Annotated in this window: 51 protein-coding genes, 1 tRNA gene and 1 riboswitch (1 of these 53 only partly in view); of the genes, 23 read left to right on the top strand and 29 right to left on the bottom strand. The window is 70.7% G+C overall.

Features of this window, described 5'->3' with window-relative positions; genetic code table 11:
• Together ACY34J_RS04275 and ACY34J_RS04270 are read left to right on the top strand one after the other, a co-directional pair.
• A protein-coding gene (locus ACY34J_RS04275) for a hypothetical protein (RefSeq protein ID WP_462725120.1) crosses the window boundary here: on the top strand, window positions 1–276 show its end. The gene continues 561 nt to the left of window position 1, outside the view; 276 of the gene's 837 nt are visible here — the last part of the coding sequence; its start codon lies beyond the left edge, outside the window; the stop codon is at window positions 274–276.
• A complete protein-coding gene (locus ACY34J_RS04270; RefSeq protein WP_462725119.1) occupies window positions 273–1,637 on the top strand; it encodes a hypothetical protein in 1,365 nt (454 codons plus the stop codon). The genes ACY34J_RS04275 and ACY34J_RS04270 overlap by 4 nt, the downstream gene beginning before the upstream one ends.
• An 88-nt stretch (window positions 1,638–1,725) precedes the next feature.
• Here ACY34J_RS04270 and groL read toward each other — a convergent pair whose 3' ends face one another.
• The 4 genes from groL to thrC form a co-directional block, all read right to left on the bottom strand.
• A complete protein-coding gene (groL, locus tag ACY34J_RS04265) occupies window positions 1,726–3,348 on the bottom strand; it encodes a chaperonin GroEL (protein ID WP_462725118.1) in 1,623 nt (540 codons plus the stop codon).
• A 383-nt stretch (window positions 3,349–3,731) separates the two neighbouring features.
• Window positions 3,732–3,935, bottom strand: a complete 204-nt coding sequence (locus ACY34J_RS04260) for a cold-shock protein (protein WP_462725117.1) — start codon at window positions 3,933–3,935, stop codon at window positions 3,732–3,734.
• A 443-nt stretch (window positions 3,936–4,378) separates the two neighbouring features.
• Window positions 4,379–4,657, bottom strand: coding sequence for a MoaD/ThiS family protein (locus ACY34J_RS04255; RefSeq protein ID WP_462725116.1), 279 nt, complete (start codon window positions 4,655–4,657; stop codon window positions 4,379–4,381).
• Window positions 4,654–5,940 (bottom strand): threonine synthase, encoded by a 1,287-nt coding sequence (gene thrC, locus ACY34J_RS04250; RefSeq protein WP_462725115.1) that lies wholly within the window; start codon window positions 5,938–5,940, stop codon window positions 4,654–4,656. Before thrC ends, ACY34J_RS04255 begins: the two co-directional genes overlap by 4 nt.
• Window positions 5,941–5,957: 17 nt before the next feature.
• A riboswitch (SAM riboswitch) is annotated at window positions 5,958–6,094 on the bottom strand.
• 178 nt (window positions 6,095–6,272) lie between these two features.
• Here thrC and ACY34J_RS04245 point away from each other — a divergent pair.
• Both ACY34J_RS04245 and ACY34J_RS04240 read left to right on the top strand, forming a co-directional pair.
• Entirely contained in the window at window positions 6,273–7,226 is a 954-nt protein-coding gene (locus ACY34J_RS04245) for a glucosyl-3-phosphoglycerate synthase (protein WP_462725114.1), read from the top strand.
• Between the two features lie 52 nt (window positions 7,227–7,278).
• Entirely contained in the window at window positions 7,279–8,781 is a 1,503-nt protein-coding gene (locus ACY34J_RS04240; protein WP_462725113.1) for an alpha,alpha-trehalose-phosphate synthase (UDP-forming), read from the top strand.
• A 587-nt stretch (window positions 8,782–9,368) separates the two neighbouring features.
• Here the strand turns inward: ACY34J_RS04240 and otsB are convergent.
• The 3 genes from otsB to ACY34J_RS04225 all read right to left on the bottom strand — a co-directional run bounded on the left by otsB (window position 9,369) and on the right by ACY34J_RS04225 (window position 12,662).
• Window positions 9,369–10,241: a trehalose-phosphatase gene (gene otsB, locus ACY34J_RS04235; protein WP_462725112.1), complete on the bottom strand. Its 873-nt coding sequence runs from the start codon at window positions 10,239–10,241 to the stop codon at window positions 9,369–9,371.
• A gap of 896 nt (window positions 10,242–11,137) precedes the next feature.
• On the bottom strand, window positions 11,138–11,422 hold the full coding sequence (locus ACY34J_RS04230; protein WP_462725111.1) for a DUF3263 domain-containing protein: 285 nt from the start codon (window positions 11,420–11,422) through the stop codon (window positions 11,138–11,140).
• A 10-nt stretch (window positions 11,423–11,432) separates the two neighbouring features.
• Entirely contained in the window at window positions 11,433–12,662 is a 1,230-nt protein-coding gene (locus ACY34J_RS04225) for an ABC transporter substrate-binding protein (protein ID WP_462725110.1), read from the bottom strand.
• 240 nt (window positions 12,663–12,902) lie between these two features.
• Between ACY34J_RS04225 and ACY34J_RS04220 the strand changes: the two genes are divergently transcribed.
• The 3 genes from ACY34J_RS04220 (at window position 12,903) to ACY34J_RS04210 (ending at window position 16,232) form a co-directional block, all read left to right on the top strand.
• On the top strand, window positions 12,903–13,835 hold the full coding sequence (locus tag ACY34J_RS04220) for an ROK family protein (RefSeq protein WP_462725109.1): 933 nt from the start codon (window positions 12,903–12,905) through the stop codon (window positions 13,833–13,835).
• Window positions 13,835–15,001: an N-acetylglucosamine-6-phosphate deacetylase gene (nagA, locus tag ACY34J_RS04215; protein WP_462725108.1), complete on the top strand. Its 1,167-nt coding sequence runs from the start codon at window positions 13,835–13,837 to the stop codon at window positions 14,999–15,001. The genes ACY34J_RS04220 and nagA overlap by 1 nt, the downstream gene beginning before the upstream one ends.
• 301 nt (window positions 15,002–15,302) lie before the next feature.
• Complete coding sequence (locus ACY34J_RS04210; RefSeq protein ID WP_462725107.1) at window positions 15,303–16,232, top strand: 1-phosphofructokinase family hexose kinase; 930 nt, start codon at window positions 15,303–15,305, stop codon at window positions 16,230–16,232.
• Window positions 16,233–16,250: 18 nt separating this feature from the next.
• Here ACY34J_RS04210 and ACY34J_RS04205 read toward each other — a convergent pair whose 3' ends face one another.
• Entirely contained in the window at window positions 16,251–17,168 is a 918-nt protein-coding gene (locus tag ACY34J_RS04205; RefSeq protein ID WP_462725106.1) for a CBM35 domain-containing protein, read from the bottom strand.
• Window positions 17,169–17,477: 309 nt separating this feature from the next.
• On the bottom strand, window positions 17,478–19,136 hold the full coding sequence (gene cdgB, locus ACY34J_RS04200; protein WP_462725105.1) for a diguanylate cyclase CdgB: 1,659 nt from the start codon (window positions 19,134–19,136) through the stop codon (window positions 17,478–17,480).
• Between the two features lie 313 nt (window positions 19,137–19,449).
• Here cdgB and ACY34J_RS04195 point away from each other — a divergent pair, with 313 nt between their 5' ends.
• Window positions 19,450–20,001: a flavin reductase family protein gene (locus ACY34J_RS04195; RefSeq protein ID WP_462725194.1), complete on the top strand. Its 552-nt coding sequence runs from the start codon at window positions 19,450–19,452 to the stop codon at window positions 19,999–20,001.
• 437 nt (window positions 20,002–20,438) lie between these two features.
• On the opposite strand, the gene arfB is transcribed toward ACY34J_RS04195, so the two are convergent.
• Window positions 20,439–20,864 (bottom strand): alternative ribosome rescue aminoacyl-tRNA hydrolase ArfB, encoded by a 426-nt coding sequence (arfB, locus tag ACY34J_RS04190; RefSeq protein WP_462725104.1) that lies wholly within the window; start codon window positions 20,862–20,864, stop codon window positions 20,439–20,441.
• Between the two features lie 183 nt (window positions 20,865–21,047).
• Between arfB and ACY34J_RS04185 the strand changes: the two genes are divergently transcribed.
• The 5 genes from ACY34J_RS04185 (at window position 21,048) to ACY34J_RS04165 (ending at window position 24,635) form a co-directional block, all read left to right on the top strand.
• Entirely contained in the window at window positions 21,048–21,623 is a 576-nt protein-coding gene (locus ACY34J_RS04185) for a TerD family protein (RefSeq protein WP_462725103.1), read from the top strand.
• A gap of 169 nt (window positions 21,624–21,792) precedes the next feature.
• On the top strand, window positions 21,793–22,089 hold the full coding sequence (locus ACY34J_RS04180; protein ID WP_462725102.1) for a hypothetical protein: 297 nt from the start codon (window positions 21,793–21,795) through the stop codon (window positions 22,087–22,089).
• Window positions 22,090–22,287: 198 nt separating this feature from the next.
• Window positions 22,288–23,373 (top strand): S-(hydroxymethyl)mycothiol dehydrogenase, encoded by a 1,086-nt coding sequence (locus ACY34J_RS04175; protein WP_462725101.1) that lies wholly within the window; start codon window positions 22,288–22,290, stop codon window positions 23,371–23,373.
• Entirely contained in the window at window positions 23,373–24,038 is a 666-nt protein-coding gene (locus ACY34J_RS04170; RefSeq protein WP_462725100.1) for an MBL fold metallo-hydrolase, read from the top strand. The genes ACY34J_RS04175 and ACY34J_RS04170 overlap by 1 nt, the downstream gene beginning before the upstream one ends.
• Before the next feature lie 99 nt (window positions 24,039–24,137).
• Window positions 24,138–24,635 (top strand): hypothetical protein, encoded by a 498-nt coding sequence (locus ACY34J_RS04165; RefSeq protein ID WP_462725099.1) that lies wholly within the window; start codon window positions 24,138–24,140, stop codon window positions 24,633–24,635.
• A 33-nt stretch (window positions 24,636–24,668) separates the two neighbouring features.
• Here ACY34J_RS04165 and ACY34J_RS04160 read toward each other — a convergent pair whose 3' ends face one another.
• From ACY34J_RS04160 to ACY34J_RS04150, 3 genes are all read right to left on the bottom strand, one after another.
• Window positions 24,669–25,004, bottom strand: a complete 336-nt coding sequence (locus tag ACY34J_RS04160; protein ID WP_462725098.1) for a hypothetical protein — start codon at window positions 25,002–25,004, stop codon at window positions 24,669–24,671.
• A 724-nt stretch (window positions 25,005–25,728) separates the two neighbouring features.
• Window positions 25,729–26,208 (bottom strand): N-acetyltransferase family protein, encoded by a 480-nt coding sequence (locus ACY34J_RS04155; protein ID WP_462725097.1) that lies wholly within the window; start codon window positions 26,206–26,208, stop codon window positions 25,729–25,731.
• A 103-nt stretch (window positions 26,209–26,311) separates the two neighbouring features.
• A tRNA-Thr gene (locus tag ACY34J_RS04150) sits at window positions 26,312–26,385 on the bottom strand.
• Window positions 26,386–26,612: 227 nt separating this feature from the next.
• Here ACY34J_RS04150 and ACY34J_RS04145 point away from each other — a divergent pair.
• The 3 genes from ACY34J_RS04145 to ACY34J_RS04135 all read left to right on the top strand — a co-directional run bounded on the left by ACY34J_RS04145 (window position 26,613) and on the right by ACY34J_RS04135 (window position 29,224).
• Window positions 26,613–27,749, top strand: coding sequence for an ABC transporter ATP-binding protein (locus ACY34J_RS04145; RefSeq protein ID WP_462725096.1), 1,137 nt, complete (start codon window positions 26,613–26,615; stop codon window positions 27,747–27,749).
• A 219-nt stretch (window positions 27,750–27,968) separates the two neighbouring features.
• Entirely contained in the window at window positions 27,969–28,388 is a 420-nt protein-coding gene (locus ACY34J_RS04140; protein WP_462725095.1) for a hypothetical protein, read from the top strand.
• 83 nt (window positions 28,389–28,471) lie between these two features.
• Window positions 28,472–29,224, top strand: coding sequence for a nucleotidyltransferase family protein (locus ACY34J_RS04135; RefSeq protein WP_462725094.1), 753 nt, complete (start codon window positions 28,472–28,474; stop codon window positions 29,222–29,224).
• Between the two features lie 84 nt (window positions 29,225–29,308).
• Here the strand turns inward: ACY34J_RS04135 and ACY34J_RS04130 are convergent, their stop codons facing one another.
• The 7 genes from ACY34J_RS04130 to ACY34J_RS04100 form a co-directional block, all read right to left on the bottom strand.
• Entirely contained in the window at window positions 29,309–31,027 is a 1,719-nt protein-coding gene (locus ACY34J_RS04130) for a DoxX family protein (protein WP_462725093.1), read from the bottom strand.
• 138 nt (window positions 31,028–31,165) lie between these two features.
• Window positions 31,166–32,155 (bottom strand): 23S rRNA (guanosine(2251)-2'-O)-methyltransferase RlmB, encoded by a 990-nt coding sequence (rlmB, locus tag ACY34J_RS04125; RefSeq protein ID WP_462725092.1) that lies wholly within the window; start codon window positions 32,153–32,155, stop codon window positions 31,166–31,168.
• 158 nt (window positions 32,156–32,313) lie between these two features.
• Window positions 32,314–33,714, bottom strand: a complete 1,401-nt coding sequence (gene cysS, locus ACY34J_RS04120; protein WP_462725091.1) for a cysteine--tRNA ligase — start codon at window positions 33,712–33,714, stop codon at window positions 32,314–32,316.
• 129 nt (window positions 33,715–33,843) lie between these two features.
• On the bottom strand, window positions 33,844–34,254 hold the full coding sequence (locus tag ACY34J_RS04115) for a PPOX class F420-dependent oxidoreductase (RefSeq protein ID WP_462725090.1): 411 nt from the start codon (window positions 34,252–34,254) through the stop codon (window positions 33,844–33,846).
• A 222-nt stretch (window positions 34,255–34,476) separates the two neighbouring features.
• The gene (gene ispF, locus ACY34J_RS04110) at window positions 34,477–35,004 is read right to left on the bottom strand and encodes a 2-C-methyl-D-erythritol 2,4-cyclodiphosphate synthase (RefSeq protein ID WP_462725089.1); all 528 of its coding nucleotides are present in this window, start codon (window positions 35,002–35,004) and stop codon (window positions 34,477–34,479) included.
• Complete coding sequence (gene ispD, locus ACY34J_RS04105) at window positions 34,994–35,764, bottom strand: 2-C-methyl-D-erythritol 4-phosphate cytidylyltransferase (protein ID WP_462725088.1); 771 nt, start codon at window positions 35,762–35,764, stop codon at window positions 34,994–34,996. The genes ispF and ispD overlap by 11 nt, the downstream gene beginning before the upstream one ends.
• Window positions 35,765–36,060: 296 nt before the next feature.
• Window positions 36,061–36,543: a CarD family transcriptional regulator gene (locus tag ACY34J_RS04100; protein WP_003953493.1), complete on the bottom strand. Its 483-nt coding sequence runs from the start codon at window positions 36,541–36,543 to the stop codon at window positions 36,061–36,063.
• Between the two features lie 604 nt (window positions 36,544–37,147).
• Here ACY34J_RS04100 and ACY34J_RS04095 point away from each other — a divergent pair.
• Window positions 37,148–37,792, top strand: a complete 645-nt coding sequence (locus tag ACY34J_RS04095) for a DUF461 domain-containing protein (protein WP_462725087.1) — start codon at window positions 37,148–37,150, stop codon at window positions 37,790–37,792.
• A gap of 178 nt (window positions 37,793–37,970) precedes the next feature.
• On the opposite strand, the gene ACY34J_RS04090 is transcribed toward ACY34J_RS04095, so the two are convergent.
• Complete coding sequence (locus tag ACY34J_RS04090) at window positions 37,971–38,651, bottom strand: response regulator (protein ID WP_462725086.1); 681 nt, start codon at window positions 38,649–38,651, stop codon at window positions 37,971–37,973.
• Complete coding sequence (locus ACY34J_RS04085; RefSeq protein ID WP_462725085.1) at window positions 38,648–39,931, bottom strand: sensor histidine kinase; 1,284 nt, start codon at window positions 39,929–39,931, stop codon at window positions 38,648–38,650. The genes ACY34J_RS04090 and ACY34J_RS04085 overlap by 4 nt, the downstream gene beginning before the upstream one ends.
• A 278-nt stretch (window positions 39,932–40,209) precedes the next feature.
• Between ACY34J_RS04085 and phoU the strand changes: the two genes are divergently transcribed.
• Window positions 40,210–40,887, top strand: a complete 678-nt coding sequence (gene phoU / locus ACY34J_RS04080) for a phosphate signaling complex protein PhoU (RefSeq protein WP_462725084.1) — start codon at window positions 40,210–40,212, stop codon at window positions 40,885–40,887.
• A gap of 195 nt (window positions 40,888–41,082) precedes the next feature.
• Here phoU and ACY34J_RS04075 read toward each other — a convergent pair whose 3' ends face one another.
• Window positions 41,083–41,844, bottom strand: a complete 762-nt coding sequence (locus tag ACY34J_RS04075; RefSeq protein WP_462725083.1) for a phosphoglyceromutase — start codon at window positions 41,842–41,844, stop codon at window positions 41,083–41,085.
• A gap of 439 nt (window positions 41,845–42,283) precedes the next feature.
• On the opposite strand from ACY34J_RS04075, the gene ACY34J_RS04070 reads away from it, so the two are divergent.
• Window positions 42,284–43,099 carry a DUF899 domain-containing protein gene (locus ACY34J_RS04070; protein ID WP_462725082.1) on the top strand — a complete coding sequence of 272 codons (816 nt, stop codon included), beginning with the start codon at window positions 42,284–42,286 and terminating at the stop codon, window positions 43,097–43,099.
• Between the two features lie 555 nt (window positions 43,100–43,654).
• Here the strand turns inward: ACY34J_RS04070 and ACY34J_RS04065 are convergent.
• Both ACY34J_RS04065 and mshA read right to left on the bottom strand, forming a co-directional pair.
• Window positions 43,655–44,161, bottom strand: a complete 507-nt coding sequence (locus ACY34J_RS04065) for a type III secretion system chaperone family protein (RefSeq protein WP_462725081.1) — start codon at window positions 44,159–44,161, stop codon at window positions 43,655–43,657.
• A gap of 147 nt (window positions 44,162–44,308) precedes the next feature.
• Window positions 44,309–45,682, bottom strand: a complete 1,374-nt coding sequence (gene mshA / locus ACY34J_RS04060; protein ID WP_462725080.1) for a D-inositol-3-phosphate glycosyltransferase — start codon at window positions 45,680–45,682, stop codon at window positions 44,309–44,311.
• A gap of 640 nt (window positions 45,683–46,322) precedes the next feature.
• On the opposite strand from mshA, the gene ACY34J_RS04055 reads away from it, so the two are divergent.
• Complete coding sequence (locus tag ACY34J_RS04055; RefSeq protein WP_462725079.1) at window positions 46,323–47,126, top strand: class I SAM-dependent methyltransferase; 804 nt, start codon at window positions 46,323–46,325, stop codon at window positions 47,124–47,126.
• Between the two features lie 277 nt (window positions 47,127–47,403).
• On the opposite strand, the gene ACY34J_RS04050 is transcribed toward ACY34J_RS04055, so the two are convergent.
• The 4 genes from ACY34J_RS04050 to mshD all read right to left on the bottom strand — a co-directional run bounded on the left by ACY34J_RS04050 (window position 47,404) and on the right by mshD (window position 53,154).
• Entirely contained in the window at window positions 47,404–47,850 is a 447-nt protein-coding gene (locus ACY34J_RS04050) for an NUDIX hydrolase (protein WP_462725078.1), read from the bottom strand.
• On the bottom strand, window positions 47,847–48,950 hold the full coding sequence (locus ACY34J_RS04045; RefSeq protein WP_462725193.1) for a CHAD domain-containing protein: 1,104 nt from the start codon (window positions 48,948–48,950) through the stop codon (window positions 47,847–47,849). Before ACY34J_RS04045 ends, ACY34J_RS04050 begins: the two co-directional genes overlap by 4 nt.
• Window positions 48,951–49,173: 223 nt before the next feature.
• Window positions 49,174–51,408 (bottom strand): RNA degradosome polyphosphate kinase, encoded by a 2,235-nt coding sequence (locus ACY34J_RS04040; RefSeq protein ID WP_462725077.1) that lies wholly within the window; start codon window positions 51,406–51,408, stop codon window positions 49,174–49,176.
• Window positions 51,409–52,215: 807 nt separating this feature from the next.
• Window positions 52,216–53,154: a mycothiol synthase gene (mshD, locus tag ACY34J_RS04035; RefSeq protein WP_462725076.1), complete on the bottom strand. Its 939-nt coding sequence runs from the start codon at window positions 53,152–53,154 to the stop codon at window positions 52,216–52,218.
• 171 nt (window positions 53,155–53,325) lie between these two features.
• On the opposite strand from mshD, the gene ACY34J_RS04030 reads away from it, so the two are divergent.
• The 3 genes from ACY34J_RS04030 to ACY34J_RS04020 form a co-directional block, all read left to right on the top strand.
• Complete coding sequence (locus tag ACY34J_RS04030) at window positions 53,326–55,134, top strand: bifunctional metallophosphatase/5'-nucleotidase (protein WP_462725075.1); 1,809 nt, start codon at window positions 53,326–53,328, stop codon at window positions 55,132–55,134.
• Window positions 55,135–55,498: 364 nt separating this feature from the next.
• Entirely contained in the window at window positions 55,499–55,690 is a 192-nt protein-coding gene (gene tgmA, locus ACY34J_RS04025; protein WP_462725074.1) for a putative ATP-grasp-modified RiPP, read from the top strand.
• Between the two features lie 11 nt (window positions 55,691–55,701).
• Window positions 55,702–56,199, top strand: a 498-nt coding sequence (locus tag ACY34J_RS04020) for an MvdC/MvdD family ATP grasp protein (protein WP_462725073.1), incomplete at its 3' end; no start/stop codon positions are given.

Here is a 56,199-nt window from a genome sequence, read left to right as displayed (position 1 = left end):
GCCATTGCCGTGGGCCGCGAGGTGTCCGTACTCCACCTGCAGACCAGTCCCCGGCAGAAGGATGCCGCCAGGACGGCCCGCTTGTACGGGCAGCCCATCCGGCTGCCCCGCACCGTCACCGCCGAAGACTTCTACTCCTTCTTGATCATCGGCCTCACCTCCACAGCGGACTGTTCCTGGAAGGCCAAGGTGACCTGGTGGGACGGCGAGGAGACTCGGACAACAACCGTTGACAACCACGGTGTTCCGTTCCGGGTGTCTGCGGGCCCCAGATGAGCGGCGGTTCCTCACCGCAGGCGCCCGTAACGCCTCAGACCTCCAAGGCCCCTGGCGCACCAGCCTCGTCCACCTCACCCCTGATCGTCTGCGTCGCTGTCACTCTGGTGCACTGCTGCGGAATCCTGCCCGCGCAGATCCACTGGGCCGACACCCTCGCTCTTCCGCAGAACACTCCTGGCAGCGGTCCGCCCGGGGCGGTGCTCGGCCCGCTCGACGCGCTGCGGCTGCTGACCGTCTCCACGACATGGCTGTACGGGGAGTACGCCGGAACCTCGGCAGTACTGCACGAGGCGCTGTGGCTCACGGCGTTCCTCATCGTGCTGTGCACCGCGGCCTGGGCAGCGGGCCGGCGTATGGGGAGCGGCGGAATGGCGTTTCTGCACCGCGCGTTGGCGCTGTTGGTCCTCGCCCCGTTCGCGCATCTCGCCGCCCTGTTGATCACGCGAGCCCCGCAGCTGGTGCGCTCCTCCCCCAGCGGCTACGGCGAACTGCTCGCCCAAACTCTCCAAGACGCCCGCGTGGGAGCCCCGCACGCCCTCTTGCTCGGTGCCGTCGCCGCGTTCGCCGCTTGTCTGCGGCAGCCGGCCAGACCGCGCTCGTCGGCCGTCACGCTGTCGGCGCGCCGTGTCCGGTTGCTGATGCTGGCACAGCTGCGCGGGCCGAAGGGCTCACTCTGGCGGCGCATCGGCGTATCTCTCCTGACGGGCCTCGCCTGTAGCGCCCTGCTCATGCTGTTCGACTCGAAGACGGCTTCCAGCGTCCTGCGCAGCGCTGCCGGACTGTGGTGCTCCGGCTCGCCCGACCCCTCGTACTGTGCCCAACTGCTCAGCAGCGCCGCGCTGGAGTCACTGCCGCACCGGGAGAACCAGACCACCGTCGGTGCCGTGGTCTTTCCCTTCGCCCGGCTCTACGCCCTTCAGGCGTGCTTCATCTGCTCCGCCGGCGTGTGCTTCGGGCTGCGCACCCTGCGCGGTCTGCGCGGCAGAACCTCCTCGCCCGCGGCGCTGCTCATCCGCCACATCAGCTGCTACACGGCGGGCGCGACCGCCTATGGCGCCGTGCTCACCTACGCTCTGTGGCTGCCGGACCACTTCACGAGCGGCCTTGCGCAGCGAGTGGCGGGTACGTGGCCGCTGCTCCTGCATCCGGTCGGTCTCTACCACGCTCTGCTCACCGCCCCGGCCGCGGCCGCCCTGCTCGCCGGTCCCGTCCTGTTGCGCCGCCGCCTGCGCACCCCCCACCGCCCGGCTCCCGAGCCCGTACCACGGCCCCGTACCGGGGAATCGTCACCTGAGGCGCAGAGGCAGGACCCCCACTCCTCCGGAACGGGACCGCGGGCCAACGACCGCTCCTCCTGACGCCGGCCCCTCCGGAAACGCCGCTGGGGCGGCACCCTCCGTGGAGGGTGCCGCCCCAGGGCTCAGGACGGTTGACCGACAGCGTCGATCAGAAGTCCATCTCACCGCCCGGCATACCCGCACCGGCGCCGGCCTTCTCCTTCTCCGGCTTGTCGGCGACGACGGCCTCGGTGGTGAGGAACAGACCCGCGATGGACGCGGCGTTCTGCAGCGCGGAGCGCGTCACCTTGGCCGGGTCGATGATGCCCTCGGCGATCAGGTCGACGTACTCGCCGGTCGCGGCGTTCAGGCCGTGGCCCGGGGTCAGGTTGCGCACCTTCTCCACCACAACGCCGCCCTCGAGGCCGGCGTTCACCGCGATCTGCTTCAGCGGGGCCTCCAGCGCGGCCTTCACCGCGGCGGCACCGGTGGCCTCGTCGCCGTCGAGCTCGAGCTTCTCGAAGACGGTGGAAGCCTGGATCAGGGCCACGCCACCACCGGCGACGATGCCCTCCTCAACGGCGGCCTTGGCGTTGCGCACCGCGTCCTCGATGCGGTGCTTGCGCTCCTTGAGCTCCACCTCGGTCGCGGCGCCGGCCTTGATGACGGCCACGCCGCCGGCCAGCTTCGCGAGGCGCTCCTGGAGCTTCTCGCGGTCGTAGTCCGAGTCCGACTGCTCGATCTCGACGCGGATCTGGTTCACGCGGCCCTGGACCGCCTCGCTGTCACCGGCGCCGTCGACGATGGTCGTCTCGTCCTTGGTGACGACGACCTTGCGCGCGCGGCCGAGCAGGTCGAGACCGGCGTTCTCCAGCTTGAGGCCGACCTCCTCGGAGATGACGGTGCCACCGGTGAGGATGGCGATGTCGCCGAGCATGGCCTTGCGGCGGTCACCGAAGCCCGGGGCCTTGACGGCGACGGACTTGAAGGTGCCACGGATCTTGTTGACGACCAGGGTCGACAGGGCCTCGCCCTCGACGTCCTCAGCGATGATCAGCAGCGGCTTGCCGGACTGCATGACCTTCTCCAGCAGCGGGAGCAGGTCCTTCACCGCGGAGATCTTGCCGTTGTAGATCAGGATGTAGGGGTCGTCGAGAACGGCCTCCATGCGCTCCATGTCGGTCGCGAAGTACGCCGAGATGTAGCCCTTGTCGAAGCGCATACCCTCGGTGAGCTCGAGCTCGAGGCCGAAGGTCTGCGACTCCTCGACGGTGATGACGCCTTCCTTGCCGACCTTGTCCATGGCCTCGGCGATCAGCTCACCGATCTGGGTGTCAGCGGCGGAGATGGAGGCGGTGGAGGCGATCTGCTCCTTGGTCTCCACGTCCTTGGCCTGCTCAAGGAGCTGGGCGGAGACGGCCTCGACGGCCTTCTCGATACCGCGCTTCAGCGCCATCGGGTTGGCACCGGCGGCGACGTTGCGGAGGCCCTCCTTGACGAGCGCCTGGGCGAGGACGGTCGCGGTCGTCGTACCGTCACCGGCGACGTCGTCCGTCTTCTTGGCGACCTCCTTGACCAGCTCGGCGCCGATCTTCTCGTACGGGTCCTCGAGCTCGATCTCCTTGGCGATGGACACACCATCGTTGGTGATCGTGGGGGCGCCCCACTTCTTCTCGAGGACGACGTTGCGGCCCTTCGGGCCGAGGGTCACCTTGACGGCGTCGGCGAGCTGGTTCATCCCGCGCTCGAGGCCGCGCCGCGCCTCCTCGTCGAACGCGATGATCTTGGCCATGTGAAGTGGTCCTCCCAGGACTGGGGGTGGATTGCTCCGGACCGCGCTGGCGCCCGCGACGGACGGCCTGCACGCCGCACGGTTCCTTGCCCCGCCCGGCCTGCGGGCCTCACCGACCCGGTCCTTCTGTCACTCTCAACGTCAGAGTGCTAACGCCAATGATTAGCACTCGACCCATGCGAGTGCAAGCCGCCCGGAGGCGTCGTTGAGGGGTGGTGGCCGGTGGGGGCACCTCCCAGCCGTAGCTGGGGGAGGGCGGGCGCAAGCCGCCCGGAGGGCTTTGCTGGAGGTTACGGGCGGGCGGCCCCGTACCCCTCCCCCACGACGACATCGGGCCCGCCCCCGTAGGGGCGGGCCCGATGTCGTCGTGAGTCGGCGCGCGTTCAGCCCTGTACGCGAACCAAGTCCGCCTGAGGCCCCTTCTGGCCCTGCGAAATCTCGAACTCGACCCGCTGACCTTCCTCCAGGGTGCGGTAGCCATCCATCTGGATCGCGCTGTAGTGCACGAAGACATCCGCACCACCGTCGACCGCGATGAAGCCGTACCCCTTCTCCGCGTTGAACCACTTGACGGTGCCCTGAGCCATCCCTAACTCCCCTATTACTGGCCCTTGCACAGGACCGCACTCCGCGGACCCGGGTCAGACCTCACCCTTGACATTCCCCCGACCTTCGGCATGGGGAACCCAGGGGTGTGCGCCGGAACGCGTCGACCGCGGCTGAATGTATCTGCCCAGATGCCGTCTGCAACAGGTCAATTGGACGAGAATTCTGGGCATGGCTCATCGGTATTTTCCTGCATTTTCCCAAGAATTCAGGGCAACTCGGGCCGGGCATAGCGGACCAACGCGACAATTTTCCATGCCAGTTCTGGCAGATGTTGTCGCGTTCTCATATGCGTTCGGCATACGGCCCAAGCGGAAACGCCACAACTGTACCGCGCTCAACCACACGGAATGACCCCCTCCGCTTCTCTCACGGAGGGGGTCATTCCAATAACGCAAGGTTGCTGCGGAAACAGCGCTGTCACTCAGCAGCCACCGGCCACCGCAGGGATGATCGAGACACCCGCACCGTCCGGCGTCGGCGTCTGGAGCCCATCGGCGAAGCGCACATCGTCGTCGTTCACGTAGACGTTCACGAAGCGGCGCAGCTTGCCGGCGTCGTCCAGGACGCGGGCCGCGATCCCAGCGTGGTTCTTCTCCAGGTCCGCGATGACCTCGGCGAGGGTCGCGCCCTCGGCGGTCACCTCGGCCTGGCCGCCGGTGTAGGTGCGCAGGATGGTCGGGATACGGACGTTGACGCTCATGCGAGGCCAGCCTCTCGGAACGAGTCAAGGTTGGGGCGGATGATCGCGGACGGGCCCGTGGTGGGAGCCACCGCGTCCAGGGTCTTCAGGCCGTCACCGGTGTTGATGACGACGGTCTCTTCGGCCGGGTCGAGCTGACCCGTCTCGATCAACTTGCGCAGCACGCCCACCGTCACACCGCCCGCGGTCTCCGCGAAGATGCCCTCGGTGCGGGCCAGCAGCTTGATGCCGTCGACGACCTGCTCGTCGGTGACGTCCTCGACCGCGCCACCGCTCCGGCGGCAGATGTCCAGGACGTACGGACCGTCGGCCGGGTTGCCGATGGCCAGCGACTTGGCGATCGTGTCCGGCTTCACAGGCCGTACGACGTCGTGGCCGTCCTTGAAGGCGCGGGAGACCGGCGAGCAGCCCTCGGCCTGAGCGCCGTAGACCTTGTACGGCTTGTCCTCGACCAGGCCCAGCTTGATCAGCTCCTGCAGACCCTTGTCGATCTTCGTGAGCTGGGAGCCGGAGGCGATCGGTATGAGGATGTTGTCCGGCAGCCGCCAGCCGAGCTGCTCACCGATCTCGTACGCCAGGGTCTTGGAGCCCTCGGCGTAGTACGGGCGCAGGTTGACGTTGGTGAAGCCCCAGCCCTCGCCGATCGGGTCGCCGATCAGCTCGGAGCAGAACCGGTTCACATCGTCGTACGTGCCCTCGATGCCGACCAGGTCGCCGCCGTACACCGCGGCCATGACGACCTTGCCCGCCTCCAGGTCGTGCGGGATGAACACACAGGAGCGGAATCCGGCGCGGCGGGCGGCTGCCCCCACCGCGCCGGCCAGGTTGCCCGTGGAGGAGCAGGACAGGGTGGTGAAGCCGAAGGCGCGGGCCGCCTCGACGGCGATCGCGACAACGCGGTCCTTGAAGGAGTGCGTCGGGTTGCCGGAGTCGTCCTTGACGTGCAGGCCGCCGGTGACGCCGAGCTCACGCGCGAGGTTGTCGGCCTTGACCAGCTTGGTGAAGCCCGGGTTCAGGTTCGGCTTCCCGGCGACATCCGCGGGGACCGGCAGCAGGGGCGCATAGCGCCAGATGTTGTTCGGGCCGGCCGCGATCCGCTGTTTCAGACCCTCTGGATCGCTGCTCGGCAGCTCGTACGCCACTTCGAGCGGCCCGAAACATGCCGCGCAGGCGAAGATCGGGCCGAGAGGAAAGCGCTCGCCGCACTCGCGACAGGACAACGCCACCGCGGGCCCGAGGTCTACGGTGGTGTCGGTGGTGCTTGCAACGGTCTGCACAGCCATGGAGGCGAGGCCCTTTCTCCTCATCTTCCCCGTGACGTACTTCGCCACGAGCCGGAATTGGCACCTTCCCTAGCCGGGAGCCTCGCTGCGCGAGACCGACTGGAGGGTTGCCGGGGCTTCAACGGGCCGTTCCCTCTGCCCCTCTGGATGAGCGGTATGGCTCCGAGTGGGTACTCGGGCATTTGTCCTTGTCACGACCTCCGACATGCGAAGGTCATGTGCGTTGTTCAAGACTGTAACCGAAGGCCCCGACAGTTGAGATAGTCGTCCGAACCTCGAGATGGATCATACCTGGCTGGCACAGTCACCAGGGAACCCAGGGAGACAAGCACGTGCTGGAAGAGGTCGAGCACTGGCTGAGCCGCCGGTCCTGGTCGGCTGACGACCGGCCGTTGGACCGGCTCCTCGCCGCCAAGCGCGCCACGGTCAGCGTCGTGCTGCCCGCGCTCAACGAGGAGGCCACGGTCGGCGAGATCGTCGCCGCGATACGCCGTGACCTGATGGAGGCCGTGCCGCTCATCGACGAGCTGGTCGTCATGGACTCCGGCTCCACCGACCGCACCGCCGCGGTGGCCGCCGAGGCGGGCGCGCGCGTCGTGCACCGGGACGACGTCCTGCCCCGGGTTCCCGCGCTGCCCGGCAAGGGCGAGGTGCTGTGGCGGTCCCTGCTGGTCACCAGCGGCGACATCGTCGCCTTCGTTGACGCAGACCTTCAGGACTTCTCCTCCCGCTTCGTCTCGGGGATTGTCGGGCCGCTGCTGACCGATACGGACATCCAGCTGGTCAAGGCGATGTACGACCGGCCGATCGGCACCAGCTCCGAGCAGGGCGGCCGCGTCACCGAACTGGTCGCACGGCCCCTGCTGAATCTGCACTGGCCTCAGCTGGCCGGTTTCGTCCAGCCATTGGGCGGCGAGTACGCGGCCCGCCGCTCGCTGCTGGAGCGGTTGCCCTTCCCCATCGGCTACGGCGTGGAGCTGGGCACGCTCGTCGACGCGCTCGAGCTGGCCGGGCTCGACGCACTCGCACAGGTCGACGTGGGGGTCAGGCGCCACCGCAACCAGGACGGGCAGGCACTGGGCCGAATGGCCGCGACGATCTACCGCACGGCGCAGGCGCGGCTGGCCCGCGGGCATCTCGTACGGCCCGTGCTCACCCAGTTCGACCGGGTCAACGGCGTCTTCGCCCCGCGCGTGCACATGGTGACCTCGGAGGAGCGGCCGCCGATGGTCACGGTTCCCGAGTACCGCTCCCGCGGGCAAGCCGACCAGGGACAGGTGGCCTGATATGCGCGCTGCCGTACGTTTGAGCGGTTCTACGGCGGGCTAAGCTCGCGGCATGGCCGCTGCTGCGAACGCCGTCCAGGAAGCCGGGGAAGCCCAGATCCTCGTCGCGTCGAACCGCGGGCCGGTCTCGTACACCCTGCACCCGGACAGCACGCTCACCGCCCGGCGCGGTGGCGGTGGGCTGGTCTCCGGTCTGAGCGCCATCGGCCCGGATAGCGGCTCGGTGTGGGTGTGCGCGGCGCTGGGCGAGGGCGACCAGGAGGCCGTACGGCGTACGGGCGGGGTACTCGATCCGGCCGACACGGGCGGGCGCCGGGTACGCATGCTCGGCATCGAGCCGGAGGTCTTCGGCGCCGCCTACAACGGCATCGCGAACTCCGTGCTGTGGTTCGTCCACCACCTGCTCTACCAGACCCCGCTGGAGCCGGTCTTCGACGCGGACTTCCGCCGCCAGTGGGCCGCCTACGAGGCGTACAACGCGGCGTTCGCCGATGCGCTCGCGGAAGAGGCCGCGCCGGGCGCCGCCGTCCTGGTGCAGGACTACCACCTGTGTCTGGTGCCCGGGATGCTGCGCGAGCGCCGGCCGGACCTGCGCATCGGACACTTCTCGCACACGCCGTGGGCACCCGCCGACTACTTCCGGCTGCTGCCCGACGACATCGCCGCGCAGCTGATCCGGGGCATGCTGGGCGCGGACCGGGCGGGCTTCCTCACTCACCGCTGGGCCCGGGCGTTCATGAGCTGCTGCCAGGAGGTACTCCCCGACCACTGCTTCCCCGACTGGACCAAGGAGCCCTCGCCGGCCGTCGAGCACAGCCTCAACGGCGAGGCGCCCCGGCGCACCACCGAGATCGGGGTGCACGGGCTCGGCGCCGACGCGGACTTCCTGCGGGAGCGTGGGCACCGGCCGGATGTGGACGAGCGGCTGGCGGCGCTGCGGGAGCAGGTCGGCGGGGCCGACCGCAAGGTGATCGTTCGAGTGGACCGCACGGAGCTGTCGAAGAACATCGTCCGCGGTCTTCTCGCCTACCGGCAGCTGCTCACCGACCGCCCCGAGTGGCGCGGCCGCGTGGTACACATCGCCTTCGCCTACCCCTCGCGGCAGGACCTCGCGGTCTACCGCGAGTACACGGCGCGGGTGCGGCAGGTCGCCGAGCAGATCAACGCGGACTTCGGCAGGGAGGGCTGGCAGCCGGTCGTCCTGCACGTCAAGGACGACTTCGCCCGCTCCCTCGCCGCCTACCGACTGGCGGACGTGGCCCTGGTCAACCCCATCCGCGACGGCATGAACCTGGTCGCCAAGGAGGTCCCGGTGGTCTCCGAGCGCGGCTGCGCGCTGGTGCTGTCGCGGGAGGCGGGGGCGTATGAGGACCTGGGCGAGGACGCGATCGTGGTGAATCCGTACGACGTGACGGCGACGGCGCAGGCGCTGCACGAGGCGCTGTCGATGCCGGACAGCGTGCGCGCGGAGCGCAGCAAACGGCTGGCCGCGGCGGCGACGGCGCTCCCACCGCAACAGTGGTTCCTGGACCAACTACGGGCCCTTACGGGCTGACCGTCGCCCCTCCGGGGGGTCCCGGGTGACTGGCGCCGGCCCCCAAACGACCACCGGCCACGCCCCCGAAACGAACCCCGACTGACCAGCACCGGCCCCCAAACGACCACCGGCCACGCCCCCGAAACGAACCCCGACTGACCAGCACCGGCCCCCAAACGACCACCGGCCACGTCCCCGAAACGAACCCCGGGTGACTGGCGCCGGCCCCCAAACGACCACCGGCCACGTCCCCGAAACGGACCCCGGGTGACTGGCGCCGGTGCCGGGGCCTCCGGGGTGGGGGTCCTGGACTGCGCGCCCTCGGGCCTGGCGGCCCTGGACACGCTTTTACGTCCAGGACCCCCACCCCTACGACCCCGCCACCTCCCGTCCATACCCGGCCGCCGCCCCACGTCCGAGAACCCCAGAGGCGTGCCTTCACGTCCAGGGCCGTCGCTTCCCGTGGTGCGTCAGCGGACTGCCGCCCTGCCCTACACCCTCGCCGCAGGCATGCTTCGCGCCCAAGGCCCCATCCCCACGGCTACATCCCGGCCCCTGTCCCCACGGCTCCGCCTACCTAATGGGCGCTGGGCGCCCCGCCTGCCCTAGTGGGACTCCGAGGGAGGCGGAAGCGCATCGGCGAGGGCGTTGAGCAAGGCCACCACACCAGATGGGCCGTCGACCACGAGGTCGGCGCGTTGGGCCAGTTCGTCGGCTCCCTCTCCGGAGGCGGCCGCGCTGCACACCAGCACCGAAGGCAGACCGTTCGACCGGAGCTTCTCCAGCACGCTGAAAGCCGCCAGGTCACCGAGGTCGTCGCCGGCGTAAAGCACGGCCGATGCGCCGCCCGTCTCCTCCAGGTACCTCTCCAGCGCGACGCCCTTGTCCACACCTGGCGGGCGCAGCTCGAGGACGAGACGGCCGGGCTCGACGATCAACCCATGACGGTCGGCCAGCTCCTGCAGTGGCCCACGCAGCTGCTCGAACGCGGCCTGCGGCTCCTCGGCACGGCGGGTGTGGACGGCGACCGAGCGGCCCTTGTCCTCGAGGTATGTACCGCGCCAGGCGCCGTTCCGTTCGAGCACCCCGGGCAGCTCGGCGCGCACGGCAGCCACGCCCGGGTGTGGCTCGGGGGCCCGTACGGTGCCGGTGGCCGCGTCCCAGCGCTCGGCGCCGTAGTGGCCCAGCACGACCAGGTGTTCCAGGCCGGGTACACCAGCGAAGCCGCCGATCCGGACGGCTACCCCGGCGGGGCGGCCCGTGACCACCACGACCGAGCCGACCCGCGGCGCCAGACGGGTCAGTGCCGGCAGGACGCCGGGGTGGGGGCGGGCCTGGTCCGGATCGGGAACGATCGGGGCGAGGGTGCCGTCGAAATCGAGCGCCACCACGGCTCGCTCGGGCCGTTGCAGCATCGCGGCCAGGCCCTCGCGTCCGGCAGGGGTCACGGGTGTCGGCAGGGAGTCCTGGGAGCCCATGCGCCGAACCCTACCGGCCCCCGCCCACCCACGGGAGCAGACGTCATCGGATGCTCAAAAGGCGGTCAGGCCGCCCGGAACCCCGGTAACCGCTGGTTTGAGGGACGCACGGCGGGTTTCGGACTACGCCGGGGAAACGGGGGGCGCTGGGCCGCACGGGATACACCGAAGTCGTAGAGACAGGGCCAGGACTCGAGGGCATGCCTCCGGCGGAGTCGTGGCGGGGGCGATAGCCCGACACGGACGCGAGGCGACGGGGCCACGGGCACGCGACCCTGGCCGTAAAGGCATACCTCCGGCGGAGTCGTGCGGCGGGGGGCGATAGCCGGGCACGGACGGGGAGGTGACGGGGTCGTAGGGGTGGGGGTCCTGGACGTAAAAGTGTGTCCAGGGCCGCCAGGCCCGAGGGCGCGCAGTCCAGGACCCCCACCCCGGAGGCCCCGGCACCGGCACCAGCCACCCAGCAACCGCTCCCGGGAAACCGAGGCGGCAGCCGGGCACACGCTGGCACCGCCCACCGGCGACCGCTCCCGGGAAACCGAGGCGGCAGCCGGGCACACACCCGCACCACCCACCCGAGGAGCCCGCCCCCGGCAAAACCGAGACGGCAGCCGGACACACACCCGCACCACCCACCCGAGGAGCCCGCCCCCGGCAAAACCGAGACGGCAGCCGGACACGCACCCGCACCACCCACCCGAGGAGCCCGCCCCCGGCAAAACCGAGGCGGCAGCCGGACACGCTCCCGCACCACCCACCCGAGGAGCCCGCCCCCGGCAAAACCGAGACGGCAGCCGGACACGCACCAGCGACCACCACGCGCCCACGGCGCGCGGCCAACGCGCGGCCAACGCGCGCCCAGCCGCGTGGAACGGCCTCGCCGGCGAGGCGACCGGCTACCGGCGGGAGCGCCGCGCGTCCCGGATGCGGCGCAGCCGGTTGATGGTCACCGGGTCGTGGGCCAGGGCGCGTGGGTCGTCGAGCAGGGCGTTGAGGAGCTGGTAGTAGCGGGTCGGGGAGATGCCCAGCTGCTCCCGTATGGCCCGCTCCTTGGCTCCCGGCCCGCTCCACCCGCGGCGCTCCACGGCGAGTACGGCCATGTCCCGTTCGGACAGTTCCGTAGTCGGCCGTTCCTCCTCGGGCGAGTCGCCACGCGCGTCGCCGTGCTGCCCTTCCGCCATGCCGCCCAACCTACTGGGACGCACTTTCGGTGGCCTCTGCTTCGCGCTGCAGCTGCCCCAGCACGCTCGCCGGGTCGCCGCCGCGCTCCACGGCCGAGCCGATCGAGTCCTTCAGGTGCACCACAAGCGAGCCCCAGGAGCGCTTGTTCACCGGATAGAACTCGGCGGTCGGCTGCCGGTCGAGGAACGCCCAGAGCTTCTTGTGCCGCTTGTCGGCGCGCATCGCCTCGGCCGCGGAGGTCGTGACGGGCAGCAGGTCGTACTGGTCGGCGAACCGCAGAACGTTCTTCTTTCGGTAGGCGAAGTCGAGGAACTTGCCGACCGCCGTCCGGTGGCCGCGCCGCTTGAAGGCCATCATCCAGTCGGCGACGCCGGTGGTCGCGTTGGCCTGGCCGTCCCTGCCGGGCAGCGGCGCCATGCCGTACTTCACACCTTGGGCATCGGCGTCCTTCATGAGCGTCGAGTGGCCGTTGAGCATGCCGACCTCGCCACGGGTGAAGGCGTTGAAGACGTCCTGACGGTCGGTCTTCGACGGCTGCGGATTGGTGAGCCCCTTGCCCACCAGTTCGTCGCGCAGCCAGGTGAACGTGCGGACGTTCTGCGGCGAGTCGACGGTGTAGCTGCCGACCTTGTCCGTGTAGCCGCCTCCTCCGCTGAGCATCCAGTTCAGGGTCTCGGCCTGCGGCTCTTCCGGGCCGAGCGGCAGCCCGTACGGGATCTTCACGCCTACCCGCTTCAGGGCCTCGGCGTCCTGCCGCAGTTCGGCCCAGGTCCGCGGCGGCGCGGTGATGCCGGCCCGGGCGAACAGGGTCTTGTTGTAGAAGAGCACGCGGGTGCTGGAGACGAACGGCAGGCCGTACTGCACGCGGTGCACTTCGCCCGCCTTGAAGAGGGCGGGGAGGAAGTCGGCCTGGGTGGGTATGGAGAGGACCTGGTCGGCGCTGTAGAGCAGGCCCTGGTCGGCGTAGTCGGCGTACGAGCCGATCTGGGCGATGTCGGGGGCGTCGCCGCGCTCGACCATAGCGGCGACCTCCTTGTCGACGACGTTCCAGTTGTAGACGTTGACGTCGACGGTGACGCCGGGGTTCTGGTCTTCGAACTCCCTGGCCAGTTTCTCCCAGTAGGCCCGGGAGCTGTTGCCGGGTCCGTCGCCGTAGTCGGCCGCGACGAGCTTGAGCGTCACGTCGCCTCCGCCGTCGATGGGGCCGGTGCTCCCGCAGGCGGAGAGAGTCAGTGCCATGGTCGCCGCGACGCCTGTTGCCAGGGCCCCCAAATACCGCCGCTGCAATGCCATTGCCCACCCTTTGCGTGTCGCTCGTAGACGCCGAACGCACTTGGCCCGGCGGGGGCGCGCGAGTCTCATCGCGCGCCCCCCAAGGTCTACACCACGCTGCGTCTCACTTCCGCATCGTCCCCCCATCACCATGATCACGAACGAATGGACTAGACCTCTCATGGTGTATCGCGCGAGACTGTGACCGTGAGACACGTCATCGCCCTCGATGTGGGCGGCACCGGGATGAAAGCCGCCCTGGTAGGGGCGGACGGCGTACTGCTGCATGAAGCGCGGCGGCCGACCGGGCGGGGGCGGGGACCCGACGCCGTCGTGGCGTCGATACTCGCGTTCGCCGCCGAGTTGCGTGACCTCGGCGCACGGCGGTTCGGGGAGCCCGCCTGCGCGGCCGGCGTCGCCGTGCCCGGCATCGTCGACGAATCCACCGGCACCGCCGTCTACGCCGCCAATCTCGGCTGGCGCGACGTGCCGTTGCGTGCTCAGCTGTCCGAGCGGCTCGCCGGCGTCCCGGTCGCGCTCGGCCATGACGTACGCACCGGCGGCCTCGCCGAGGGCCGGATCGGCGCGGGGAGGGGCAGCGACCGGTTCCTGTTCCTGCCGCTCGGCACCGGCATTGCCGGGGCCATCGGCATCGACGGCCGCATCGAGGCGGGGGCCCACGGCTGCGCCGGCGAGATCGGCCACATCGTCGTACGGCCCGGCGGCCCGGCCTGCGGCTGCGGCCAGTCGGGCTGCCTGGAGACGCTCGCCTCCGCCTCCGCCGTCTCCCGTGCCTGGGCGGCGGCCAGCGGCGCCCCGGAAGCCGGCGCCGCCGACTGCGCCAAGGCCGTCGAGTCCGGGGATCCGCGGGCGCAAGCCGTGTGGCAGCAGGCGATCGAGGCCCTCGCCGACGGACTGATCACCGGCCTCACTCTGCTGGACCCGCGCACGGTGATCATCGGTGGCGGGCTGGCGGAAGCCGGGGAAACGTTGTTCTCGCCGCTGCGCACCGCAGTTGAGGACCGGATCACCTTCCAGCAAGCCCCCCACATCGTCCCGGCGGCCCTCGGGGACACCGCCGGCTGCCTGGGCGCCGGTCTGCTCGCCTGGGATCTTCTCTCCGCGGAGGTAACCGCCTGATGGTGGCAGTCAAGGTTCTCACCGGCGCCCGCGTGGTGCTGCCGACCGGCGTCGTCGAGGACGGCCGCCTGGCCGTCGCCGGCAGGGTGATCGCGCGGTGGCGGGAGACGTGGACCGGCATCGAAGTGCCAGGCGCCCAGGTTCTCGACCTGTCCGGCCACTGGGTCGTCCCCGGCTTCGTCGACATGCACGTCCACGGCGGCGGTGGGGCGTCGTTCTCCGCCGGAACGGCCGAGCAGGCCCTCCAGGTCGCCGGGACCCACCGGCTCCACGGCACCACCACCATGGTCGCCTCCACCGTCACCGGAGACCTGCGCCATCTGGCCCACCAGGCCTCCGCCCTCTCCGAGCTGGTCGAACAGGGCGATCTCGCGGGCATCCACTTCGAGGGCCCGTTCATCGCGCCGAGCCGCTGCGGCGCGCACGAGCCGTCGCTGCTGCGCGACCCCGACCCCGCGGACGTACGGAAGCTGATCGACGCGGCGCGCGGCACGGCGAAGATGATGACGCTCGCGCCGGAGCTGCCCGGCGGGCTGGACTCGGTACGGCTGCTCGCCGACCACGGTGTGATCGCGGCCATCGGCCACACCGACTCGACATACGACGCGACGCAGGAGGCGATCGAGGCGGGCGCGACCGTGGCCACCCATCTGTTCAACGCCATGCCCGGGTTGCAGCACCGGGCTCCTGGGCCGGTCGCGGCTCTGCTGGAGGACGAGCGGGTGACCGTCGAGCTGATCAACGACGGTGCGCATCTGCATCCGGCCGTCCTGGAGCTGGCCTTCCACCGGGCGGGCGCGGACCGCGTGGCCCTCATCACGGACGCGATGGGGGCGGCTGGGATGGGCGACGGGCAGTACCCGCTCGGTCCGATGGAGGTCGAGGTCAAGGACGGCGTCGCCCGCCTGGCCGAGAACGGCAGCCTCGCGGGCTCCACGCTCACCCTCGACACGGCCTTCCGACGCGCCGTGACGGTCGACAGGCTGCCGGTCGAGCAGGTGGTCCAGGCGCTCTCGGCGAACCCGGCCCGGCTGCTGGGCGTGGCCGACCGGGTCGGCTCGCTGGAGCCGGGCAAGGACGCGGATCTGGTCGTACTCGACGGGGAGTTCCGCGTGACGGGTGTCATGCGGAAGGGAGAATGGGTGGTTTCCCCCCAACTCAGCTAAGAATCGGGGGAGTTCTCCGCCCACCCGCCCTCAAACAGGGCGGGTGGGCGGGAATCGCGCGCCGTAGGCACACAAGGGCCGCGCCCCGCGTGGCAGGGGCGTCGGCGGGGAAGTGCGGGTATCCCCCGGGAGAGGCCGCAGGGGTGCGGGGAGGCATCGCGGGAGATAACAGTGGGGGTACGGGGGGTCGCCACCCGGGAGCCAGCAATGGCATGATCGCTCGCGCGCTCGGACGCCGAACACGCGCATCCACTCACCACCGCAGACCGACCAGCGCCGCATGCCCGGAGGAGGGGGAACCGTGATCCTCACGGTCACGCTCAACACCGCCCTCGACATCACCTACCGCGTGCCGAAACTCGGCGTCCACGCCACCAACCGCGTCTCCGAGGTCGTCCAACGCCCCGGCGGCAAAGGCCTCAACGTCGCCCGCGTCCTGGCGGCCCTCGGCCACCGCACCGTCGTCACCGGCTTCGCGGGCGGCGCGACGGGCGCGGTCCTGCGCGAGCAGCTCACGGCGTACGACGGTGTCGTCGACGCGCTCACGCCGATCGCCCGCGCAACCCGCCGCACGATTGGTGTCGTCGACGACGCGTCAGGCGACACCACCCAGTTCAACGAGCCCGGCCCGGAGATCGGCCCGGCCGAGTGGTCGGCCTTCTTCACCACCTACGCCGAGCAGCTCCGCAGCGCCGAGGCCGTGGCGCTGTGCGGCAGCCTCGCACCGGGGCTGCCCGTCGGCACCTACGCCCGGCTCATCCGCGAAGCGCACGCCGCGGGCGTTCCCACGCTGCTGGACACCAGCGGCGAACCGCTGCGCCGCGGCATCGCCGCCCGCCCCGACCTGGTGAAGCCGAACGCCCACGAGCTTGCGGGCCTCACCGGCTCCACCGAGCCGCTGCGTGCCGCGCGCGACGCCCGCCGCCGCGGCGCCCGCGCGGTCGCGGCCTCGCTCGGCCCGGCCGGGATACTCGTGGTGACGGCGGACGGCAGCTGGCAGGCCGGGCCGCCGCGCCGTCTGACGGGCAATCCGACCGGGGCCGGCGACTCGGCGGTGGCGGGCCTGCTCTCCGGCCTCGCCGAGGGCCTGCCCTGGCCGGACCGCCTGGCCCGCGCCGTGGCCCTGTCGGCGGCGACCGTACTGGCCCCGGTCGCGGGCGAGTTCGACCGGGCGGCGTACGAGGAGCTGCTGCCGCGGATAGAGGTTACCGACGGCCCTGTCGCGGCCTGACCGCTTCCTGGCCCGCTGTCAGCCCTTCGTGAGCCAGACCTGGTCGAGGTTGACGTCGCACTGGTTGCCTGCCTCGCAGGACAGCTTGATCGTGTTGGTGGCCTTGGTGAGGGTCACGTACTGCCAGGTCTTCGTCCAGCCCTTCGCCCAGTCACCCTGCGGGGCGCCGGCGAAGTTCTTCATGTTCAGCGGCCGGTTGTCCGCCTTGCCGTTGACGGTCAGGGTGAGGTTGGCGTCCGTACCGGGAACGCCGTAGCCCACGTACAGCTTGTACTGACCGGGCTCGTCCACGTCCACACTCCAGGTCGCGGCCGCGCCAGGGGTGTTCATCCCGCCGACGTACACGCCGTTGCCACTGCGCGCGCCCTGGATGTCCTTGGCCGTGACGGCGCCGCCGTCCAGGCGCAGGCTCGCCGCGTCCTCCTTGGGCAGCTCGGCGTTCGCCTTCTGGGTGGGCTCCTGGGTGGGTTCGTCGTTCCCGCCGGCGGTGGCCGCCGCGGACTTCCCGGCCTGGCTCGGCTGACCGCCGCCCTGGTCACCGCCGTTGGTCAGCATCGCCGCGGTGATGCCTATGATCACCACCGCGACGACCGAGATCGCGCCGATGAGCAGGCCCTTGTTGTTGGGGCCGCGCCCCCCGCCGTGTGCACTACGGCCGTGGCCGACCGGGGCGGGGCGGGTCGGGGGGCCGCCGGGGAGGGTCTCGGGAGCGGCGTAGTGCGCGTTGGCCTGTGCCGTCGGCTGCTGCGGGGCGCCCTGGCCGTAGCGGCGCTCTCCGACCCGTGTGACCTGGTTGTAGGAGGTACGGGGGACGCCACGCCGCTGCACTGGCGCGCCACCGTTCGCCGCGCCACCGTCGCCGCCCTCCGAGCGGTAGAGGTAGGCGAACGGGTCCTCGTTCTCAGGCGTGCCCGCGCCGTTGTTGCCGGCCGTCATCCCGTGTCACTCCCCAACTCGTCTCAGACCACGGCGCTCGATGATCCAGCGCCTGGACAGCTCCTACCAGGGCCGGGGCGGCCTTAACAGTGCCTGCGCTGTCCAGATGGCCAATGTTCATGATCGATTCACTCTCGGCGGCTCCCCTGGCTGCCTCTCAGCCAACGCTGAGGATCCCCCAGGAGTGCCCCCTACCGATCGACCGAGCGTACCCGCTCGCCCCATGAGCCGGTCCATGCCTGCCGACATATGGCGCTCCGCCTTGGCTCCCGCCGGGCCGCCAGGGCCTGCCCCGCGGACCCACCGCGGTCAGCCCACGCGACGGGCGGCCTTGGCGCGGGAGCGCTTCTCGACGTACATCCGCTGGTCCGCCGACTGCAGGACTTCCTCCGCCGACATGCCGCAGCTGGCCCAGCCGATGCCGAAGCTGGCACCCACGCGTACCACCCGGCCGTCCACCCTGATCGGGGGGATGATCGCGTTCCGCAGCCGCACCGCCAGGTCCTGCGCGTCCGCGCGGGTGAGGCCGTCGGCCAGGACGACGAACTCGTCGCCGCCGAGCCGGGCGACCGTGTCCCCGTCCCGGACGCCGCTGGTGAGGCGGCGGGCCACCTCGATCAGGACGGCGTCCCCGGTGTGGTGGCCGAACCGGTCGTTGATCGACTTGAAGCCGTCGAGGTCGCAGAAGAGCACGGCCACGCCCTTGGTGCCGTCCTCGGCGTCGCCCTCCGGCATGAACGTGTGCACATGTGATTCGTACGCGCCCCCCGTCGGACCACCGAAGGGTCCGTCGAAGCCGTCGGTGCCGAAGCCGTTCTCGTCGGCCTCCGTGACCCCGAGGACCCGGCTGCCCACGGTGTCCAGCGTGGCGCTGCTCGGCCCGTTCACCGGCGGGCGGCTGCACAGGCGGCTGCTGAGCCGGGCGCGCAGCTCCGCGCTGTTCGGCAGGCCGGTGAGGGAGTCGTGGCTGGCGCGGTGCGCCAGCTGCAGCTCGTGGCGCTTGCGCTCCTCGATGTCCTCGACGTGCGTGAGCAGGAAGCGTGGGCCGTCTGCGGCGTCGGCGACGACGCTGTTGCGCAGCGACACCCAGACGTACGTACCGTCCCGGCGGGCGAACCGCAGCTCGGCCCGGCCGCCCTCGGAGGAGGTGCGCAGCAGGGTGCCGATGTCCTCGGGGTGCACCAGGTCGGAGAAGGAGTAGCGGCGCAGCACGGAGGCGGGGCGGTCCAGCAGCCGGCACAGGGCGTCGTTCGTACGCACCAGCCGGCCGTGCTGCTCGCCGCCGAGCTCGGCGATGGCCATCCCGCTGGGCGCGTACTCGAACGCCTGCCGGAAGCTTTCCTCGCTGGCCCGCAGGGCCTGCTGCTCACGTTCCAGGCGGACCAGGGCGCGCTGCATGTTGGCCCGCAGCCGGGCGTTGCTGATCGCGATGGCGGCCTGGAAGGCGTACATCTGCAGGGCCTCCCGGCCCCAGGGGCCGGGCCTGCGGCCGTTGCGCGGCTTGTCGACGGTGAGGACGCCGAGGAGTTCATCGCCGGCCGAGTACATCGGCGCGAGCAGCCGGTCCATGGGGTGCCACTCGTCGGCGAACCGGGGCTCGGGGCCGTCGCAGTGCCACTGCGGGATGTCGTCGTTGTCGAGCATCCAGCCCTCGGTGTGCGGGATGAACCGCAGCTCGCCCCAGCGCTCGCCCATGCTCAGCCAGCGCTCCCATGCCTCGCGGGAGCCGACCCGGCCGGCCAAGAGGGCTTCGGCGCCCGCGCTGCCCGCGACGGCAGCCACGACGAGGTCACCGTCGGGCCGGACGAGGTTGACCGCCGCCAGCTCGTAGCCCAGACCTGTGATCACTCCGTCGGCGACGGTCTGCAGGGTGTCCGCGAGACTGCGGGCGGTGTTGAGGCCCGCGACGACATGGTGCAACTGCCGCAGGGTCGCCAACCGCACATACGGTTCCGACTCGGTCTCCATCGCTCGCTCTCCCCGAGACCTCGACAGCAACTCCAAGGGTGTTGTCGTCCGACTGCCACGGCCACTGAATCACAGCGAGCTGCCCAGCCGGTACACAGGGTCAACAATTACTGCTTGCTGTGACTCATGTCACAGCAGGTGATAATGGCATGTGAGGCGCCGCCACAGGGGCTGTAACTATTTCTGAAAGCAAATTCGGCTGGGACATTCGCAGGGGAAGCGGAGCGGTTGCCTCCGGCGGGAGTCCTAGGTCCTGGCTGGGTCCAGGGTCCGATGCGGCCACGAACGCCGGCTCGATAGCGTTCTTCGCGTGTTGCCCAAGACCCCTGCCCCGCGCGCCGAGCCCATCCCCCATGCTGATGGGGTGAGCGACGACGAGTTCCGTGCCGCAATGTCCCGACTTGCCGCCGGCGTGGTGCTGCTGACGGCATTCGACCCGGAGGACGGGCCGAACGGCGAGGACGTCGGCATGACCGCCACCGCGTTCATGTCAGTGTCACTTGACCCGCCGCTGGCGATGGTGAGCGTTCGCAACGAATCCCGGATGGACGACCTTCTGACCCGCCAACCGCTGTGGGGGGTGTCCGTACTCGCCGAGAGCCAGCGGCACATCGCCGGGCGGTTCGCGATGAAGGGGCGCATCAGCGACCGGCTGCTGTTCGAGGACATCCCGTATGTGCGCGGCGAGGTGTCGGGGGCGCCGCTGGTCGGGGGCGCGCTGGCGGTGCTGGAGTGCCGTACGGAGCAGCGGGTGCAGGCGGGGGATCACACACTGGTGATCGGGCGGGTGCTGACGGCGCGGACGCCGAGTTCGGAGGGCGGGCCGCTGCTGTACTTCAGGGGGCGGTACCACCGGCTGGCTTGAGGGTCGCCTCGCCGGCGTGGCCGGTCGCCTCGCCGGCGTGGCCGCTCCGCGCCGTTGGCGCGCCGCAGGCGCGTGCTGGTTCCGGGGGCCGGGGCCTCCGGGGTGGGGGTCCTGGACTGCGCATCCTCGGGCCTGGCGGCCCTGGGTGGGGGCAGCTCCCAGCGGTAGCCGGGGGAGCTTTTACGTCCAGGGCCCCCACCCGCCCCTGGCCTTCGGCATGGGGAACCCCAACGGCACCCGACCCCCTCCCCGCCGCGACCAGCCCACGGCCGTCGAAGAAGCCGCCGGCCGCTCCAGCGCACGCGCCTTCCACACCGGCGGCAGCGACTCGGTCGGTGCGAGGTCGAAGCGCAGCTCGACCTGGGTGTCGCTGGTGTTGACGTGCTGGCCGCCGGGTCCCGAGGAGCGGGAGCCGGCGGTGATTACGCGCGGCGTTGCTACCAGTCGCGGCCCGAGCGGCCGCGTTTGGTTTGGGCGCGCTTCTTCTTCTCGCGCAGGCGGCGCTCGTTGATGCCACGCGGCACCTTCGTGGGGCGGCGTGGCTTCGGCGGTGGCGCGGTCGCCTCGGCGAGCAGAGCGGCCAGTCGGACGGCCGCCGCCTCACGGTTGCGCCACTGCGAGCGGTGCTCCGATGCCCGTACGGACACGACCCCGTCGACAAGACGGTCCGCCAGCCGCTCCAGCGCACGCGCCTTCCACACCGGCGGCAGCGACTCGGTCCGTGCGAGGTCGAAGCGCAGCTCGACCTGGGTGTCGCTGGTGTTGACGTGCTGGCCGCCGGGTCCCGAGGAGCGGGAGAAACGCCACATGAGCTCGGCCTCCGGGAGGGAGACCGAGCCGCGGATCACGTAGGGCCCGGACATATGTCCCATGATCCAGGCGCCGGCCCGTGGAGTCATCCGGGTTTTCGACTGTCGCCTCGGAAGAACCGTAAAGAAAGCAAAGCGAGCCGGAACCCGGCGCTGGTCCGGTTGCGTTGGTGAGTGTGACGGTAGCTTCGTCACCTGTACGGAGCACCCGACACATTGACGATGAAAGGGACCCCCATGGCTGTAAGCCTGTCCAAGGGCGGCAACGTCTCGCTCACCAAGGAGGCACCGGGCCTGACCGCCGTCACGGTCGGCCTCGGCTGGGACGTCCGCACCACCACCGGCACGGACTTCGACCTCGACGCGAGCGCGATCGCCGTCAATGGCGCCGGCAAGGTGATCTCCGACGCCCATTTCATCTTCTTCAACAACAAGTCCACGCCCGACCAGACAATCGTGCACACCGGCGACAACCGCACCGGTGAGGGCGCGGGCGACGACGAAGCGATCAACGTCAACCTCGCCGGCCTTCCGGCCGAGGTCGAGCGGGTCGTCTTCCCGGTCTCCATCTACGACGCCGAGACCCGCAGCCAGAACTTCGGCCAGGTGCGCAACGCCTACATCCGCATCATCAACCAGGCCGGCGGCTCCGAGATCGCCCGCTACGACCTGAGCGAGGACGCCGCGACCGAGACCGCCATGGTCTTCGGCGAGCTGTACCGCAACGGCTCCGACTGGAAGTTCCGCGCGGTGGGCCAGGGTTACGCCTCCGGCCTCGCCGGCATCGCCCAGGACTTCGGCGTCAACGTCTGACGCTCTTCCGCGGAAAGCCCCCGGCAGCCGCCGGGGGCTCACGCATGTCCGGCCGACGGCCGCCCACCTGCCGGCCTTGGCTCAGTGTTTTCTCCGGAGCCTGAACGTATGGGGCCGTGCCGGCGTACGAGAACCCGAGAGACCGGCGGCGCCCGTTACTGGGGGGCGGGTGCCGCCGGACCCGCGGGCCCGCCGCTGCGGCGCCACAAACACCGTCCCGTCGTCACCGGCCTCCAGCACGACTGGCACCCCGAGCGACCTGCACGTCGTCACCGACGCCGCCACCGGCAAGCAGCTGTTCACCTACGAGGCCATCGAGACCGTTACCGGCACCGGCGACTACAACGGCATGGTCGGCCTCGGCACCACGCCGAACGGCGGCACCGTCGATCTGAAAGGCGACCAGCCCCGAGTACCAGGCGGTGAACGCCGCCTGGGCGGTCAACGTCAAGTGACCCCTGCCTGACCACAGCGGCGCGGGCCGCACCGGCTCCTTACGGTGCGGCCCGCGCCGTTTCGTCCGCCCCCAGCGTGGCAGTAGGTGAGTGAATTGGATCGGTCCGGGTGTTGGCGTACACGCCGCCTCGTACCACACTCGTTGATGCGGTGCGCGAAACGGATCGCGAATAGCGAAACAATACGTACGAAGAGAGGGTGGCACTCCATGGCACAACAGGTGCGCGGCGTTGTGGCTCCCGGCAAGGGCGAGCCGGTGCGGGTGGAGACGATCGTGGTCCCCGACCCCGGCCCGGGCGAGGCGGTGGTGAGGATCCAGGCGTGCGGCGTGTGCCACACCGATCTGCACTACCGGGAGGGCGGGATCAACGACGAGTTCCCCTTCCTGCTCGGTCATGAGGCGGCGGGCATCGTCGAGTCCGTCGGGTCCGGTGTCACCGAGGTCAAGTCCGGCGACTTCGTCATCCTCAACTGGCGCGCGGTATGTGGCCAGTGCCGGGCGTGCAGCAGGGGCGAGCCGTGGTACTGCTTCGCCACCCACAACGCGTCCCAGCCGATGACGCTCACCGATGGGACCCCGCTCGCCCCGGCCCTGGGCATCGGCGCGTTCGCGGAGAAGACGCTGGTCGCGGCCGGGCAGTGCACGAAGGTCGACCCCGCGGCATCGCCGGCCGCGGCCGGGCTGCTGGGCTGCGGGGTGATGGCCGGACTGGGCGCGGCACTCAACACCGGAAACGTCCGGCGCGGCGACTCGGTCGCTGTCATCGGCTGCGGCGGCGTGGGCTGTGCGGCCGTCGCAGGGGCGCAGCTCGCCGGCGCCACGAAGATCATCGCGGTGGACCTGGACGACCGGAAGCTGGAATGGGCGCGCGGCCTCGGTGCCACCCACACGGTCAACGGGCGCACCGCGGATGTCGTCGAGAGCGTCCAGCAACTGACCGGCGGGTTCGGCGCGAACGTCGTCATCGACGCGGTCGGCCGGCCGGAGACGTACAAGCAGGCCTTCTACGCCCGGGACCTGGCCGGCACCGTCGTCCTCGTCGGCGTACCCACGCCCGAGATGACGCTGGAGCTGCCGCTGCTGGACGTCTTCGGGCGCGGCGGTGCGCTCAAGTCCTCCTGGTACGGAGACTGCCTGCCCTCGCGCGACTTCCCGACGCTCATCGACCTCTATCTGCAGGGGCGGCTCGACCTGGACGCCTTTGTCAGCGAGACGATCGGGCTGGACGACATCGAGGACGCGTTCACGAAGATGCAGCGCGGTGATGTGCTGCGCTCGGTGGTGATCTTCTGATGGCGGCGAAGCGCGGAGCGTGCGGCCCGGGCACCTCGCAGGTGCGCATCGACCACCTCGTCACCTCCGGCACGTTCTCCCTCGACGGCGGCACCTGGGAGGTCGACAACAACGTCTGGCTCGTCGGCGACGACAGGGAGGTCTACGTCATCGACGCCGCGCATGACGCGGACGCGATCCTCGCGGCCATCGGCGACCGGCAGCTGCTCGGCGTCCTCTGCACACACGGGCACGACGACCACATCGACGCCGCTCCGGAGGTGGCGGAGCGGGCGGGCGCTCCGATCCTGCTGCACCCGAAGGACGAGGTGTTGTGGCGGATGCGCCACCCGGATCTGCGACCGGACGCCGGGCTCGCCGATGGCGAGGTACTGTTCGTCGGCGCCGCGCAGCTGCGAGTGCTGCACACGCCCGGTCACAGCCCGGGCTCGGTCTGCTTCTACGCACCGGACCTGGGCACGGTCTTCTCTGGCGACACCCTTTTCAAGGGGGGTCCGGGAGCGACTGGCCGCTCGTACTCCTCGTTCCCGACGATCATCGAATCGATCCGGGAGCGGCTGCTGACGCTCCCGCCGGAGACCGTCGTCCGCACCGGGCACGGGGATTCGACGACGATCGGCGAGGAAGCCCCGCATCTGGAGGAATGGATCGCGCGCGGCCACTGAGGCGAGGTTCCCCCCACCCGTCCTTCAGGGCGGGTGGGGGGAACCCGGGCGCCCCTGATGCCGCGACGGGCCCGGCCAGGGCCGTGACACCATCGACAGGTGATCGACCTCGGCTACTCGCTCTCCCGCCGCTTCCCGGACCCACCGCAGACCGACTACCGCACCGCGGACGTCCGGGCACTGCGCCACGATCTGTTCTGCGGCGATGTCCACCTCGCGGACACCGAGGCCGACCGCGAGTTGTCCACAGCCTGGGGATGGGTGCCGGTGCTGGATTTCGCCTGGGCGCTGTGCGACATCGTCGAGCAGCTCGACCGAGATCCACGCGGCAGCCGCTCGCACCGCCCGCAGTACGCCGAGCTGGACTTCACCGAGTCCACCGACCGGATGCTCTTCGAGCGGCGCTTCGGCTGGGTGGACATCACCGCCGACTGGCAGCCGGCCGAGGAGCCGCCGCTGACCTTCAACCACGCGGCGCTGCGCCGCGAGGCCCGCGACTTTCTGCACGATCTGATCGCGGACCTCACCGACATGCATGACGCGCTCGCGAACAATCCCGTCATCTGGGATCTGCAAGCGCGTTTTCCTCGGGTCTGAACCTTTCCGGAAACCGACCGAAACCGAAATCGGTCAGAGGCGGCGCAAGCGCATGGCCAGCCCATGTCCGACCAGAAGGTAAATCACGGCGGGCAGACCGTAATTGAGCAGAACCCGCAGACCTTCGGTCTCCATGGTGAAGATGTCCTGGGACCACCAGGCGAGGAAGTCCGCCATACCGTGCACAAAATCGACAAAGACATTGCCCTGGTTGGCTTCGAGCAGGTAGAGCAGGATCCACAGCCCCAGGAAGCCGGCGGCGATGTCCGCGATCGTGTGGATGACCAGGGCTGCCCGGTTTGCTCCGGCACCATCCTGGTTGCGGCCATAGGCGTCGTTTACGGGCATGGGTTCATGGGTATTGTTCATGCCCCGTTGCTTGCCTGGCGCCAACGCGTGAAACATCTTTCCGCGCTGCGATTGTGTATCAGCCAGGTAACCACGGCCCGAACTCCGATCTGCTCCCAGAATATCGGTGAAATACCGCGAGTTGGCCCGAAATGATCAATGCCAAGGGTTCCGGCCGCGGGCAGAGACCCTAAGTCCCTTGATCTCGAGCAAGCTTGAGGTTGAAAGGTGGGGCCAGCCGCACCGCACCGGTGCGGTCACCACCCATCGGGGAGTCCGCCGTGTACGCGATCCGCCCGTACGCCTTCGGTCCGGCAGAGAACCTGCTGCACGAGAAGGTCGAGGACCCGCATCCCGTGCCGGGCCAGGTCCGGATCGCGGTCGCAGCGGCCGGCGTCCACATGGTCGACACCGTCCTGCGGCAGGGCGTCGCGCGGCCCGATCCCCCTCCCCGAGCTGCCCATGACTCCCGGCCACGAGGCCGCAGGAACGGTCGACGCGCTCGGCCAGGCGTCCAGGAAGGCTGGCTCGGCCGTCGCGTCGTCGCCCACCTGGGCCGGCCCCGGCGGTCGGCGGCTACGCCGAACTGACCCTGGCGCACGTGGAGTCGCTGCACCCGCTGCCCGACGGGCTGGCAGAGGACAGGGCCGTGCCGCCCCCCGGAGGCCCCGGCCCCCGGCCCCCGGCACCCACCACCGCGCCGGACAGGCAACCCCGGCGCGGAGCGGCCACGCCGGCGAGGCGATCAGCCCCCCACCCCACCCAGCTCGCTCAGCGCACCGCCCGTCAGCCGGAACCCCGTCCACTCATCCATCGGCACGGCCCCCAGCGACTTGTAGAAGTCGATCGACGGCGTGTTCCAGTCCAGCACGGACCAGTCCAGCCGGGCGTACCCCCGCTCCACACAGATCCGCGCCAGCTCAGCCAGCAGCGCCTTGCCCAGCCCCCGCCCGCGCGCCTCGGGCCGTACGTACAGATCCTCCAGATAGATGCCGTGCAGCCCGGTCCAGGTGGAGAAGTTGAGGAACCACAGCGCGAACCCGAGCACCCGGCCGTCGTCCCCCTCGGCGATGTGCGCGAAGGCCGCCGGGTTCTCCCCGAACAGGGCCCGGTGGATGTGCTCCTCCGTGGCCTGCACCTCATGCTCGGCCTTCTCGTACGCGGCGAGCTCGCGGATCATGTCGACGATGGCCGGTACGTCCTCGGCCGTGGCAGTGCGGATCATGCCGGTCAGGATAAGAGGGCGCGCCGGCATGCCACATCCGGGTTTCCGCGCTCCACACACGAAAGCCCAGGCCAGAAGCTACTGACCTGGGCTGGTGAAAGAGAGCCGCCTGTCGGGTTCGAACCGACGACCTACCGCTTACAAGGCGGTTGCTCTGGCCAGCTGAGCTAAGGCGGCGTCGCGTACAGCATGCCGTACGCGGAAGCCGTCCCACTCTACAGCGTCCGCCACCGGGTGCCGCGACCTATATCGTGACCCGCCCCGCGATGGGCGAATTCCCCGCCCTCACCTACTGACAACGCACAGGTCCCCCAGGTAGCGTCACGGCAACCCACGACCCTCGTGGACTACACCTTTACTCGGATCGTCCGGCACGTTCCTGCCGGTGAAGGGACCACATCACCATGGCTACGGTCACGTACGACCAGGCCACCCGGATCTACCCGGGTGCCGACAAGCCCGCCGTCGACAAACTCGACATTCAGATCGAAGACGGCGAATTCCTCGTCCTCGTCGGCCCGTCGGGCTGCGGAAAGTCCACCTCGCTGCGGATGCTGGCAGGACTCGAGGACGTCAACCAGGGCGCGATCCGTATCGGTGACCGCGATGTCACCCACCTTCCGCCCAAGGACCGGGACATCGCCATGGTGTTCCAGAACTACGCGCTCTACCCGCACATGACCGTCGCCGACAACATGGGCTTCGCACTCAAGATCGCGGGCGTGCCGAAGGCCGAGATCCGCCAGAAGGTCGAGGACGCGGCGAAGATCCTCGACCTCACCGAGTACCTGGGCCGCAAGCCCAAGGCGCTCTCCGGCGGTCAGCGCCAGCGGGTCGCGATGGGCCGGGCGATCGTCCGGGAGCCGCAGGTCTTCCTCATGGACGAGCCGCTGTCGAACCTGGACGCCAAGCTCCGCGTCCAGACCCGCACCCAGATCGCGGGCCTCCAGCGCCGCCTCGGCATCACCACCGTGTACGTCACCCACGACCAGGTCGAGGCCATGACCATGGGCGACCGCGTGGCCGTACTCAAGGACGGTGTGCTGCAGCAGATCGACTCGCCGCGCAGCATGTACGACCGCCCGGCGAACCTCTTCGTCGCGGGCTTCATCGGCTCCCCGGCCATGAACCTCGTCGAGGTGCCGATCACCGACGGCGGTGTGAAGTTCGGCAACAGCGTCGTCCCGGTCAACCGCGAGGCGCTGGCCGCTGCCGCCGACAAGGGCGACCGTACGGTCACCGTCGGCGTCCGTCCCGAGCACTTCGACGTCGTCGAGCAGAACGGCGAGGCCGCGAAGTCGCTGTCGAAGGAGACCGCCGACGCTCCCGCGGGCCTGGCCGTGACGGTCAACGTCGTGGAGGAGCTCGGCGCCGACGGCTACGTCTACGGCACCGCCGAGGTCGGCAGCGAGCGCAAGGACCTGGTCGTCCGCGTTCCCGGCCGCCAGGTTCCGGAGAAGGGCTCCGTGCTGCATGTGGTCCCGCGCCCGGGCGAGACCCACGTCTTCTCGACCTCCTCAGGCGAGCGCCTCAGCGACTAGCGCCTCAGCGACTGACGCCATACAGCACCGGCGGCGCCGCATCCATCCAAGGGTGCGGCGCCGCTTCACTCTTCCGCGCCTCATTGAGGGACAAGTACCTACACACAACCGCCATTTCGACCCTGTGCGTCAACCGCCCGGCCACCATGGCGCGGCAATTCATCCCTCGAGAGAGTGACTAAATGTCGCCAAATCATCACCTGTCGCTACGATCGCGGCGTGAATCACGCAGCCCGCCGAATCGGCAGAACTCTCGCCCTCGTGCTCCCCGTCATGCTCGTCCTGTCCGGGACACTCGCGGTCACTCGCGTCCCGTGGGCGGCCCCCGACGGCGACTCGCAGTTGCTCACCGCGTCCTCGGAGAAGGCCTCCACACACGCGAAGTCCCGCGCCCCCCAGGACGCCCTGCGCGACCGGCTCCTCGCCGAACTCCAGGAGGAGAACCCGGGCGTCGCGCTCACGGACCTCCAGGAGACGACCACCCGCCGGCCCTCCCTGGCCAAGCACTGCGCCGCGATCGCCCGCGCACTGGGCCGGGCCGCGGTCGCCAAGTACGGCCCGCAGCGGGCGCAGGCGTTCTCCCGCCCGGTCTGCGACACCTCCTTCGCATACGGCGTGGCCCAGGAAACCGCCCGCTGACCGATAGGGCCGGGCGGCCACAGCCCTGGCGCCCGGCCGCCCCTCTGACATGACACAGCGCAGCACCGCATATGGTGCGCACCATGACAGGTGATCCTCGCGCTGAGACCAACCACGCGACGTGCCCGACGCAGGCCGTGGTCCTGGCCGGCGGCCAGGGGTCGCGGCTGCGCCCGTACACCGACGACCGGCCCAAGCCGATGGTCGAGATCCCCGGCACCGGGACCCCGATCATCGGCCATCAGCTGTCCTGGCTGGCCGAGCAGGGCGTGACCGACGTGGTCGTCTCCTGCGGGCATTTCGCCGAGGTCCTGCAGGACTGGCTCACCACGGCGGCGGACACCCTGCCGCTGCGCGTGACGACCGTGGTCGAGAAGGAGCCTCTGGGCCGCGGCGGCGGCCTCAAGTTCGCCGCAGCCTCCCTGCCGCACCCCGACCAGCCCTGGTACGCCACCAACGGCGACATCTGGACCCGCTTCTCGCTGCGCGAGATGGCCGCCTTCCACCACGAACGCGATGCGACGGCGACGCTGGCACTGGCCCGGCCGCGCATTCCCTGGGGCGCGGTGAAGACCGACGAGTTCGGCCATGTCCTGGACTTCATCGAGTCGCCGCCCTCGCCGTATCTCATCAATGCCGGGGTGTACGTCTTCTCCGCCGCCTTCACTGCTCTCCTGCCAAGCCGCGGCGACCATGAGCGCACCACATTCCCCCGGCTCGCGCGCGAGCACCGGCTGGCCGGCTACCCGCTGCCGCACGGCGCGTACTGGCGGGCCATCGACACGGCGAAGGATCTCACCGAGGCCGCGAAGGACCTGGCGGCTCGGGCCGGTTGACACCGGCGGCGGTCAGATGAGGACCGGCCCTGAACAGCTGTGAAGCCCGGCGGACCGTACCGCCGGGCTTCAAACGGGGGCAGATCAGCCCAGCAGGCCGCCGAGCGCGCCACCGCTGCCACCGCCACTACCACCGCTGCCGCCTGATGTGCCGCCCGGCGAGCTGCTGCCGCCGCTCGACGACGGGCCCGCCGACTGGTTCGACGGCGGTGCGGGCGGGGCGGGCTGCTGCGGGGACCGCACCCCGGGGGTGCCCTGGCCGGATGCCGCGCCCTGCCCGGCGGGCCGCCCGGTGCCGGCGCTGCCGGTCTCCCGGGGCGCGGCGGGCGACTTCGAGGACGCTGAGGCGGACGGGCTCGCGGACCGCCGGTGCGCGGACGATCCCGGGCTCTTGGAGGCCGGCCCGTCCGCCGTACGCCCGGGCTGCTGCGGCAGCGGCGAGCCGGGGAGGTGGTTCCTGGGGGCGTCGGTCGGGCCGGGGACGGTCGTCAGGTCCGAGGACCGTACGGCGCCGCCCAGAATCGAGCCGACGAGCAGGGTGAGCCCGCCGATGACGGTCACCATGATCGTGCCGCGCCGCAGCACACGCTGCCGCAGGTCCCAGATGCTGACGCGCGGCCCGAGCCGGCGCCACGCCTCCCCCGCGAGCCGCGCGTCCAGGGAGTAGACGGGGGCGCCCGCGATGATCAGCGGGCTCCAGGCGGCGAGATAGATGATGTCCGGTGCGTCGTACGCGGGCAGCGTCCGCCAGCTGACGGTCAGCAGCAGGGCGGCGGAGAGCAGCGTGCCGACGGCGGCGGCGAGCCGCTGCCACAGCCCGAGGATGGTCAGCACGCCCACCACGACCTGGATGAAGGCGACGGACAGCCCCGCACCGACCGGGTGCGAGAGGGCGAACTCGTGCAGGGGCGAGGCCACGCCCCACGGGTGGAGGGAGGAGAGCCAAGTGACCATCGAGCCGCGCTCGCCGCCGTCGAAGTAAACGGGGTCGCACAGCTTGCCCATGCCTGCGTAGATCGAGATGAAGCCGAGGAAGATGCGCATCGGGAGCAGGACGACACCGAGGTTCATCCGGCGGCCCGGGTAGTACGCGTGGCGGACCGGGTACGCGCTCGAGCGCCGGTGGCGCGGCCCGTCGATGTCATCCTCGTACTCGTCGAACTCGTCGGCGCCGTCCCGGCCGTAGCCGCCGCCGTACAGCTCGTCCTCGTAGCGATGGTCGCCGTAGCGATCGTCCTCATAGCGATCGCCCCCATATGAATCGTCGCCGTACGGCTCGTCGTCGAAGGCGCCGCGCGCGGGCCGTACGCGGCCGAGCAGTTCACCGTCGGGCGGCGGGACGCGCGGGCCGATGACCGTGGGCGCGTCACCGGCCTGGTCGATACGCACCCGCGGCAGCACCTGGGTGGCGCCCGGGTCGCCCGAACGCACACGGCCGACCGCTCTGTCGACGGCGAGTCCGGCGTCGAAGCTCACACCGGAGGTCCGTACGGCCTGGAGGAGCTTGCCGGCGGCGGGGTCACCGGGCTGGGAGCGTCCGCTCCACACCACCGGGGCGCGGCGCCGGCCGGAGCCGGGGCGAGAGCCCGCGGCAACTCCGGGGCGGACGGGCGAGAGCCGCGCGGCATCCGAGAGCGGGCTTCCTTCCGCGACCGGCGCGGCGAGCTGTACACGGAAGCTCGCGTGGTTGACGATGACCTGCGCCGGATCGCACGGCACCTTCACCGTGCTCAGCGCGGGCTCGTCATCGAACCCTGGCGAGCGTCCCCCGGTTGGGCGGGGAGTTCTGGCGTCCACACTCATCTAACCGAGTGACGAGCCGTTAAGACACTGCCTTGACCGCCCCGATCTGTCCGAGGCCCGTCAAGCCCCCAACTCGCCGGTCGGCACGGGAGCGCGCCCGCGCACGGCGGGGCGCCAGCCCCGCAAGCCCGCGCCTCCCTACGCGGAGCCGCTCCGGCGGCGAGCCGCCTCGTAGAGCACCACACCCGCGGCGACACCTGCGTTGAGGGACTCCGCGCCACCCGGCATCGGGATCCGTACCCGCAAGTCGCAGGTCTCGCCGACCAGTCGGGACAGGCCCTTGCCCTCGCTGCCGACGACGATCACGACCGGCCCATCGAGCACTTCGAGGTCCTGCAGCTCGACGTCGCCGTCGGCGGCCAGGCCGACGACGGTCATACCGGCCTTCTGGTACGCCTCCAGCGCACGCGTGAGGTTGGTCGCCCGGGCGACCGGCGTACGGGCGGCCGTGCCCGCCGAGGTCTTCCAGGCGCCGGCCGTCATCCCGGCCGCGCGCCGCTCCGGCACCACGACACCGTGGCCGCCGAAGGCGGAGACGGACCGTACGACGGCTCCGAGGTTGCGCGGGTCGGTGACACCGTCGAGCGCGACGATCAACGGGTCCTCACCGGCGTCGTACGCGGCGTCGGCCAGATCCTCGGGGTGCGCGTAGTCGTACGGCGGCACCTGCAGGACCAGGCCCTGGTGGTTGAGGCCGCCCGTCATCCGGTCCAGTTCGGGCTTGGGGGCCTCCATGAGGGCGATGCCCCCCTGGCCTCCGGCATGGGGGACCCCACCGCGGTCGGCGGCCAGCTGCAGCGCCTCCCGCACCCGCTCGTCGTTGTCGATGAACTGCTGGACGTAGAGCGTGTTCGCGGGCACGCCCTCGCGCAGCGCCTCGACCACCGGGTTACGGCCGACGACCAGCTCGTTGGTGCCCTTCGGTCCGCCCCGCCGCGGGGCAGGGCGGCGGGCCGCCTGCTTGGCGCGAGCGGCCGCGGCGCGCTGCTTGGCGTGTCCCTTGCGCATCTCGGCGGGCGGGGTCGGGCCCTTGCCCTCCAGGCCACGGCGCCGCTGGCCGCCGCTGCCGACCGTCGCGCCCTTCTTGCTGCTGGTGCGGCGGTTCCTGCGCTGGCTGTTGCCGGCCATGGGTCACCAATCTCTTACTGCTCAGAAAACTGCGTACATTGCATTATCCCGTCACGCCGCGGTCCCCGGCCGCCGGCTTGACGCCCGGGGGGAGCGCCCGGCGTGTAACACCCCGGCGCGAAGCGGGGCCGAGCCCTGCCCCCGGCCAAGGCGCCTGGTCAGCGCGAGCCGAGTTCCCAGCGCGGGCCCGACGGGGTGTCCTCGATGACCAGACCCGACTGCTGCAGCTGGTCGCGGATCGCGTCGGCCGTGGCGTAGTCCTTGCGCGCACGGGCCGCCTCCCGCTGCTCCAGCACAAGCCGGACCAGGGAGTCGACGACGCCGTGCAGGTCCTCGCCCCGGTCGCCGGTACCGGCCCAGTGCTCCTCCAGCGGGTCCAGGCCCAGCACCCCGAGCATCGCCCGGACCTCGGCGAGCCGCGCCACCGCCGCCTCCTTGTCGTCGGCGGTGAGGGCGGAGTTGCCCTGCCGGACGGTGGTGTGCACGACCGCGAGCGCCTGCGGCACGCCCAGGTCGTCGTCCATCGCCTCGGCGAACGCCGGCGGCACCTCGGCGGCCGGTTCGACCGGACCCCCGGCCTTCTCCACGACCCGCTGGATGAAGCCCTCGATGCGCGCGAACGCGGACTCCGCCTCGCGCAGGGCCTCCTCGCTGTACTCGATCATCGAGCGGTAGTGCGGGGTGCCGAGGTAGTAGCGCAGCACGATCGGGCGCCAGCGCTTGACCATCTCGGAGACGAGCACCGAGTTGCCGAGCGACTTGCTCATCTTCTCGCCGCTCATGGTCACCCAGGCGTTGTGCACCCAGTACGAGGCGAAGTCGTCGCCGAAGGCCTTGGCCTGGGCGATCTCGTTCTCGTGGTGCGGGAAGACCAGGTCAACGCCGCCACCGTGGATGTCGAAGGCCCGCCCGAGGTACTTGTGGGCCATGGCCGAGCACTCCAGGTGCCAGCCGGGCCGGCCGCGGCCCCACGGCGTCTCCCAGCTCGGCTCGCCGGGCTTGGCGGCCTTCCACAGGGCGAAGTCGCGCGGGTCGCGCTTGCCGGTCTCGCCCTCCCCGGCGGGCTGGCGCAGATCCGCCAGGTCCTGGTTGGACAGCTGGAGATAGCCGTCGTACGAGCGCACGTCGAAGTAGACGTTGCCGTCGGCCGCGTAGGCGTGGCCGCGCTCGATGAGCCCCCGCATCATCTCGATCATCTCGGGGACGTGGCCGGTGGCGCGCGGCTCGTAGGTGGGCGGCAGGCAGCCGAGCGCGTCGTAGCCCGCCGTGAAGGCGCGCTCGTTCTCGAAGCCGATCGCCCACCAGGGGCGGCCCTGCTCGGCGGACTTCGCGATGATCTTGTCGTCGATGTCCGTGACGTTGCGGATGAACGTCACGTCGTAGCCGCGGTAGGTGAACCAGCGGCGCATGATGTCGAAGTTGAGCCCCGACCGGATGTGCCCGATATGGGGTGCGGCCTGCACGGTCGCGCCACAGAGGTAGATCGAGACACAGCCCGGCACGAGCGGGGTGAAGTCACGGATCTGCCGGGCGCTGGTGTCGTACAGCCGAATAGTCACTACACCAGGGTAGTGGTCGCGCGGCAGTGCCCCGCGACCCCAAGGCCGCGCGGCACCGAAGCGTGACAAAAGAGCCTGGCCGGCCCCGCGGAATACGTCTGGATACGGTCCTGGATCCCGGGTACGGCCCTAGATCCGCCCGACGATCTTGCGCGGAGTGATGCGGACCACGACCCGCTCGCCGTCCTCCTCCTTGTTCGCCGCCGGGTTGAACTCCGCATACGGCTTGCCGGTGTACTTGTGCGACAGCTCATCGATCAGCTCGTCGCCGCCCTCGGTGCTGAGGGCGGCCGTGCCGCGGATCTCGGCGTAGGTGTACGGCGCGTCGGCCGGGTTGACCAGCACGGTCACGCGCGGGTCGCGGTGGAGGTTCCGCCCCTTGCGTCGGGCGACCGTGGTCGAGAAGACGACGTCGTCGCCGTCGCGCTTGACCCAGACCACCGAGAGCTGTGGGCTGCCGTCGGGCTGGATCGTGGCGACGGTCGCGAAGACGGGGCCGTCGAGGACCTTCTTCAGGTCCTCGGACAGTGCGGCTGCCATGTGTCCTCCCGGACGAGGTCGGATGGATGCGGTGCCTCGATCCGTACCCAACGCGCGGTCAGAAAGGCGTATTCCTTGGCCGTTCCGCCATCCCGCCACTGACCGGCGCGTTCGCGGGCGCGCGGCCCGCTCCCCGTCAACCCGGCGCTCCGCGCCGGGGTTTGTCCCGCCCACCCGCCCCGACCCGGGCCGGGATACAGCATGGCCGCAGGCGCGGGTTCGTCAGGCGCCGGGGAATACCAGGGCCGTGGCGATGGCGGCCAGGCCTTCACCACGGCCGGTGAGGCCGAGCCCGTCGGTGGTCGTCCCCGAGACCGATACCGGCGCACCGGCCGCCGCGGAGAGCACCTTCTGCGCCTCCCCGCGCCGCTTGCCGATCTTCGGCCGTACGCCGATCACCTGGATCGCGACATTGCCGATCCGGAAGCCCTCGGCCCGTACGATGCGCGCGGCCTCGGTGAGCAACGCCACACCCGAGGCACCGGCCCACTCGGGGCGGTCGGTGCCGAAGTGCGCGCCGAGGTCACCGAGCCCGGCGGCGGAGAACAGCGCGTCGCAGGCGGCGTGTGCGGCGACGTCGCCGTCGGAGTGCCCGGCGAGGCCGTACCCGCCGCTTTCGGAGCTCTCCCACAGCAGGCCCGCGCACCACAGCTCGCGGCCCCGCTCGAAGGCGTGCACATCCGTGCCGATTCCGACCAGCGGGAGCACACCACCGGGCGGCAGCCCGATGTCAGACGCTTCAGAAACCATCGGTGGCTCTCCTGCGGGCGAGCACGGCCTCGGCGAGTACGAGGTCCAGCGGCCGGGTCACCTTGAACGCCTCCTCATGGCCGGGCACGACCACGACTGGTACGCCGAGCCGCTCGACCATGCCGGCGTCGTCCGTGGCGCCCTCGCCCTCGAGCGCGACCTTCTCGTGGGCCTCGCCAAGCGTGGCGCGGTCGAAGCCCTGCGGGGTCTGGACGGCGCGCAGCAGGGCGCGGTCGGGGGTGCCGACCACCGGCTCCGGTTCGCCGGCGGGGCGCGGCTCGACCTGCTTGACGGTGTCGGCGACCGGCAGCGCCGGGACGACGGCCGGGGCCCCGCCCCGTACAGCCGCGGCGACCGCGTCCACCGTGTCGACGGGGACCAGCGGACGGGCGGCGTCATGCACCAGGACGGTGTCGATGTCAGCGGGGAGCGCCTCGAGGCCGGCACGTACGGACTCCTGGCGGGTCGCACCGCCGGCGACGATCAGCAGATCGGTGCTCTCGGTCTCCGGCAGCGCGTCGTCAAGGAGGCTGCGGACCTCGGCGACCCCGTCCGGCGGGGCGACCACCACGACAAGGGAGACGGATCGGGAGCGGGCCATGGCCCGTACGGCGTGGACCAGCATCGGCGTGCCGCCCAGCAGGCGCAACGCCTTGGGCGCGCCGGGGCCGAGACGGATACCGCGGCCCGCTGCGGGGATGACCGCGGCGGTGCGGCCGGCCGGGCGAGCCGTGCCCGCGGGGCTGTGTGCGTCGGACATTGATTGCGCGTTCAGGTTTGTTTCCTCGGCCGAGTTGGGTATGGCCACAGCGTGCCGGGCGTTGCCCTGACCGGTCCCTTCCGTGACAACTGGTCGGGCGGATTGCCTGGGCCCGGCACGACCCCAGTCACGCGGGAGCGTACAGCCAACGCCGCAGAGGGCTGCACCCGCACGCACATGCCGCAGCGCCCGGCGACATCGCTGCGTTTTTCGGGGGCCTGTTCCCCGGCCGTCCGCAGAGATCGCTCGGGCACCGCGACACGTTGCACGTTGCTTGAGCGTCAGGCGCCGTCACGTCAGGACGCGAGGACCTCGTCGAGCAGCGCCTCGGCCTTGTCCTCGTTGGTGTTCTCCGCGAGGGCGAGCTCGCTCACCAGAATCTGGCGGGCCTTGGCGAGCATGCGCTTCTCACCCGCGGAAAGTCCTCGCTCACGCTCCCGGCGCCACAGGTCGCGGACGACCTCTGCCACCTTGATCACATCGCCGGAGGCGAGCTTCTCGAGATTTGCCTTGTAGCGACGGGACCAGTTGGTGGGCTCCTCCGCATACGGCGCGCGCAGCACCTCGAAGACCCGATCCAGCCCGTCCTGGCCGACCACATCGCGTACGCCGACGAACTCCGCATTGTCCGCCGGGACCCGAACCGTCAGATCACCCTGGGCGACCTTCAGCACCAAGTAGGTCTTGTCCACGCCTTTGATCTGGCGAGTTTCGATGGCCTCGATCAGCGCGGCCCCGTGATGGGGATAGACCACGGTGTCGCCAACCTTGAACGTCATGTGACAGGTACCCCTTCCGTGGCTATCCAGAGTAACACGGGAACGCCCCGTTCTGAATGGCGTTTTCGCAGGTCAGGGCATATCTCGGGGCTTGACAACAGCGGTCGGAACGTGCTGCACGGGGCCGCCGAGAGCAGGTATTCGCAGGTCGGAGCGGCTGTGGCGGCGGAGCGAAACGCGTACGTTACACGTCATGACAGCCCTGCACGAGTGGCTGAACGTCCCGGTTTGCCGGAGTCCGGGAGGCTGACTTCTGCTACTCCGTTCGGCGCTGCGGGAGCAGATCCGGCCCCATTCACATATTGATCACACTCGCCTTCATGCTGCGTTCATGACTCCACCGGGTTGATCAAATTCACAACCTTCACCTATTCCTCGCCGATAATCGGCCGGACTGATGCCCGGACGATATTCGGCTGCCGCCGATGACGGCGCGGGGTGGCCGTCAGAGGCGGGTCGGGTGCGAAGGCCGATGGACGCCTGGGTAACCTATGGCCCGCTGACACACCCTTAGGGCGGCTTTACTGCCGCCTCAGCAGTCCATCCGCGACCGGGCAGACTCACGTTCGGCCGCCCGTAGCTCGTCCTAGGAGATGCCGCCGCCGTGAGCAGCAGCCTTCGACGCGGCGCCCTCGCCGCCACCGTCATCGCGTTCTCTCTCGCCTCACTGACCGCCTGCGCGGCCGGGAACCAGGCCGCGACGCTGGAGGTCAAGCCCGACAACGCCGAGACCACCGTGGGCGACATCAAGATCCAGAACGCCAATGTGGTCACCCAGCCGAACGGGGCCGAGGGTCCCGCGGTCGTGACGGCCAGGATCTTCAACAACGGCGGGAAGGACCAGATCCTCCAGTCCGTCACGCTGGCCGGGAACGGCAAGGCGAAGCTCTACCCCGCCAAGGGCACCACCGGCCCGGTCACCGTCCCGGCGGGCGGCAGCCTGCTGCTGGGCGGCAAGGGCAACCCCGCGGCCGTCTTCCCCAAGGGCAAGCAGGTCGCCCGCGACGGCGACGCGAAGCCCGTCATCTTCAAGCTGAGCGAGACGGGCGAGATCAAGCTGACGGCGTTCGTCTTCCCTGCGAAGAGTTACTTCGAGGAGTACGGGCCGAGCCCCAGCGCGAGCCCGAGCGGCAGCGCGAGCCCGAGCGTCAGCCCGAGCCCGACCGGTGCCGCGACTCCGACCGGCACCGCGAGCCCCGGCGGTTCGGTGTCTCCGAGCCAGACCCCTGTACACGCGAGCCACCACTGACCGTACGCACGAGGCCCCGGAGCAACCGGGTGCTGTTGGTTGATCCGGGTTCCTGTGCGACAACGTCGGCCTTCAAGACCTCGTTGCGGTCTTGAGGGCCGACGTCACGCAGACCCCGGAGCAACCAACAGCATCCAAACCGCTCCGGGGCCTCGCCCGTCTCCGTCCGGCCGACGGCCTACGGCTCGAACTTGTACCCGAGCCCGCGGACCGTCACCAGGTAGCGCGGGGCTCCCGGGTCCGGCTCGATCTTGGCCCGCAGCCGCTTGACGTGCACGTCGAGCGTCTTGGTGTCGCCGACGTAGTCCGCGCCCCACACCCGGTCGATCAGCTGCATCCGGGTCAGCACTCGGCCGGCGTTGCGCAGCAGCATCTCCAGCAGGTCGAACTCCTTCAGCGGCAGGTCGACCTTGCTGCCGTCGACGGTCACCACGTGCCGGTCGACGTCCATGCGCACGGGCCCGGCCTCCAGGGCGGCCGGCTCGACCTCCTCGGGCTCGCCGCGCCGCCGCAGCACCGCACGGATGCGGGCCACCAGCTCGCGCGAGGAGAAGGGCTTGGTCACGTAGTCGTCGGCTCCTATTTCCAGGCCGACGACCTTGTCGATCTCGCTGTCCTTGGCGGTCACCATGATGACCGGGACGTTGGAGCGGCCGCGCAGCTGCCGGCACACCTCCGTGCCGGGCAGGCCCGGCAGCATCAGGTCTAGAAGGACCAGGTCGGCGCCATTGCGCTCGAACTCGTCCAGCCCATCGGGCCCCGTTGTCGCGATGGCGACCTCGAAGCCCTCCTTGCGGAGCATGTACGACAGGGCGTCGCTGAACGACTCCTCGTCCTCGACGACGAGCACTCGGGTCACGGAAGGACCTCCGGGGCAGGAAGTGGTTCATCGGTGAAGGCTTCGTACGGACGGTCCTCGTCTTCGAGGTCGCCCGGCTCGATCAGGGTCCGGCCCTGGCAGTCGTCCGCTACCGTGTCCCGGTCCCGTGCGCGGCCCGCCTCCGGAAGCCGCAGGGTGAAGGTGGAGCCCTGGCCTTCAGCGCTCCACACCGTGACCTCCCCGCCGTGCGAGGCGACCACGTGCTTGACGATGGCGAGGCCGAGTCCGGTCCCGCCGGTGGCGCGCGAGCGCGCCGGATCGACGCGGTAGAACCGCTCGAAGATCCGCTCTTTTTCCTTTTCGGAGATGCCGATGCCCTGGTCGGTGACGGCGATCTCGATCAGATCGCCGCCAGGGGCGGTGACCCGGCGGCCGGCGATGCCGACGCGGGTGCGGGCCGGGCTGTAGTTGACGGCGTTCTCGACAAGGTTGCCGAGGGCGGCGGCGAGCTGGCCGCGGTTGCCCCATACGTGCAGGTCGGCGGTGCCGCCGGAGGCGATGGTGATCTGCTTGGTGCTCGCCTGGTGGCGGCACCGGTCGATCGCCTCGGCGACGAGCTCGTCCACGCGTACGGGCTCGGCGTCCTCCAGCGGGTCGTCGTTCTGCACCCGCGAGAGGTCGATCAGCTCCTGCACCAGGTTGGTCAGCCGGGTGGCCTCGATCTGCATCCGCCCGGCGAAGCGGTTGACGGCCTCCGGGTCGTCCGCGGCGTCCATCACGGCCTCGGAGAGCAGGGAGAGCGCGCCGACCGGGGTCTTCAGCTCGTGGCTCACGTTGGCCACGAAGTCGCGCCGGACCGCCTCGATGCGCCGGGCCTCGGTGAGGTCCTCGACCAGCAGCAGAACGAGCCGGGAGCCGAGCGGGGCGACCCTTGCGGAGACCGCCAGGGCCTCGCCGCGTCCCGTGCCGCGGCGGGGCAGATCCAGTTCGACCTGACGTATCTCGCCGTCGCGTCTGGTGTCCCGGGCCATCTGGAGCATGGGCTCCACCGCCAGCTTTCCGCCGCGGACCAGGCCCAGGGCGTATGCCGCGGAGCTGGCCTTCACTACGCTGTCGCCCTCGTCGAGGACGACAGCGGAGGAGCGCAGTACGGACAGCACGGTGTCGACGCCGGGTGGCAGTGCGGCGTCGGTGTGCAGTGAGCTGCGGGTGGGTTTTGCCTGCTCGCGCTCACTGAAGCGGAACGCCAGCATGGCGACGATGCCGGTACCGACCCCGGCGATCGCTGCCACTGCGGCGACTGCCGCGTTCACGTCCATGCGTCCAGATTAAGCGGGTGGTGAGACGCTTCTACAGCCATCGGGGTGGACCCAAGGGCACTCGTTGCCGAGAGTTCACTACCGATTCCACACTGGTTAACTCCGGACATCCAGCCGCAAAGCCCCCGGCCGAGTGGGTTGCCGGGACGGGTAGCGTCCGTTGCCAAGAGTTCACCTCGGCGTCAGCACTGATTCACCTTCGCGGCTCACACGGGACGTGTACGGACCCGAGCGTGGATGCTGGGAGAACCAGCCCAGCGGGAGAGAGAAGGTAATCGATGCGGGACGCATACCACGAGGAGCTCGACTCGATCGGTGAAGGTCTGGTCGAGATGGCCCGGCTTGTCGGCTCCGCGATCGGCCGGGCCACCACGGCGATCCTCGACGCGGACCTCAAGCTGGCCGAGAGCGTGATCGCCGGTGACGAGAAGGTCGACGACCTCCAGCACGATCTGGAGGCGCGCGCGATCGCCCTGCTGGCCCGCCAGCAGCCGGTCGCCACCGACCTGCGGATTGTCGTCACCTCGCTGCGGATGAGCGCCGACCTGGAGCGTTCCGGCGACCTCGCCCAGCACGTCGCCAAGCTCGCCCGGCTGCGCTTCCCCGACACCGCCGTGCCCGGCGACCTGCACGCCACCATCCTGGAGATGGGCCAGCTCGCGCAGCGGCTGATGGCGAAGGCCGCGGAGGTGATCATCACCAAGGACGTCGACCTGGCGCTCCAGCTGGAGCAGGACGACGACGCGATGGACCTCCTGCACCGCACGCTCTTCCAGCACCTGATGGACGACCGGTGGAAGCACGGCATCGAGACGGCCGTCGATGTGACGCTGCTGGGCCGCTACTACGAGCGTTTCGCCGACCACGCGGTATCCGTGGCCAAGCGGGTGGTGTACCTGGTGACAGGCGAGCACGCGGACGAGATCGCGCCCGCGATGCCGGTGGAGGGCGCGTAACCGCGTCCACAAGCACCCGCGCGCATCCGTGCGCCGACCGAGTAGGGAGGGCCCTGACCACGTCCCTGGTCAGGGCCCTCCGCCGCTCAGGGCCGGGCCGGCCTGGCGCCCGGCCACCCCGAGACGGCCCCGAAAGCGCGACCGAGCCCCCACCAGCAGCGAACGCCGTCGGCAGGGGGGCTCTTCTGTGGCTCGCTACTTCTTCTTGCCCTGGGCCTTTACAGCCTCGATGGCGGCCTTCGCGGCCTCCGGGTCGAGGTAGGTGCCGCCCGGGTTCAGCGGGCGGAAGTCGGCGTCCAGCTCGTAGGAGAGCGGGATGCCGGTCGGGATGTTCAGGCCGGCGATGTCGGCGTCGGAGATGCCGTCCAGGTGCTTGACCAGCGCCCGCAGGCTGTTGCCGTGCGCAGCGACCAGGACCGTACGGCCGGCCAGCAGGTCCGGGACGATGTTGTCGTACCAGTACGGCAGCATGCGGACCACGACGTCCTTGAGGCACTCGGTGCGCGGGCGCAGCTCCGGCGGGATCGACGCGTAGCGCGGGTCGTTGCTCTGCGACCACTCGGAGTCGTCCTCGATGGGCGGCGGCGGGGTGTCGTACGAACGGCGCCACAGCATGAACTGCTCCTCGCCGAACTCGGCGAGCGTCTCCGCCTTGTTCTTGCCCTGCAGCGCGCCGTAGTGCCGCTCGTTCAGCCGCCACGAGCGGTGGACCGGGATCCAGTGCCGGTCACAGGCCTCGAGGGCGATCTGCGCGGTACGGATCGCGCGCTTCTGCAGCGAGGTGTGGACGACGTCGGGCAGCAGGCCGGCGTCCGCCAGGAGTTCGCCGCCGCGCTGCGCCTCCTTCTCGCCCTTCTCGTTGAGGTTGACGTCCACCCAACCGGTGAAGAGGTTCTTCGCGTTCCACTCGCTCTCGCCGTGGCGGAGGAGGATCAGCTTGTACGGTGCGTCGGCCATGGCCTTGAGCCTAATCGACGGCCTTCCTCCGGAGACACTGCGTCCACGTGCCGGGACCGGGCCCGTCCTCTGAAAACCAGTGGTGCCTCGCCGCGAGCAGCGCGAGTGCGGGCTCGGCCCAGTCCAGGACCGTCGTCCGGCGCTCGGGGCCCTCCCAGGTCGCGGCCACGGCCCAGGTCGCCGCGCCGGTGCCGCATCTGCGCTCGCCACAAGCGCCGCTTACATCATCGGGGGATCTTCCCCCCAGAGCTTGGCCTGGGAGGGACCCCATGTCCATCGCCAGTCTCAGAGCGCGTCTGTGAACTTGTCAGCCCGACGTGGTCGGTGTCGGCTCGGCCGAGGGCCCCGCCGCGATGAGTTTCGGCCGGGTCGCGCGTCTAATCTGGTGTCGTAGGAGGTCGTACGACGCTGCCCGGCACGAGGCACCACGGAGGAGACCATGACGCCCACGCCGGACGATCCGACCACCGCGCTGCCCGGGCGCCCGCCCGTGGTCGGCCTGGCCACCTGGCAGGCCGCCCGTGATGAGCTCCTGGTCCGCGAGAAGGCCCACACCCGCGAGGGCGACGCCATCGCCGCGGCCCGCCGCCGGCTGCCGATGGTGGAGCTCGACGGGACGGTCGAGGTCGTCGGACCCGACGGCCCGGTCCCGTTCCTGGACCTGTTCCAGGGCCGCGACGAGCTCGTGGTCTACAAGCACATGTGGTACGACGGCGCGCCGCACCAGGGGCAGTGCGAGGGCTGCACCACCACGGCCTGGCACCTGAAGGACGCTGTCTACCTCAACGCCCGCGGCGTCTCGTTCGCCATCCTGACGACGGGCCGGTGGGACGAGGTGGCCTCCTACGTCGACTTCATGGGCTACACCCAGCCCTGGTACTCGGTGCGCGACGTGGAGGAACCGGTCGGCGGAGAAATGGGTTACATCACCTGCTTCCTGCGCCACGGCGACCGCGTGTTCCTCACCTACTCCACGACCGGCCGTGGCAACGAGCCGGTCAACGGGTCCCTCGGCCTGCTCGACATGACGCCCTACGGCCGCCGCGAGGCGTGGGAGGACAACCCCGAGGGCTGGCCCGAGGCCCCTCAGGCCGACTCGCCGGTCGGTGGGCATGGCTCGCCGATCTGCTGGTACTGGCGCACGGACGCCGACGGGAACGCCACCTGGGGCCCGACCAGCCGCCCCGTGCCGCAGTGGACCCGCCCCGGCGCGACCCCCGTGGAGACCCTCGGCCGGCACGGCCACCACCACTGACGCGCCTTCGTCGACGGCGTCGGCAAAGGTGTTGGGTGCCGGGCGGAACCCCCGGACGATGCGAACGCCCGTCCGCGCGCTCGGCCGGTTAGAGGACGCCGGATTCACCGCTCTTGAGCGGTCCATGGAGGCGGCCGGCAAAGGCGACGGCCCTTACTTGCGGACAGTCGGGATCTCCAGCCTCGCCTGGATCTTCACAAAGCAGGGGCGACTGGCCGATGCCGAACGTGTCGCGATGACCACCGCCGAGTGCATCGAACCCGCTTCTGCTCACAGCCCATCGAACTGGCGCTCTGGGGAGTCCTCCTGCTTCGTGCAGCGACAGCCGCTGTGCGTCCGGAGCATCAGGACACGGTCCGGATTTGCTCAACATGGCGAGTGCTGCGGCAGCAAGGATCGGTACAGACCGTCTCGACTACGCGACACAGTTCGGCCCAACCAATGTGGGCATCGCGAAAGTCGGGATCTGACCGGACTCGCGGATCAGGGTGACACGGGACACGGCACCAGGGGTGCCCGTGCCGGGTACCGGTGCGGATGTCGGCTTGTACGCGGTTACGGCTTGGTCGGCTTGCTCGCCCCCGTCAGGTGGGCGAACGCCTCCAGGTTGCGAGTCGACTCGCCGCGCGAAGTGCGCCACTCGTACTCCCGGCGGATCGCGGTCGCGAAGCCCATCTCCAGAAGCGTGTTGAAGCTGCCGTCCGCGTTCTCCAGGACCGTGCCGAGCAGCCGGTCCAGCTCCTCCGGTGTGACGGCGGCCAGCGGCAGCTTGCCGACCAGATAGACGTCTCCCAGGCTGTCGATCGCGTAACTGACGCCGTACAGCCGGGCGTTGCGCTCCAGCAGCCAGCGGTGCACCGCCTCGTGGTTCTCGTCCGGGCGCCGGACGACGAAGGCGTTGACGGAGAGGGCGTGCTTGCCGACCTTCAGCGAGCAGGTCGTCGACAGCTTGCGGGTGCCGGGCAGCGTGACGACGTAGGTGCCGGGCTCACGACTTTCCCATTCGAGCCCGGCGTCCCTGAGCGTCTGCTCGACCGTCTTGCACACAGCTTGTTCAGCCATACAGCGAGCTTGACCTCCTCTCCCCCGTGTCTGAGGGAGATTCCCTCCCGGCTCGCGCCGGAGGGTTTGACACTCGGCGGAGCCTCATGTCCGGCCACCACAGGCCCTGCGGCGGGGGCGGGTACTGGATCCGCCCAGTGGGGCGGATCATAGCAGCGTGCTGTGACGACGGCGCTCGTGCAGCGCCGCCGTGTACACATCCGCGGTCGCCGAGGCGACCGCGCCCCAGCCGAAGGACTGGGCGTGCCGGGCCGCCGCCGCGCCCATCCGGGCGGAGAGCTGCGGGTCGTCGGCGAAGCCGCGCAGCGCCCGTGCGTAGTCGGCGGGCTCGTGGCCCGCCACCAGCACACCGCTCACCCCGTCTCGTACGGCCACCGGCAGGCCGCCGACCCGGGCGGCGATCACGGGCGTGCCGCAGGCCTGCGCCTCGATGGCCACCAGGCCGAACGACTCGCTGTAAGACGGCATGACCAGTACGGACGCCGCCCGGTACCAGTCGGCGAGCTGGGCCTGTCCGACCGGCGGCCGGAAGAGCACCACATCGGAGATGCCGAGCAGGGCCGCGAGCTTCTGCAGCCCCTCCGGCTTGGCGAGGCCGCTGCCGCTCGGCCCGCCGACGACCGGGACGACGATCCGCTCGCGCAGCGCCGGCTGCTCGTCCAGCAGCCGGGCCACCGCGCGCAGAAGGACGTCCGGTGCCTTCAGCGGCTGTATCCGGCCGGCGAAGAGTGGTATCAGCGCGTCCTGCGGCAGTCCGAGGCGGGCGCGGGCGGCGGCGCGGCCGGCCTCGATGCCGGACGCGTCGGGCCGGAAGCGGTCCAGGTTCACGCCGGGGTGGACGACGGCGACCTTGGCGGGGTCGGCCTCGTAGTGGCGTATGAGCTCGTCCGCCTCCATGTCGGTGTTCGCGATGAGCCGGTCGGCCGCCCGTACGACCTGCGTCTCGCCGATCACGCGGGCCGCGGGCTCGGGCGTGTCGCCCGCGGCCAAGGAGGCGTTCTTGACCTTGGCCATGGTGTGCATGGCGTGCACGAGCGGGACGCCCCAGCGCTGGGCGGCGAGCCAGCCGACGTGGCCGGAGAGCCAGTAGTGGGAGTGCACCAGGTCGTAGTAGCCGGGCCGGTGGCGCGCCCACGTCTGCATCACGCCGTGCGTGAAGGCGCACAGTTGGGCGGGCAGCTCCTCCTTGGCCAGGCCCTCGTACGGGCCGGCGTCCACGTGCCGTACGAGTACGCCGGGCGCGAGCTCGACGGCGGCTGGGAGGGCGGCTGCGGTGGCCCGGGTGAAGATCTCGACCTCGATGCCCAGGGCGGCGAGGCGCTTGGCGAGCTCGACGATGTAGACGTTCATCCCGCCCGCGTCGCCGGTGCCGGGCTGGTGCAGCGGTGATGTGTGCACGCTGAGCATGGCGATACGGCGGGGGCGGCGGTAGGCGCCGGGGAGCCGGAGCCGGGGCGGGCCGACGAGTGTGCCGTGGGTACGGCCACGGAGCCCTCCGAGCCGGGACACGTACTTGCTCACCTCGCGGGACCTCCTTGGCGGGTCGGAGGGGCGTTCTACCCCTCCGATCCCTGTAACCAGGGGGGGTGGCGGCTCATTTCCGCTTTGCCAAACCGTGACGGTCGCCTCGCCGGCGCGGCCGCTCCGCGCCCAAGCCGCGGCCGCCCGCCGCAGCCCGGGCCCTCTGCGCCTGCGGCGCGCCCTTCCCCGGCCCTCTGCGCTGCGATTTCCCGCCCACCCGCCCCATTGACGCGCGCAAGCGGCGCGCAGCCGGCCTGGTGCTCCGCGCCGGATTTTGCCCGCCGATGTCGGGACCAGCGAGTCCCGAGCCCAGGCACCCGCTGGTGCGCCCGGGCGGCGGACGGGACCTGCGCGGGCGAGCGCAGCGCAGTGGCGCCGGGCGCTAGCCCAGATCACCTCGGTCGAGGGTGGGAACGGAGCCTGCCCCTTTTAGGAGCTTGCCCCTTTTAACGGGGCGGGTGGGCAGGAAAAAGCCGCAGGCGCTCAGGTGAGAGGGAACCCGCCGGAGGCGCGTGGGGCTGGAGCGGAGACGCGTGGAGGCGCGTGGGCCGGAGCGGTTCGAGGCCCGTCCGGGCTGGGGTTGGCCCGGGGCTGCGGGCAGTGGGGTGATGACCCGGCGGGAGGCCGTATCGTCGAGCGCATGGCCGCCCGCGTGTCCTCCGCCCGGCCCGTAGGGACGGTGACCCGCGGGACCACGCATCCGAATCGCCTGCGCCGCATGGACCGGTGGATCACTGCCGCGCACGGCCCGGCCCTGCGCCGGGCCGGCGAGCCCATCGCCGTCGACCTCGGCTACGGCGCCGCCCCCTGGACCGCGGTCGAGCTGCTGCGCCGCCTGCGCGCCGTACGGCCCGGTGTCCGGGTCGTGGGGATCGAGATCGACCCGGCCCGGGTCGAGGCGGCCCGCCCGTACGAATGCGAGGGGCTCGCCTTCGCCCACGGCGGCTTCGAGGTGCCGCTGCCCGGCGGGCACCGCCCGGTCCTCATCCGGGCCGCCAACGTTCTCCGCCAGTACGACGAGACCCAGGTACGCGCCGTATGGGAGCGGCTGTGCGCCCGTCTGGCCCCGGGCGGGCTGCTCGTCGAGGGCACATGCGACGAGATAGGCCGCCGCCACGTCTGGGTCTCACTCGGCCCGGAGGGGGCGCGCACCGTCACCTTCGCCACCCGGCTGGGATCCCTGCAGCAGCCGTCCGACCTGGCCGAACGCCTCCCCAAGGCACTGATCCACCGCAACGTCCCGGGCGAGCCCGTGCACGCCTTCCTGCGCGACTTCGACCGCGCCTGGGCCGCGGCCGCGCCGTTCGCCGCACTTGGCGCCCGCCAGCGCTGGATGCGGTCCCTACGCGACCTCAGCGTGGACTGGCCGATCGTGGACGGGCCGGGCCGCTGGCGGCAGGGCGAGGTCACCGTCCGCTGGAGCGCGCTGGCCCCCCGCGACTGAGGGCCGCCCGTATCAGAGCCGGGCCTTGCCGCCGCCTTCCATCCGCGCCCGCGCCCCCCGCCTCAGCGGAGCGCCTCGCCTCCGTCTCGAACAGCGGCGGCCGGCCAGGGATTTCGTACGGAAACCGGAACGCTGCCGTGGCCTCCGGCATGTCCACCAGATCGCTGACAACCCGCGGTCACAGGAGTTGAGACGAGTGACAAGGCTGCCGACTCCATCACCCCAACTGCACTGGCGATAAAGGACGTTGATCCCATCGGGCGCTTCGAGGCGGGCTTCAGGTCAGGTGCAGAGCGGCGAGCAGGGCATCGACCAGGAAGCGGTCGTGGTCATAGGTGAGCCGCCGGCGGGCAGCGTCCGGGGGCAGCCAGGCGACCTGGTCCACTTCCTGGTTGGGGACGAACCTTCCGCCCGGCAGGGCCTCCGCCGCCCAGTACATGACCTGCTTGCGCCGGCCGTTCACCAAGTAGTGCACGGTGGGCAGTTGCGGGCCCGGCACGCACTCCATGCCCGTCTCCTCCCGCACCTCGCGCACGGCGCCCGCCAGAGGGTCCTCACCCCGCTTCAACTTGCCCTTGGGATGCGACCAGTCGTCGTATTTCGGACGGTGCACCAGCGCGATCTCGATACCCGCGCCCGGCGCCTCGCCCTCGCTCCGGGCAGCAGGGTCCGCGGCCCGCCGCCACAGCACGCAGCCTGCCGCCTGGATGCCCGGCTCCGTCATGAGGCCGTCACCGCCCATCGCTTCCAGAGCCGGTTGAAGGCGAATCGTGCCGCTTCCACCTCGTGCCGCTGATCGGCGTGCAGCACGCCGAGGGCATACGCCGTGGCGGGGGCGATGCGCGGGGTACGGGCCGCGGCGGCGGCCGCGGCAGCGGCCTCGGCGGCGTCCCGGTGCCGTTCCAGGGCCTGCGCCACGCTGTAGAGCCGTACGGCCAGCCCATCGGCGCGCTGGGCAGGCCCCTGTGCGTCCAGGACCTCCTGGGCGTACCGGCGCAGCCGCAGCAGCTGCCGCACCTGGTGCCACGGAGCGTCCTGCTGATCGCTCGCGGGCGGGGAGTCGGCCGTCTCGGTGGCGGCGAGACCATGGACCAACGCGTCGGCGTTGTACGGGTGTCCCGCACGCCCCAGGGGCAGCGCGTCGACGGCTTCGATGAGCCGCTGGTGGACATGGTCGACGAGGGGCGGCAGCGCTTCGTCGGCGGACCGCTCGGCCGCCGAGGAGCTGAGCGGCACTTCCGAGGCCAGGACGGCGACGGCGTCCGCGACCGCGTGGAAGCGGGACGAGCCGAGTGCTTGCAGTGCGGCGGAGTGCGCGCGGCTCCGGGCCAGGGTGAGCTGCCGCTCCAGCAGGGCCCCGGCGCGGGCGGCGCCGACTGTGAGCGCGGCGGTGGGGGCCTCCGCTCCGGCGCCGCGCGTCGCGGCCTGGCCCGGCTTCCCCTCGGAGGATGCGGAGGGCTCGGCTACGCCTTCCACCGCGGCGTTCCCAGCGCCGGCATCGAAGCGCCCATCGGTCCCGAGAGGAACCGCATCGGCGCCCGAGAGCCGGTGCAGGGCCCCCCGGAGCCGCGCGAGCCGTGCCGCGCACGCGTGCTCGCGGCCGAGCATGCCCGTCAGCCAGCCCAGCTCCGCGCGCAGCGGGTCCGCCCACTCCGCGTCGGTCAGCGGCCGGAAGGTCTGCAGCGCGCCGCTGATGCGCCGCGCCGAACGCCGCATCTGCCGGGCCGCCTCGACGGCCTCCTCCGCGTCCACGCCGCTCTCGCGGTGCAGCCGCAGGCTGCGCAGGAACTCGGCGGCCTGCTGGTGCAGATACCCGGCCAGCACCTCGCCGGCGGTGCTCCCGCCGGGTACGGGGTGCTCAGCGCAGCTTCCCTGGCTGCCGCCGGATCCTTCGGCTTCCGCCAGTCCCGTGCCGGGAGTGCCTCCTGGGCCAACGGTGACCCCGTCGGCGTGGGGAACCTCAGCGGTCAGCGCCGCACCCTCACGGGTGGGGTCAGGGCCGGTGGCCGTACGGGTGCCACCACCGTCCCCGAAGCCATCCGCGGGGTCATGGTGTCGCTGGGCCACGCTTGCGCCTCCGGGCGTCAATGAGCATCTCCTGCACGTTCCGCAGCGGGCGTCCGTCCGCGTCGGTCGCGTGCCGTGTCCAGTTGCCGTCCGGGCCGAGGTGCCAGGAGGCGGTGTCGTCCGACATGCCGGTCTCCAACAGCCGGTTCAACGAGGCCCGGTGGGCCGGGTCCGTCACCCGGACCAGGGCCTCGATCCGCCGGTCCAGGTTGCGGTGCATCATGTCGGCGCTGCCGATCCACACCTCCGGCTCGCCGCCGTTGCCGAAGGCGAAGATCCGCGAGTGCTCCAGGAACCGCCCCAGGATGCTGCGCACCCGGATGTTCTCCGACAGCCCCGGCACGCCCGGGCGCAGCGCGCAGATGCCGCGCACCCAGATGTCCACCGGTACGCCCGCCTGCGATGCCCGGTAGAGGGCGTCGATGACCGCCTCGTCGACCATCGAGTTGACCTTGATCCGGATGTACGCGGGGCGCCCGGCCCGCTGGTTCGCGGCCTCCTTGTTGATCCGCTGGACCAGGCCGTCGCGCAGCGACTTGGGCGCTACGAGCAGCCGCCGGTACGTCTCGCGCCGCGAGTAGCCCGAGAGCCGGTTGAACAGGTCCGACAGATCCGCGCCGACCTGCTGGTCCGCCGTCAGCAGCCCCAGGTCCTCGTACAGCCGCGCCGTCTTCGGGTGGTAGTTGCCGGTGCCCACGTGCGAGTACCGGCGCAGGGTGTCGCCCTCCTGCCGCACCACCAGCGACAGCTTGCAGTGCGTCTTCAGGCCGACGAGCCCGTAGACGACGTGGCAGCCGGCCTCCTCCAGCTTCCGCGCCCACTTGATGTTGGCCTGCTCGTCGAAGCGCGCCTTGATCTCGACCAGCACCAGCACCTGCTTGCCGGCTTCGGCCGCGTCTATCAGGGCGTCGACGATCGGGGACTTTCCGGAGGTCCGGTAGAGCGTCTGCTTGATCGCCAGGACGTCCGGGTCGGCCGCGGCCTGCTCCAGGAAGGCCTGGACGGAGGTGGAGAAGGAGTCGTACGGGTGGTGCAGCATGACGTCCCGCTCGCGCAGGGCGGCGAAGATGTCCGGCGGGTTGGCCGACTCCACCTCCGCCAGATCACGGTGCGTGCCGGCCACGAACTTCTCGTACTTCAGCTCGGGCCGGTCCAGCGCCGCTATGCCGAACAGCCCGGTCAGATCGAGCGGCCCGGGCAGCGGGTACACCTCGGCTTCGGAGATCTTCAGCTCGCGGACCAGCAGGTCCAGCACATACGGGTCGATGGACTCCTCGACCTCCAGCCGGACCGGCGGGCCGAACCGGCGCCGCATCAGCTCCTTCTCCATGGCCTGGAGCAGGTTCTCGGCGTCGTCCTCCTCGACCTCCAGGTCCTCGTTGCGGGTGACCCGGAAGGTGTGGTGAGCGAGGACCTCCATGCCCGGGAACAGCTCCTCCAGATGCGCCGCGATCACGTCCTCCACGGGGACGTACCGCTGCGGCGAGGCCTCGAGGAAGCGGGACAGCAGGGGCGGCACCTTGACCCGCGCGAAGTGCCGGTGGCCGCTCACGGGGTTCCGTACGACGACCGCGAGGTTCAGCGAGAGCCCCGAGATGTACGGGAAGGGGTGCGCCGGGTCCACCGCGAGCGGGGTGAGGACCGGGAAGATCTGCTGCCGGAAGAGAGTGAACAGGCGGGCCTGTTCCTTCTCGGTGAGGTCGGGCCAGCGGACGAGGTGAATGCCCTGGTCGGCGAGCTCGGGGAGGACGTCCTGCTGGAAGCAGGCGGCGTGCCGGGCCATGAGCTCGCGGGACCGGTTCCAGATCAGGTCCAGGACCTCACGGGGCTGCAGGCCCGAGGCGGAGCGGGTGGCGACGCCGGTGGCGATGCGGCGCTTGAGGCCGGCCACCCGGACCATGAAGAACTCGTCGAGATTGCTGGCGAAGATCGCGAGGAAGTTGGCGCGCTCCAGGAGCGGGGTGGCCGGGTCCTCCGCCAGCTCCAGTACCCGCTCGTTGAACGCCAGCCAGCTGCGCTCGCGATCCAGGAAGCGGCCCTGGGGCAGCTCGCCCGCATCGCTGTCGTCCTCGTACGCATCCACATCGGCGTCGAGGTCCGGGTCCAGGTCGGAGACGGCCTGGACCACCGTGTGGGGGCGGTGCGCGGCGATGGAGCCGACCGAAGGCTGCGGCTGCGTGTGCTGGACCGGTGCCGGGACGCTGGACTCGTTCATGTCCATATTCTTCCGCGTTCCGAGGCCCTCGGGCGCGTCGGGACGAGGGGGACGGACGGTGCGGAGCCGTCTGATGGAGCCGTGAGGCACAGCTGGCTGCATTCAGCGATGCTCGCAAGCGCGATTGAATCATCGGTAACGGGAACATGGCGGACAGGCAAGCGGGTCCCTTCGCCAGGGTGGCCGCTCTGCGCCAGGGTTCCTGCGCCTGGGCTGCTGCTCCGGGCCGGCGTGGGGGTTCCTGCGCCTGGGTGGCTGCTCCGCGCCGCGTGTGGTTCTCGCCAGCGTGGCGGCCGTGCGCCGCGCGCCACCTTAAAAGACCCGCGCTGCGCCGCCGTGTCCGGTACCTGCCCCGGAACCGGGCATTCATGCCCCCGACAAGCTGGTGCCGGCGCCGGGGCCTCCGGGGTGGGGGTCCTGGACTGCGCGCCCTCGGGCCTGGCGGCCCTGGACACACTTTTACGTCCAGGACCCCCTTTTACGTCCAGGACCCAGCCCTACGACCCCGTCGCCTCCCGTTGGGTGCCCACGCGGCAAGCGGACCTCAGCGCCCCGCCCCGTCGACCAGTGCCCACGCGGCAAGCGGACCTCAGCGCCCCGCCCGGCCGACCAGTGCCCACGCGGCAAGCGGACCTCAGCGCCCCGCCCCCGTCGACCAGTGCCCACGCCACAGGCGGGCCTCATGGCCAGGCGGCCACTCCGCGCCACCGCGCACGGTCCTGCCCGCATCCCCGGGCACCCCGGGGCCCACCTTGGTCAGGCGCGCCCCGCGAACCAGCGCTGCTCTGCGCCTTCGGCGCTGGAGGCTCACGTCTCCGTGCGGTACATCAGGTCCGTCTCGTACGTGACGAAGCCGAGCCCTTCGTAAACCTTTACGGCCGGAACGTTGTCCGCATCGACGTACAGCATCGCCGTCGGCACCCCCTGCGCCGCCAGGTGCCGCAGGCCGACCGCGGTGAGCGCCTTGCCGAGGCCGGTGCCCTGGGCGCTCGGATCGATGCCCAGGACGTACACCTCGCCCAGCCGCTCCTCTGCATGCACCTTCGTCCAGTGGAACCCGACGATCCGGTCGTCCTTGATCGCCAGGAAGAAGCCCTGCGGATCGAACCACGGCTGCGCCTTGCGGTCATCGAGGTCCCGTTGGGTCAGTGAGCCCTGCTCGGGGTGGTGGGCGAAGGCGGCCGCGTTGACCGCCAGCCAGGCCGCGTCGTCCCGCCCGGGTACGAAGGTCCGTACGGTCACGCCCTCCGGCAGCACCGGCTCGGCCAGCTTCAGGTCGCCCAGCGACCGCCGCATCTGCCGCAGCTCACGGAACAGCGTCATCCCCAGCACCTGCGCCAGGTGCCGCGCCGACGGATGCCCGCCGTGCGCCCACAGCCGCAGCCGCTTGCCGGACGCGCCCAGCAGCGCACTGCCCAGCGCCCGCCCGTGTCCGCGCCCCCGGTGGCCCGGGTGCACAACCAGCTCAGCGGCCGGCGCCTCCACCGGGTCCGTCTCCTCCAGCTGCGCGTATCCGACGAGTTCCTCGCCGCCGGCGCCGTCGGCCTCGTGCAGCAGCAGATGCCGTACGCCTTCCCGGCGGCCGCCGCGCAGCTGCAGCCGCCCCTGCTCGGACACGGCCTGCTGACCGTCGACGCGGGCGGCGGCCTCGAGCAGCGCCGACACCTCCTGCGCCACCTGAGGTGGCACCTCGTCGAGAACCTCGATCCTGCGCACAGCACCCGTCCCGTCCACCACGTCGCTCATGAGGCGAGCCTACGACCAGCGAATGGCTCCGGAAGTACGACGGCACCCTCTCCGCCCTTCCGCGACATGTCGCACCTGCCCGCAACGCGACGGTTACCTCCATGCTCCTGACATGCTACGCGCGTTGACCGTAGGCTGCCCTCCGCCCGAACTGTCCATGAAGGGGAATTCATGCCCGTCACTCCTCAACGCCGCCGCGTCGCCCGCCGGTTGGCCGTCGGCGCGGCGGTCCTCGCGGCCGCCGCCGGTGTGCTCTCCGCCGCGATCCCGGCCGGCGCCGAAACCACCACCGGATACGGCACCGGGGGCGGACGCACGGTCGACGTCCAGCTGCTGTCGTTCAACGACTTCCACGGCAACCTGGAGCCCCCGGCCGGCTCCTCCGGCCAGGTGACCGAACGGCACCCGGACGGCAGCACGGAGAAGATCGACGCGGGCGGCGTCGAATACCTGGCGACTTCGCTGCGCACGGCCCGCCAGGGCCACCCGTACAGCGTGACCGCCGCGGCCGGGGACATGATCGGCGCGAGCCCCCTGCTGTCGGGCCTGTTCCACGACGAGCCGACCATCGAGGCGCTCAACAAGCTCGACCTGGACGTCACCGGCGTCGGCAACCACGAGTTCGACGAGGGCCGCGCGGAGCTGGCCCGGATGCAGAACGGCGGCTGCCACCCCAAGGACGGCTGCTACGAGGACGGCAAGGTCTTCGAGGGCGCCGACTTTCCGTATCTCGCCGCAAATGTGACGGACGAGAAGACGGACAAGCCGATCCTCAAGCCCTACTACGTGTGGAAGCACAACGGGGTGAAGATCGGCTTCATCGGCGTGACCCTGGAGGGCACCCCGAACATCGTCAGCGCCGAGGGCGTCAAGGGCCTGAAGTTCCACGACGAAATCGAGACCGTCAACAAGTACGCCAGGGCGCTGGACCGGCAGGGCGTGAAGTCGATCGTCGCGCTGATCCACGAGGGCGGCGCTCCGGCGAGCCAGGCCTACAACTACAACTGCGACAGCCCAGGCGCCGGCGACGGCATCTCCGGCCCCATCGTGGACATCGCCAAGGGCATCACGCCGAAGGTCGACGCGCTGGTGACCGGCCACACTCACCAGGCGTATGTGTGCACCGTCCCGGACCCGTCCGGCAGGCCGCGCATGGTCACCTCGGCGGCCTCGTACGGGAAGCTCTACACGGACACCACGCTCACCTACGACCGCGCCACCGGCGACATCGTCCGTACGAGTGTGAAGTCGGCCAACCACGTCGTGCGCCGGGACCAGCCCAAGGCCGCCGACATGACGTCCCTGATCCAGCGCTGGAACAAGCTCGCCGCGCCGGTCGCGAACCGGTCCGTGGGCTACATCTCCGCCGACATCCCCGGCCGCGGCGCGGGGACGTACGAGTCGCCGCTCGGTGACGTCATCAGCGACGCGCAGCTCGAGGCCATGGCACCGGCCGACAAGGGCGGCGCGCAGCTGGCGCTCATGAACCCCGGCGGCATCCGTTCCGACTTGGTCCACAAGGCGTCGGGCAGCGAGGGCGACGGCGTGGTGACGTACGGGGAGGCCTTCACCGTGCAGCCGTTCACCAACATGATGACGACGATCGACCTCACGGGCGCCCAGCTGATCACCGCGCTGCAGCAGCAGGTCAGCGGTGCCAACGAGGCATCTCCGAAGGTCCTCCAGGTGTCGGAGGGCTTCACCTACACCCTGGATCTGACGAAGTCGGGCGCGAGCCGCATCCTCACCGACTCGGTGAAGCTGAACGGCGAGGCCATCGACCCGTCGAAGACCTACCGCGTCGCGATGAACGAGTTCCTGGCGGGCGGCGGCGACGGCTTCGCGGTGTTCAAGGAGGGCACGAACAAGCTGGTCGGCGCCTCCGACCTGGAGGCGCTCAACGCCTACCTGGGGGCGCACTCGTCAGCGTCCGCGCCTCTCGCGCCGCCGAAGGCGGACCGCATCATCGTTGTGAAGTAGGAGCTGGGCTCCTGGCCGTCGGCCGGGAGTCGCCGAGTGTGAAGCGGTGCGTTCAACGCACCGCTTCACGCATGTCAGGGCCCGTGCACCAGGGCGTTGCGCGTCGGTATGTGGCGTGCCACATCGTCAAAGGAAACCAATTCGACGCCTCAACCCTCTATAGGAGAGAGTGGATTCAGAAGCCGCCCAAAAAACTACATACAGTCCTGAAACGATTACGTTTACGGATACGTATTGGTATGTGCGCGAGGTCCGTCGCGGGCCGGAGTTGTCGATCTGCCGGGAGAGACAGCACCCAAGTCGCGCGGAAAAGGAGGGTCATGGCCAGACGCTGTCGCCCCTCCCGGCAGCAGGAGGAGACGTAATGCGACCGTTCGCGTTGGACTACGCCCGCCCGGCTGTGAACCCGCCCGTCACCGTGCCTTACACGTACGACTCCGCACAGCAATTGAATGTCCTGCCCGACGGGCGCCCGGCGATCAGCGACCGCGCTCTGCTGCTGGCAGCCGGCACCACCACCTCAACTGCCGGTTCCAAGACGCACTTCGACGACTGACGGTCCCGGCCATGACGGTGGTCGTCCTGACCTGCGCAGAGGACGTGACGGCGGACTTGGTGGTGTCCGCGCTGTACGACGTGAGTGTCCCCGTTGTACGCCTGGATCCCGCCGACCTCCCCGGCGAGGTCGCCCTGTCCTCGGAATATGTCCAAGGTGACTTCCACGGACACTTATCGGTCGGCGGCCGTGTGGTGAGCATGAACAGTCTGCGCTCGATATGGATACGCAGGCCCGGCCGCCCCGCGGCACACGCAGCCCATCAATCCGAGTGGCTCACGGCCGAGTCCGCACAGGCCCTTTACGGAACACTGCACTGCACAACGGCGCGCTGGATGAATCACCCGGTCGCCGCCGCGCAGGCCCGTCACAAACCGTGGCAGCTCCGTATCGCGCAGCAATGCGGCTTTGCCGTACCCCCCACGCTGATCACCACCTTTCCGCAGGTCGCGCGGGAGTTCGCCGCACAGTACCGGGACCTGGTGGTGAAACCCGTATCCGGAACCCAC

This window comes from Streptomyces sp. HSS9-12, from assembly GCF_054963655.1.
Note: the sequence above shows the minus strand (reverse complement) of the source record. Positions and strands in the feature narration are given on the sequence as shown.

Excerpts from the sequence above, each read along its gene's own strand:
- groL (WP_462725118.1), bottom strand. The coding sequence starts at position 3,348 with ATGGCCAAGATCATCGCGTTCGACGAGGAGGCGCGGCGCGGCCTCGAG.
- arfB (WP_462725104.1), bottom strand. The coding sequence starts at position 20,864 with ATGTCCGGGCCCTACGTGATCCGCGGCTCGGTCTCCCTCCCGGAGGCC.
- ACY34J_RS04070 (WP_462725082.1), top strand. The coding sequence starts at position 42,284 with ATGACGCCCACGCCGGACGATCCGACCACCGCGCTGCCCGGGCGCCCG.
- ACY34J_RS04030 (WP_462725075.1), top strand. The coding sequence starts at position 53,326 with ATGCCCGTCACTCCTCAACGCCGCCGCGTCGCCCGCCGGTTGGCCGTC.
- nagA (WP_462725108.1), top strand. The coding sequence starts at position 13,835 with ATGGTGGCAGTCAAGGTTCTCACCGGCGCCCGCGTGGTGCTGCCGACC.
- mshD (WP_462725076.1), bottom strand. The coding sequence starts at position 53,154 with ATGAGCGACGTGGTGGACGGGACGGGTGCTGTGCGCAGGATCGAGGTT.
- ispF (WP_462725089.1), bottom strand. The coding sequence starts at position 35,004 with ATGGTTTCTGAAGCGTCTGACATCGGGCTGCCGCCCGGTGGTGTGCTC.
- ACY34J_RS04085 (WP_462725085.1), bottom strand. The coding sequence starts at position 39,931 with ATGGACGTGAACGCGGCAGTCGCCGCAGTGGCAGCGATCGCCGGGGTC.
- ACY34J_RS04050 (WP_462725078.1), bottom strand. The coding sequence starts at position 47,850 with ATGACGGAGCCGGGCATCCAGGCGGCAGGCTGCGTGCTGTGGCGGCGG.
- ispD (WP_462725088.1), bottom strand. The coding sequence starts at position 35,764 with ATGTCCGACGCACACAGCCCCGCGGGCACGGCTCGCCCGGCCGGCCGC.
- ACY34J_RS04100 (WP_003953493.1), bottom strand. The coding sequence starts at position 36,543 with ATGACGTTCAAGGTTGGCGACACCGTGGTCTATCCCCATCACGGGGCC.
- rlmB (WP_462725092.1), bottom strand. The coding sequence starts at position 32,155 with ATGGCCGGCAACAGCCAGCGCAGGAACCGCCGCACCAGCAGCAAGAAG.
- ACY34J_RS04240 (WP_462725113.1), top strand. The coding sequence starts at position 7,279 with ATGGCCGCTGCTGCGAACGCCGTCCAGGAAGCCGGGGAAGCCCAGATC.
- ACY34J_RS04075 (WP_462725083.1), bottom strand. The coding sequence starts at position 41,844 with ATGGCCGACGCACCGTACAAGCTGATCCTCCTCCGCCACGGCGAGAGC.
- tgmA (WP_462725074.1), top strand. The coding sequence starts at position 55,499 with ATGCGACCGTTCGCGTTGGACTACGCCCGCCCGGCTGTGAACCCGCCC.
- thrC (WP_462725115.1), bottom strand. The coding sequence starts at position 5,940 with ATGGCTGTGCAGACCGTTGCAAGCACCACCGACACCACCGTAGACCTC.
- ACY34J_RS04225 (WP_462725110.1), bottom strand. The coding sequence starts at position 12,662 with ATGGCACTGACTCTCTCCGCCTGCGGGAGCACCGGCCCCATCGACGGC.
- otsB (WP_462725112.1), bottom strand. The coding sequence starts at position 10,241 with ATGGGCTCCCAGGACTCCCTGCCGACACCCGTGACCCCTGCCGGACGC.
- ACY34J_RS04160 (WP_462725098.1), bottom strand. The coding sequence starts at position 25,004 with ATGAACAATACCCATGAACCCATGCCCGTAAACGACGCCTATGGCCGC.
- ACY34J_RS04170 (WP_462725100.1), top strand. The coding sequence starts at position 23,373 with ATGGCGGCGAAGCGCGGAGCGTGCGGCCCGGGCACCTCGCAGGTGCGC.
- ACY34J_RS04040 (WP_462725077.1), bottom strand. The coding sequence starts at position 51,408 with ATGAACGAGTCCAGCGTCCCGGCACCGGTCCAGCACACGCAGCCGCAG.
- ACY34J_RS04155 (WP_462725097.1), bottom strand. The coding sequence starts at position 26,208 with ATGATCCGCACTGCCACGGCCGAGGACGTACCGGCCATCGTCGACATG.
- ACY34J_RS04260 (WP_462725117.1), bottom strand. The coding sequence starts at position 3,935 with ATGGCTCAGGGCACCGTCAAGTGGTTCAACGCGGAGAAGGGGTACGGC.
- ACY34J_RS04270 (WP_462725119.1), top strand. The coding sequence starts at position 273 with ATGAGCGGCGGTTCCTCACCGCAGGCGCCCGTAACGCCTCAGACCTCC.
- ACY34J_RS04065 (WP_462725081.1), bottom strand. The coding sequence starts at position 44,161 with ATGGCTGAACAAGCTGTGTGCAAGACGGTCGAGCAGACGCTCAGGGAC.
- cdgB (WP_462725105.1), bottom strand. The coding sequence starts at position 19,136 with ATGGAGACCGAGTCGGAACCGTATGTGCGGTTGGCGACCCTGCGGCAG.
- ACY34J_RS04135 (WP_462725094.1), top strand. The coding sequence starts at position 28,472 with ATGACAGGTGATCCTCGCGCTGAGACCAACCACGCGACGTGCCCGACG.
- ACY34J_RS04175 (WP_462725101.1), top strand. The coding sequence starts at position 22,288 with ATGGCACAACAGGTGCGCGGCGTTGTGGCTCCCGGCAAGGGCGAGCCG.
- ACY34J_RS04230 (WP_462725111.1), bottom strand. The coding sequence starts at position 11,422 with ATGGCGGAAGGGCAGCACGGCGACGCGCGTGGCGACTCGCCCGAGGAG.
- ACY34J_RS04130 (WP_462725093.1), bottom strand. The coding sequence starts at position 31,027 with ATGAGTGTGGACGCCAGAACTCCCCGCCCAACCGGGGGACGCTCGCCA.
- ACY34J_RS04255 (WP_462725116.1), bottom strand. The coding sequence starts at position 4,657 with ATGAGCGTCAACGTCCGTATCCCGACCATCCTGCGCACCTACACCGGC.
- ACY34J_RS04115 (WP_462725090.1), bottom strand. The coding sequence starts at position 34,254 with ATGGCAGCCGCACTGTCCGAGGACCTGAAGAAGGTCCTCGACGGCCCC.
- ACY34J_RS04055 (WP_462725079.1), top strand. The coding sequence starts at position 46,323 with ATGGCCGCCCGCGTGTCCTCCGCCCGGCCCGTAGGGACGGTGACCCGC.
- phoU (WP_462725084.1), top strand. The coding sequence starts at position 40,210 with ATGCGGGACGCATACCACGAGGAGCTCGACTCGATCGGTGAAGGTCTG.
- ACY34J_RS04185 (WP_462725103.1), top strand. The coding sequence starts at position 21,048 with ATGGCTGTAAGCCTGTCCAAGGGCGGCAACGTCTCGCTCACCAAGGAG.
- ACY34J_RS04205 (WP_462725106.1), bottom strand. The coding sequence starts at position 17,168 with ATGACGGCCGGCAACAACGGCGCGGGCACGCCTGAGAACGAGGACCCG.
- ACY34J_RS04145 (WP_462725096.1), top strand. The coding sequence starts at position 26,613 with ATGGCTACGGTCACGTACGACCAGGCCACCCGGATCTACCCGGGTGCC.